Annotated in this window: 50 protein-coding genes and 2 pseudogenes (2 of these 52 running past the window's edge); 26 read left to right on the forward strand and 26 right to left on the reverse strand. The window is 62.0% G+C overall.

The features are described from left to right. Together MRBLMD1_RS11875 and MRBLMD1_RS11880 are read left to right on the forward strand one after the other, a co-directional pair. On the forward strand, positions 1-67 hold the 3' portion of the coding sequence (locus tag MRBLMD1_RS11875; protein ID WP_364399716.1) for a PEP-utilizing enzyme. 1,814 nt of this gene lie to the left of the window's left edge; only the last 67 of its 1,881 coding nucleotides appear in the window; its start codon lies beyond the left edge, outside the window; its stop codon occupies positions 65-67. A gap of 10 nt (positions 68-77) precedes the next feature. Beyond that, on the forward strand, positions 78-1,163 hold the full coding sequence (locus MRBLMD1_RS11880; protein ID WP_364399719.1) for a PEP/pyruvate-binding domain-containing protein: 1,086 nt from the start codon (positions 78-80) through the stop codon (positions 1,161-1,163). A gap of 194 nt (positions 1,164-1,357) precedes the next feature. Here the strand turns inward: MRBLMD1_RS11880 and MRBLMD1_RS11885 are convergent, their stop codons facing one another. From MRBLMD1_RS11885 to MRBLMD1_RS11915, 7 genes and pseudogenes are all read right to left on the reverse strand, one after another. After that, a complete protein-coding gene (locus tag MRBLMD1_RS11885) occupies positions 1,358-1,501 on the reverse strand; it encodes a hypothetical protein (protein ID WP_364399722.1) in 144 nt (47 codons plus the stop codon). A 43-nt stretch (positions 1,502-1,544) separates the two neighbouring features. Continuing rightward, the gene (locus MRBLMD1_RS11890; RefSeq protein ID WP_275181216.1) at positions 1,545-1,865 is read right to left on the reverse strand and encodes a carboxymuconolactone decarboxylase family protein; all 321 of its coding nucleotides are present in this window, start codon (positions 1,863-1,865) and stop codon (positions 1,545-1,547) included. A gap of 58 nt (positions 1,866-1,923) precedes the next feature. Next, positions 1,924-2,508, reverse strand: a complete 585-nt coding sequence (locus MRBLMD1_RS11895) for a flavodoxin (RefSeq protein ID WP_364399725.1) — start codon at positions 2,506-2,508, stop codon at positions 1,924-1,926. Between the two features lie 136 nt (positions 2,509-2,644). Then, a complete protein-coding gene (locus MRBLMD1_RS11900) occupies positions 2,645-3,502 on the reverse strand; it encodes an aldo/keto reductase (RefSeq protein ID WP_364399728.1) in 858 nt (285 codons plus the stop codon). A 10-nt stretch (positions 3,503-3,512) separates the two neighbouring features. Beyond that, entirely contained in the window at positions 3,513-3,944 is a 432-nt protein-coding gene (locus MRBLMD1_RS11905; protein WP_364399731.1) for a (R)-mandelonitrile lyase, read from the reverse strand. A 30-nt stretch (positions 3,945-3,974) separates the two neighbouring features. Then, positions 3,975-4,988 (reverse strand): MFS transporter, encoded by a 1,014-nt coding sequence (locus tag MRBLMD1_RS11910; protein ID WP_364399734.1) that lies wholly within the window; start codon positions 4,986-4,988, stop codon positions 3,975-3,977. 61 nt (positions 4,989-5,049) lie between these two features. Further along, a pseudogene (locus tag MRBLMD1_RS11915) lies at positions 5,050-5,349 on the reverse strand (MFS transporter); the annotation flags it as partial. Positions 5,350-5,479: 130 nt separating this feature from the next. Between MRBLMD1_RS11915 and MRBLMD1_RS11920 the strand changes: the two are divergent. Then, a complete protein-coding gene (locus MRBLMD1_RS11920) occupies positions 5,480-6,364 on the forward strand; it encodes a helix-turn-helix transcriptional regulator (protein WP_275181211.1) in 885 nt (294 codons plus the stop codon). An 838-nt stretch (positions 6,365-7,202) separates the two neighbouring features. Beyond that, positions 7,203-7,370 (forward strand): BBE domain-containing protein, encoded by a 168-nt coding sequence (locus tag MRBLMD1_RS11925; protein ID WP_364399737.1) that lies wholly within the window; start codon positions 7,203-7,205, stop codon positions 7,368-7,370. 129 nt (positions 7,371-7,499) lie between these two features. Here MRBLMD1_RS11925 and MRBLMD1_RS11930 read toward each other — a convergent pair whose 3' ends face one another. Together MRBLMD1_RS11930 and MRBLMD1_RS11935 are read right to left on the reverse strand one after the other, a co-directional pair. Then, positions 7,500-8,348 (reverse strand): aldehyde dehydrogenase family protein, encoded by an 849-nt coding sequence (locus tag MRBLMD1_RS11930; RefSeq protein ID WP_364400423.1) that lies wholly within the window; start codon positions 8,346-8,348, stop codon positions 7,500-7,502. Further along, entirely contained in the window at positions 8,233-8,925 is a 693-nt protein-coding gene (locus tag MRBLMD1_RS11935) for an aldehyde dehydrogenase family protein (RefSeq protein ID WP_364399740.1), read from the reverse strand. The genes MRBLMD1_RS11930 and MRBLMD1_RS11935 overlap by 116 nt, the downstream gene beginning before the upstream one ends. A 618-nt stretch (positions 8,926-9,543) precedes the next feature. Here MRBLMD1_RS11935 and MRBLMD1_RS11940 point away from each other — a divergent pair. Next, positions 9,544-10,275: a hypothetical protein gene (locus MRBLMD1_RS11940; RefSeq protein ID WP_364399743.1), complete on the forward strand. Its 732-nt coding sequence runs from the start codon at positions 9,544-9,546 to the stop codon at positions 10,273-10,275. 103 nt (positions 10,276-10,378) lie between these two features. Here MRBLMD1_RS11940 and MRBLMD1_RS11945 read toward each other — a convergent pair. From MRBLMD1_RS11945 to MRBLMD1_RS11980, 8 genes and pseudogenes are all read right to left on the reverse strand, one after another. After that, positions 10,379-10,668, reverse strand: a pseudogene (locus MRBLMD1_RS11945) (pyruvate kinase); the annotation flags it as partial. 187 nt (positions 10,669-10,855) lie between these two features. Continuing rightward, on the reverse strand, positions 10,856-12,031 hold the full coding sequence (locus MRBLMD1_RS11950) for a glycerate kinase (RefSeq protein WP_364399745.1): 1,176 nt from the start codon (positions 12,029-12,031) through the stop codon (positions 10,856-10,858). 1 nt (position 12,032) lies between these two features. Further along, a complete protein-coding gene (dctA, locus tag MRBLMD1_RS11955; RefSeq protein ID WP_364399748.1) occupies positions 12,033-13,517 on the reverse strand; it encodes a C4-dicarboxylate transporter DctA in 1,485 nt (494 codons plus the stop codon). Between the two features lie 133 nt (positions 13,518-13,650). Beyond that, the gene (locus MRBLMD1_RS11960) at positions 13,651-14,748 is read right to left on the reverse strand and encodes a tartrate dehydrogenase (RefSeq protein ID WP_364399751.1); all 1,098 of its coding nucleotides are present in this window, start codon (positions 14,746-14,748) and stop codon (positions 13,651-13,653) included. A 133-nt stretch (positions 14,749-14,881) separates the two neighbouring features. Next, entirely contained in the window at positions 14,882-15,796 is a 915-nt protein-coding gene (locus MRBLMD1_RS11965) for a LysR family transcriptional regulator (RefSeq protein WP_275181205.1), read from the reverse strand. Positions 15,797-16,875: 1,079 nt separating this feature from the next. Beyond that, positions 16,876-17,721, reverse strand: coding sequence for an SDR family NAD(P)-dependent oxidoreductase (locus MRBLMD1_RS11970; RefSeq protein WP_364399755.1), 846 nt, complete (start codon positions 17,719-17,721; stop codon positions 16,876-16,878). A 136-nt stretch (positions 17,722-17,857) separates the two neighbouring features. Further along, a complete protein-coding gene (locus MRBLMD1_RS11975) occupies positions 17,858-19,309 on the reverse strand; it encodes an APC family permease (protein ID WP_364399757.1) in 1,452 nt (483 codons plus the stop codon). 48 nt (positions 19,310-19,357) lie between these two features. Further along, positions 19,358-20,155, reverse strand: a complete 798-nt coding sequence (locus MRBLMD1_RS11980) for a tyrosine-protein phosphatase (RefSeq protein WP_364399760.1) — start codon at positions 20,153-20,155, stop codon at positions 19,358-19,360. A gap of 219 nt (positions 20,156-20,374) precedes the next feature. Between MRBLMD1_RS11980 and MRBLMD1_RS11985 the strand changes: the two genes are divergently transcribed. From MRBLMD1_RS11985 to MRBLMD1_RS12020, 8 genes are all read left to right on the forward strand, one after another. Next, positions 20,375-20,989: a TetR/AcrR family transcriptional regulator gene (locus tag MRBLMD1_RS11985; RefSeq protein ID WP_364399763.1), complete on the forward strand. Its 615-nt coding sequence runs from the start codon at positions 20,375-20,377 to the stop codon at positions 20,987-20,989. Between the two features lie 37 nt (positions 20,990-21,026). Next, positions 21,027-22,154 (forward strand): N-methyl-L-tryptophan oxidase, encoded by a 1,128-nt coding sequence (gene solA, locus MRBLMD1_RS11990; RefSeq protein ID WP_364399766.1) that lies wholly within the window; start codon positions 21,027-21,029, stop codon positions 22,152-22,154. 142 nt (positions 22,155-22,296) lie between these two features. Continuing rightward, on the forward strand, positions 22,297-23,250 hold the full coding sequence (locus tag MRBLMD1_RS11995; RefSeq protein WP_364399769.1) for a phosphotransferase: 954 nt from the start codon (positions 22,297-22,299) through the stop codon (positions 23,248-23,250). 95 nt (positions 23,251-23,345) lie between these two features. Continuing rightward, on the forward strand, positions 23,346-23,744 hold the full coding sequence (locus MRBLMD1_RS12000; protein WP_364399774.1) for a GlcG/HbpS family heme-binding protein: 399 nt from the start codon (positions 23,346-23,348) through the stop codon (positions 23,742-23,744). Between the two features lie 95 nt (positions 23,745-23,839). After that, positions 23,840-25,180 carry an aspartate aminotransferase family protein gene (locus tag MRBLMD1_RS12005; protein WP_364399777.1) on the forward strand — a complete coding sequence of 447 codons (1,341 nt, stop codon included), beginning with the start codon at positions 23,840-23,842 and terminating at the stop codon, positions 25,178-25,180. A gap of 52 nt (positions 25,181-25,232) precedes the next feature. Continuing rightward, positions 25,233-26,630, forward strand: coding sequence for an aldehyde dehydrogenase family protein (locus MRBLMD1_RS12010; RefSeq protein ID WP_364399780.1), 1,398 nt, complete (start codon positions 25,233-25,235; stop codon positions 26,628-26,630). Between the two features lie 388 nt (positions 26,631-27,018). Beyond that, on the forward strand, positions 27,019-28,119 hold the full coding sequence (locus MRBLMD1_RS12015) for an S-(hydroxymethyl)mycothiol dehydrogenase (RefSeq protein WP_364399783.1): 1,101 nt from the start codon (positions 27,019-27,021) through the stop codon (positions 28,117-28,119). Beyond that, positions 28,119-28,736: an MBL fold metallo-hydrolase gene (locus MRBLMD1_RS12020; protein ID WP_364399786.1), complete on the forward strand. Its 618-nt coding sequence runs from the start codon at positions 28,119-28,121 to the stop codon at positions 28,734-28,736. The genes MRBLMD1_RS12015 and MRBLMD1_RS12020 overlap by 1 nt, the downstream gene beginning before the upstream one ends. Positions 28,737-28,780: 44 nt before the next feature. Here MRBLMD1_RS12020 and MRBLMD1_RS12025 read toward each other — a convergent pair whose 3' ends face one another. Beyond that, positions 28,781-29,779, reverse strand: coding sequence for an Lrp/AsnC family transcriptional regulator (locus MRBLMD1_RS12025; protein ID WP_364399788.1), 999 nt, complete (start codon positions 29,777-29,779; stop codon positions 28,781-28,783). 155 nt (positions 29,780-29,934) lie between these two features. Between MRBLMD1_RS12025 and MRBLMD1_RS12030 the strand changes: the two genes are divergently transcribed. The 3 genes from MRBLMD1_RS12030 to MRBLMD1_RS12040 are packed head-to-tail and all read left to right on the forward strand — an operon-like array spanning position 29,935 to position 33,201. After that, positions 29,935-31,473, forward strand: a complete 1,539-nt coding sequence (locus MRBLMD1_RS12030; protein ID WP_364399791.1) for a carboxylesterase/lipase family protein — start codon at positions 29,935-29,937, stop codon at positions 31,471-31,473. A gap of 13 nt (positions 31,474-31,486) precedes the next feature. Beyond that, entirely contained in the window at positions 31,487-32,863 is a 1,377-nt protein-coding gene (locus tag MRBLMD1_RS12035; RefSeq protein ID WP_364399794.1) for an MFS transporter, read from the forward strand. Next, positions 32,863-33,201: a nuclear transport factor 2 family protein gene (locus MRBLMD1_RS12040; protein WP_364399797.1), complete on the forward strand. Its 339-nt coding sequence runs from the start codon at positions 32,863-32,865 to the stop codon at positions 33,199-33,201. Before MRBLMD1_RS12035 ends, MRBLMD1_RS12040 begins: the two co-directional genes overlap by 1 nt. Before the next feature lie 552 nt (positions 33,202-33,753). On the opposite strand, the gene MRBLMD1_RS12045 is transcribed toward MRBLMD1_RS12040, so the two are convergent. Then, positions 33,754-34,695 (reverse strand): LysR family transcriptional regulator, encoded by a 942-nt coding sequence (locus MRBLMD1_RS12045; RefSeq protein ID WP_159632123.1) that lies wholly within the window; start codon positions 34,693-34,695, stop codon positions 33,754-33,756. Between the two features lie 119 nt (positions 34,696-34,814). Between MRBLMD1_RS12045 and MRBLMD1_RS12050 the strand changes: the two genes are divergently transcribed. The 4 genes from MRBLMD1_RS12050 to MRBLMD1_RS12065 all read left to right on the forward strand — a co-directional run bounded on the left by MRBLMD1_RS12050 (position 34,815) and on the right by MRBLMD1_RS12065 (position 38,369). Continuing rightward, positions 34,815-35,807: a DUF1852 domain-containing protein gene (locus MRBLMD1_RS12050; RefSeq protein WP_364399800.1), complete on the forward strand. Its 993-nt coding sequence runs from the start codon at positions 34,815-34,817 to the stop codon at positions 35,805-35,807. A 20-nt stretch (positions 35,808-35,827) separates the two neighbouring features. Then, on the forward strand, positions 35,828-36,874 hold the full coding sequence (locus MRBLMD1_RS12055; RefSeq protein WP_159632125.1) for a methionine synthase: 1,047 nt from the start codon (positions 35,828-35,830) through the stop codon (positions 36,872-36,874). A 2-nt stretch (positions 36,875-36,876) separates the two neighbouring features. After that, on the forward strand, positions 36,877-37,449 hold the full coding sequence (locus tag MRBLMD1_RS12060) for a flavin reductase family protein (RefSeq protein WP_159632126.1): 573 nt from the start codon (positions 36,877-36,879) through the stop codon (positions 37,447-37,449). A 209-nt stretch (positions 37,450-37,658) separates the two neighbouring features. Continuing rightward, the gene (locus MRBLMD1_RS12065; protein WP_364399805.1) at positions 37,659-38,369 is read left to right on the forward strand and encodes a YoaK family protein; all 711 of its coding nucleotides are present in this window, start codon (positions 37,659-37,661) and stop codon (positions 38,367-38,369) included. A gap of 937 nt (positions 38,370-39,306) precedes the next feature. Here MRBLMD1_RS12065 and MRBLMD1_RS12070 read toward each other — a convergent pair. Further along, entirely contained in the window at positions 39,307-40,128 is an 822-nt protein-coding gene (locus tag MRBLMD1_RS12070; RefSeq protein ID WP_364399808.1) for a hypothetical protein, read from the reverse strand. A gap of 317 nt (positions 40,129-40,445) precedes the next feature. Between MRBLMD1_RS12070 and MRBLMD1_RS12075 the strand changes: the two genes are divergently transcribed. Both MRBLMD1_RS12075 and MRBLMD1_RS12080 read left to right on the forward strand, forming a co-directional pair. Continuing rightward, positions 40,446-42,338 (forward strand): DUF262 domain-containing protein, encoded by a 1,893-nt coding sequence (locus MRBLMD1_RS12075; RefSeq protein WP_364399811.1) that lies wholly within the window; start codon positions 40,446-40,448, stop codon positions 42,336-42,338. 180 nt (positions 42,339-42,518) lie between these two features. Continuing rightward, positions 42,519-43,163 (forward strand): DUF6308 family protein, encoded by a 645-nt coding sequence (locus MRBLMD1_RS12080; RefSeq protein ID WP_364399814.1) that lies wholly within the window; start codon positions 42,519-42,521, stop codon positions 43,161-43,163. Positions 43,164-43,310: 147 nt separating this feature from the next. Here the strand turns inward: MRBLMD1_RS12080 and MRBLMD1_RS12085 are convergent, their stop codons facing one another. Both MRBLMD1_RS12085 and MRBLMD1_RS12090 read right to left on the reverse strand, forming a co-directional pair. After that, a complete protein-coding gene (locus tag MRBLMD1_RS12085; protein ID WP_364399817.1) occupies positions 43,311-43,853 on the reverse strand; it encodes a S1 family peptidase in 543 nt (180 codons plus the stop codon). Between the two features lie 205 nt (positions 43,854-44,058). Continuing rightward, positions 44,059-44,940, reverse strand: a complete 882-nt coding sequence (locus tag MRBLMD1_RS12090; RefSeq protein WP_364399820.1) for a hypothetical protein — start codon at positions 44,938-44,940, stop codon at positions 44,059-44,061. A 995-nt stretch (positions 44,941-45,935) separates the two neighbouring features. Between MRBLMD1_RS12090 and MRBLMD1_RS12095 the strand changes: the two genes are divergently transcribed. From MRBLMD1_RS12095 to MRBLMD1_RS12105, 3 genes are all read left to right on the forward strand, one after another. Then, positions 45,936-46,904, forward strand: coding sequence for a nuclease-related domain-containing protein (locus MRBLMD1_RS12095; RefSeq protein ID WP_364399823.1), 969 nt, complete (start codon positions 45,936-45,938; stop codon positions 46,902-46,904). A 184-nt stretch (positions 46,905-47,088) separates the two neighbouring features. After that, positions 47,089-49,875 (forward strand): UvrD-helicase domain-containing protein, encoded by a 2,787-nt coding sequence (locus MRBLMD1_RS12100; protein WP_364399826.1) that lies wholly within the window; start codon positions 47,089-47,091, stop codon positions 49,873-49,875. Between the two features lie 573 nt (positions 49,876-50,448). Continuing rightward, positions 50,449-51,483 (forward strand): DUF4192 domain-containing protein, encoded by a 1,035-nt coding sequence (locus MRBLMD1_RS12105; protein WP_364399829.1) that lies wholly within the window; start codon positions 50,449-50,451, stop codon positions 51,481-51,483. A gap of 231 nt (positions 51,484-51,714) precedes the next feature. Here MRBLMD1_RS12105 and MRBLMD1_RS12110 read toward each other — a convergent pair whose 3' ends face one another. The 4 genes from MRBLMD1_RS12110 to MRBLMD1_RS12125 form a co-directional block, all read right to left on the reverse strand. Further along, positions 51,715-52,356: a plasmid pRiA4b ORF-3 family protein gene (locus tag MRBLMD1_RS12110; RefSeq protein ID WP_364399832.1), complete on the reverse strand. Its 642-nt coding sequence runs from the start codon at positions 52,354-52,356 to the stop codon at positions 51,715-51,717. Positions 52,357-52,641: 285 nt separating this feature from the next. Beyond that, positions 52,642-53,778 (reverse strand): MFS transporter, encoded by a 1,137-nt coding sequence (locus tag MRBLMD1_RS12115; RefSeq protein WP_364399835.1) that lies wholly within the window; start codon positions 53,776-53,778, stop codon positions 52,642-52,644. A gap of 664 nt (positions 53,779-54,442) precedes the next feature. After that, positions 54,443-55,507 carry a S1C family serine protease gene (locus MRBLMD1_RS12120; RefSeq protein WP_364399838.1) on the reverse strand — a complete coding sequence of 355 codons (1,065 nt, stop codon included), beginning with the start codon at positions 55,505-55,507 and terminating at the stop codon, positions 54,443-54,445. 21 nt (positions 55,508-55,528) lie between these two features. After that, positions 55,529-55,993, reverse strand: a complete 465-nt coding sequence (locus MRBLMD1_RS12125) for a hypothetical protein (RefSeq protein ID WP_364399841.1) — start codon at positions 55,991-55,993, stop codon at positions 55,529-55,531. A gap of 317 nt (positions 55,994-56,310) precedes the next feature. On the opposite strand from MRBLMD1_RS12125, the gene MRBLMD1_RS12130 reads away from it, so the two are divergent. After that, positions 56,311-57,671: the 5' portion of a transglycosylase domain-containing protein gene (locus MRBLMD1_RS12130; RefSeq protein ID WP_364399844.1), read on the forward strand. It continues 745 nt past the right edge of the window; only the first 1,361 of its 2,106 coding nucleotides appear in the window; it begins with the start codon at positions 56,311-56,313; its stop codon lies off the right edge, out of view.

Genomic DNA, 57,671 nt, shown 5'->3' on the forward strand with positions numbered 1-57,671 from the left:
CGTCGTCGTACTTGAACCCGCCCCCGAAACCGTTCACGCCACCGACACCGCTGCAGTGGTCAGCTAGGAGCTTGACTGTGTATATCCACGAATTCACCGACCCCGCCTGCCAGGACGTCAGGGAAGTGGGCGGCAAGGCCGCCGGCCTCGCCCAGATGACGGCCGAAGGGCTGCCCGTGGCACCCGGCTTCGCCGTGACCGCTGCGGCCTACCGGGCCTACCTTGAGGCGGATGGACTGAAGGAGTTCACCCGACGCGTGCTGGACGGGCTGGGCAGCGGGCGGGACCAGGCAGCGTTCGACGACGCCGCGCACCGCATCAGCCAACGGTTCGCCGACGTGCCCATCCCGGCAGAGGTGGCAGACGCAGTGCGCGGGGCTTACACGAAGCTGTGCACCGAAACAGGGGTGGAGAACATCGCGGTGGCCGTGCGCTCCAGCGCAACGGCTGAGGATTCCGTGGGCGCCAGTTTTGCGGGCGAGTTCGAAACCTGGGTGGACATCGTGGGTGCGGACGAGGTCCTGAAGTACGTGCATGAGTGCTACGTCAGCGTCTTTGCCGGGCGGGTCCTGTCCTACCTCTCCGAGAAGGACATCGATCCCCACGCCATCGAGATGGCTGTGGTGATCCAGAAGACCGTGCGGGCACGCGCGGCAGGCGTGATGTTCACCCTCAGCCCCACCAGCGGTGACCGCTCCAAAATCGTGCTGGAAGCCAGCTGGGGCCTGGGGCTGTCGGTGGTCGGTGGTGAGGTGACCCCTGACCGGTTCGTGGTGGACAAGGTGGGTCTGGGCATTGCCGACCGGTCACTGGGTAACAAGATCATCGAATACCGCAGCGGAGACGCGCCGGTGGACGTTCCTGCTGAACGCCGGAACATCCTGTGCTTGCAGGACGACGAAGTAGTTGCCCTGGCCACGCTCGGCAAGAAGCTCGAACGGATCCATCAGGCACCCCAGGACATCGAGTTTGCCGTGGACGAAGAACTCCCCGAGGGCAGTAACTTGATCCTGCTTCAGTGCCGTCCAGAGACAGTCTGGTCCAACGCAGACCGGAAGCCGGCTTTCGACGCCGCAGCGGGCATGATGTCCTGGATTACCGGCAGCATCTCCGGCACGGCCACCCCGCCTGCACACGCGCACGGAGCCTCACACCAACACTAAGAAATGTGGTCATTGGACCATTTACCAACGGCAGGGGACGCCCGCACCACAGTGCGGCAGCCCCTGCCGTTCGCACTACCGCTGAAGGCTAGTCCGAGCTGCCCGCGCTCTGCCCGCGCCAACTCCACCGTGGATGCCGGGCACGTCGAAAAGTGCGGACATTGTCCATACCCCCCTTCGGGGGCCATCAAGGACTACTGGGGGACCAGATGCCTGGAAATCTCTGCGGCAGAGTCCAGTAAGTCGATATAGCCCGCGCCGGCTCCGACGACGAGGTCGAAGCCTTCATCCGTGGTGAAGCCATGCAGGTAACCGTTAGCCCAGAGCAGCAGCACCATGAGCGTCCACGCCGTCCGCTTGTCCCCGTCAATGAGTGGAGCGTTAGAGGGCGAAGATTTCCTTTGCAACTGTGATAGCTGACATGGCTTTGGGCCATCCGGCGTAGAAGGCGAGATGGATGATTGCCTCTTTGAGTTCAGTTTCGGTTAGTCCGTTCGCCCGTGCTCTGATTAGGTGTCCGCGGAGCTGGTCAGTGCTGCCGCTGGTGATCAGACTGGCGACGGTGACGAGGCTGCGGTCCCGGGGTAAAAGTTCGGTTCGTTCCCAGACATCGCCGAAGAGGACGTTGTCCGTGAGGTCAACGAGTTTCGGGGCGAAGTCGCCAATGAGTTGCTGGGCCCTGGTCTGGTGTGAGTCGCTCATGATGGTCCTTTGGGAGTTGGTGTGATGGTGCAGATTCTGCTGGCCCGGCGTGCCGCCGCTACTGTGCCGGGAGGAGTCCGGTGCCGCGCGCCCAGGATTGGATGGCGGTTCCTGCGGTGCGGACTTCTTCGCCTTTGACAGCGAGGCCTTTCCCGATCGTCGCGCCGGGGCAGGACCGACTGTAGTCACGGACGGTGTTGCCCAGGCCGCTCATGGCGTGGGTGGTGACGGGATGGACGGTTTTACCGGTGAAGTCGTAGTTTTCAGTGAAGGTGGTCATGATCATTGGTGCCCTGACGTTCCAGATGCCGCTGGCCAGGATGACGGTGTCGTACTGGTCGATGACGGGCAGCTGGTTGCCGATCCCGGGGCGGGCGTCCTGATTTTGTTCGCGGACGTTTCTGGCGACGGTGGCGTCGTAGCTGTTGGGGTAGGGGTCGGCCGCCTCGATGCGATGCACGTCGCACGGGATCAGGCCGCTGATCAGGCCGGCGAGGACGGCGGTGTTGCCGACATCGAGGCTGGAGCGGCCGCCGTAGTAGTAGTTCTCGCCGGCCCTGGAAAAGTAGGCGAGCAGAACGTGTTGGCCGTCCTGGCCTGATGTTGCTGTTTTTGGGGACGGTGTTGTGTCTGCTGGGGGCACTGTGCGGGTTCCTTGGGGTGTGCAGGCTGCTGTTGCGGCCGTGATGAGGGCGCCGGTCAGGCCGGCGGCCGCCGCTTGAAGGGCGGACCGCCGACTGGCGTCTAACTCGCTGGTGACCAATGGGCGTGCCTTGGTGTTAGCTGTAGCGCCGGTTGCCGAGCCAGCTGACCATGGCGGGGTCACGGTGGTCGAAAAAGAGGCTGGTGCCGGTGTCCAGTGTCGTGATCTGCTTCATCTGGTCTTCGGTAAGGGTGAAGCCGAAGACGTCCAGGTTCTGGGCCATGCGCCCGGGCCGGACAGACTTGGGGATCACGACGACGTCGCGCTGGATGAGCCAGCGGAGCACGACCTGGGCGACGGACTTGCCGTGTTCGTCGGCGATGGCGCTGAGGGTCGGGTCGGTGAAGAGGTTGTTCTTGCCTTCGGCGAATGGTCCCCAGGATTCGATTTGCACGCCGCGTTCGCGCATGAGTTCCTGGTCGGCGGCGCGTTGGTGGAATGGGTGGGTTTCAATCTGGTTCACGGCCGGGACGATTTCGTTGTGGTCGATGAGGTCAACGAGCCGGTCTGGGTGGAAGTTTGAGACGCCGATGGCCCGGGTGAGGCCTTCCTTGTTCAGGTCTTGCATGGCGCGCCATTCGCTGTAGTAGTCACCGAGTGGCTGGTGGATCAGGTAGAGATCGAGGTAGTCCAGGCCGAGCCGGTTCAGGGAGTTCTGGAAGGACTGCTTGGTGTCGTCCTGGACGTTGCCGGTGGGTGCGTGCTGGATCCACAGCTTGGTGGTGATGAACAGTTCCTCGCGGTTGATGCCGCTGGCTTTGACCGCGGCGCCGACGGCCTGTTCGTTGCCGTAGGACGCGGCGGTGTCCAGGTGCCGGTAGCCGGTTTCGAGGGCTGCTTCGACGGCGGCCTGGGTTTCTTCTTCGGGGATCTGGAAGACACCGAAGCCGAGGATGGGCATTTTGATGCCGTTGTTGAGCGTGACGTTCTTCATGGGTTGTTCCTTAGCGTTGTTCTGCTGTTGTTTGTGGGTGGGTTTTGGACTGGGCGGCCTGGTAGTCCTGGTCACTGACGGGTTCGAGCCACGTTGCGGTGTGGCCGTCGTCGTGCTCGACCAGGGCCAGATGGCACAGGCGGGAGTCCGGGGTTGCGCCGTGCCAATGTTCTTCTCCGGGACGGGTGTGGACGGTTTCTCCGGCGTGCATCAGGATGACTGTCCCGTCCCGGGTGGCGACCAGTCCTGTTCCGTCGGTGCAGTGCAGTGTTTGGCCCAGTGGGTGGGAGTGCCAGTGGGTCCGTGCCCCGGGGGCGAACCGGACCATCGCGAATCCGAGCCGGGAAGGGCTTTCAGCTGAGTGCAGTGGGTTCAGGTACACGTCGCCGGTGAACTTTTCGTCCGGTCCTTTACTCGTGGGTCCCGGAACTGCGAGGCGCATGCCTGCTCCTTTCGTTGCTGTTGGGTCTGGTCAGGTGGTTGCGTGCCGCCGGCGTTGGAATGCCAGAGACGCGACTACGAGAACGATGAGGACCACGGCGGTGGCGCCGAGGCTGGCGCGCAGCCCGGTGATGAACTCGCCGCTGGCAATCACCGCGCCGAAGATGGCCACCCCGAGGGAGCCGCCGACTTGCCGGGCGGTATTGACTACGCCGCTGGCGGTGCCGGCCCGTTCGGCGGGTACGCTGTCCATGACCTGGGCGATGATGGACGGGACGGTGAAGGAACCGCCGACCCCGACCGGGACCATAAGCGCTGAGACGAGCAGGACCGGTGCGTCTGCTGGCAGCAGGCACAGTCCGGCCAGGCCGCCGGCCATGATCAGTTGGCCTGCGGCGATCATAGCTGCGTGCCCGTACTTGGCCATGAGACGGGCGATCCAGGGGTTCAGGATGGCGACAAGGGCCGTCATCGGAAGGAAGAGCAGCCCGGTTTCCAGGGCAGAAGCGCCGCGCTCCTGCTGGAAGTAGAGGCTTTGAACGAACACGATGCCATAGAAACCGGCCATCGTGACCACAGCAATGGTCAGTGCGGTGGAGACGGCACGGGAGCGGAACAAATCCAGCGGAATCATCGGATGCCACCCCCGGGCCTGGGCGATGATGAACGCGGTGATGGCCACGACGGCGACGGCGAACATGAGAATGATGGCAGGACTTCCGTACCCGGCCTCGGCGCCTTCGATGATGCCGTAGGTCAGGGCTGCCAGTCCGACGACGGCGCTGATCTGTCCGGTCCAGTCGAACGGTTCCGGCCGGCGGGGTGATACCGCGACGCGGGAAAGGATGCCGAGCGAGACGGCTCCGACGGGCAGGTTGACGAAGAAGATCAGCCGCCAGTCGAGCTGCGTGAGAAGCCCGCCCAGCACCGGTCCCGCGGCAGCCGCGACGGAACCGCCCAGCCCCCAGTAAATAATGGCCCGGCCACGGGCTGCAGCGTCGTGGTAAGCCTCGCGGATCAGGGCCAGGGACGCCGGCGTGATCATCGCTCGCGCCGATGCCCTGCAAAATACGGGCCCCGACCAAGGCCGGGAGCGAGGGGCTCATCGCGCAGGCACCGGAAGCAACAACGAAGAGGATCATGCCCAGCCCGTAAGCGCGCCGCGCCCCGGCCCGGTCGGAGAACGTCCCGGCGAACAGCTGGAGGGCGGAAAACATCAGGGTGTAGCCGGTCACGACCCACTGCAGACCCGACAGACCACCGCCGAGGTGGTTGTGGATCGCGGGCAGGGCAACGTTGACGATCTGGGCATCCAGGGCGACAACGAAGAACCCCAGCATCGCCACGGCCAGGGATGTCCTGGGCCGGGCATCCACTGCCGGGCTGCTGGCGGTAGACACGGACATGGTGTCCTTTCGAAGTTCTGGAACGGTCTGATTCCAGAAAACCAGCCGCTTCCTGCGCGCGGGAGTGTCTGTTGTGCGGTGTACTGGCAGTTCCTGTTAGACCACCGCGGGCCGCCGTAGCCTAGAACCCATGGACACCACCAACGACGTCCGCGAGTTCCTCATGAGCCGCCGGGCGCGCATTACCCCGACCCAGGCGGGGCTGCCCGCCTACGGAGGAACCAGGAGGGTCGCCGGGCTCAAACGCGAGGAAGTCGCCATGCTCACCGGCGTCAGTACCGAGTACTACGCCCGCCTCGAACGAGGCAACCTCCGGGGAGTGTCGGACTCCGTTCTTGACTCCCTCGCCCGGGCACTACAGCTGGACGAGGCAGAACGCGCCCACCTGTTCGACCTGGCCAAAGCCGCCGCACCAGCCCCCGTATCCGGACCACGGCGGGCACGGGCTGAGGTGCGTCCCAGCATCGAAAGAGTCCTGGCCGGAATGACCGGGACACCGGCCTACGTCCGGAACGCCCGCACCGACGTGGTCGCTGCCAACAACTTATGCTTCGCCCTCTACACCGGCATCCTCAGCCCCGAGACCCTTCCGGTGAACCTCGCACGGTTCATGTTCTTGGACCCGCGCTCCAGGGACTTCTTTGTTGAATGGGATACTCTCGCCAATGACTTCGCCGCCGCCATGCGCACCGAATCCGGCAGTAACCCGCGCGACCGTGCGCTCAACAGCCTTATCGGTGACCTGGCCGCGGGCAGCACTGAATTCTCCACCCGGTGGGCGCGACATAATGTCCGCTTTCACCGGACCGCACGCAAGACCATGCGCAACCCACTCGTTGGAGAGATTGAACTTACCGGAGACGCGCTGGAACTCCCCGGCGAAGGGCTGACACTGATCGCATACTCAGCCGAGCCCGGCAGCCACGCCCAGGACCAGCTCGACTTCCTTGCCAGCTGGGCCGCGAGCAACAACGCCAAGATTGAACAACTACCCGTCAACCCATCGTCGGCTTGATCGCCCATGACATGTACCGATCAAAGAATGCCGCCATTTATCGGCAAACTCCACAGACCGGAGCCATGTGTCTCATAACCCAGGGTGCCTCAAATCGCAAGCGTTTCGAGGCAGAGGGGCGGCAGGCGAGAGCTAGCCTGACTGCCGCGGGCACCCGCAGAGGGCATCCGAAGACGACGTGTTGGGCCCCACCTGACATCGGGCCCAAGTTCACTCGGCCTTCGATAAAGCAGACGTAGGTGTGGACACTATCCACACCCTCTTTGGCAGGACAAACCTGTGGGCGCGACTCTTGTGGGCACGCACTAAGACCCCCTCACCAGGGGTGCTCTTCAGTGAAATCGCAGAGGTCATGTCGCTGCCGCTCCCGCGGCCCAAGGAATAGGTGTGGTCCACCCTGTGCCCGCTCGACAGAAACCGGAAACAAGGAACTGAATTACGAACGCAAGCTTTGTACACACGTCAAAGGAAAAATCGCCCCTGACGAGGCAGCACCATGTGCTGTGAATCGCAGCGGTAACCGGCGGTATTTTTACAGCGCTATTTGTCACCATGCGGGCCGCAAGAGGACCCCTCGCCGGACGTCAATGGCGGCCGCTGACCGAGTCGTTCATCCTCTTGCTGAGGGCAAACAGGAAAGACCGTCACCACTTGGTAGTTTCGACGTAGTCAATCCGTCTTCCCTGTCTAATTTCCTCAGCTTCGGCGCTGCGGGTTTCCGTCCCGCCGCCCCTACGCCGGCCCGAGACTGCTTCATCCTGCGCTTGGCCTGTTCCAGCTCGCCGCAGCGGAGGAGCTTGTACCGCTGGGTATCCGCGTTTCCCCCCGCTACATCGAGGTGATAGCCGCCGGTGGAGGCGGGCGCTCCGGTCAGCGCAGCGATTCGAGTCAGGTCAGCCTATGGAGAGCAAAATACGAACGGCTGACGGGCATCAAGCCCGAATGGGATCCGGAGAACATGTTCCGCTGCAACGCCAACATCCGCCACGGGACCCAGGCCACGTGACCGTGGGCGCGGACCACGACAGTGGTCTTCTTCCTGACAACGCCTGGAATTCTTCTTTGAGAGCCAGGAAGCGTGGCATGGCCCCAGCCCCTTATGCAGATTGCCGGATCGCAGGCTTTGCCCGCCGCCCTAACGGGCAGGGTGGACGTAAGTCTTGTATTCCTGGAACTCCTCGAGGGCTCGAGGTCCTCTAAGGCGGCCCAGGCCGCTTTGCTTGAACCCGCCCTCCTCGAACTGGTCGGCCATGACAACCCAAGAGTTGGTCCACACGGTTCCGGCCAGGAGACGTCGGGCCACCCTAAGGGGCCGATCGACGTCCCTACTCCAGATCGCCGCGGAGAGCCCATAGCGGGTGCCATTGGCCAATGCAACGGCCTCATCCTCGCTGCCGAAGACCTCAAACGTCGCCACGGGGCCAAAGACCTCCTCTTGGACGAGTTCGCTCTCCACGCGGTCGACCTCGAGGAGACTCGGGCGGTACAAGGCGCTGCCGTCGGCGACGACGCCACCACGAACCAATGGCTTCGCCCCCGCATCGATGGCCCTGCGTACGAACCCGTCGACACGGCGAGCACTGGCCTCGTCGATCAGGGGGCCCATGTCACTGGCTGGATCGTCGCCGGGACCCACCACCACGGCCTCGAGGGCCGCGGTGAGCCGTTCCCGAAGCTTGCCGCTGACGCCGCGCTGCGCGAGGACCCGGCTCCCCGTCATGCAGAACTGCCCGGAAAAGACCGTCACGCCCTTCGTCAGGACAGGCACGGCAGCATCCAGGTCGGCGTCGTCAAATACGATCATGGGTGTCTTCCCGCCGAGCTCGAGCAAGACCCGCTTGAGCGAGGGCGCAGCGCCCGCCATGATCTCACGGCCCACGCGCGTGCTTCCGGTGTACGAGAGCGCGCCGACGAGCGGCGACGCGACAAGCTCCCGTGCGAGCAGGTCCCCGGACTCGGTCAGCGAGCTGAGGACACCCGGCATAGATCTCGTGGAGGATGCCATTCACTAGCCCGGTTTGCGAGGGCATCTTCACCACCGCGGTGCAGCCGGCAGACAGCGCCGGGGCAAATGAACGGACCGAGAGGATGACCGGCGAATTCCAAGGGACGATGACCCCTGCAACACCGACCGGTTCAGGCATCGAGGTCACGTGAACGCCTGCGCGGACCTCTGCCGCGCGTCCGGTCGAGGTTAGGGCCAGCGCCGCGCAGTAGCGGAGCGTCGCGGGCGCCCCTCCCACCTCGCCGCGGGCCTCCCCGACGAGCTTTCCGTTTTCCCGCGAAAGCATCTTCGTTAGCTCCGGGCTGCGACCCTCAATACGGTCCGCGAGCTGACTGAGCACTTTGTGCCGGAGTTGCCTGTCAGATGCCCAGTCGGTCTCGTCAAACGTCCTGCGGGCGCCCGAAAGCGCGGCCTGTATCTGCGCCGCGTCGGCTTCGGTGTACGTTCCCAGAACGGACCCGTCCGCCGGCGACCGTGACACGCTCCCCTCGGAGCCGACGATGAGTTCACCGTCGACGAAGTTCCCCGCTTCTGCCCCGCGCGTCCCGATGGTCATGCCCGTCTCCTCACGGTGTGGCGCACCTGCACGCCGGGGCCCGCCTACGCTGCAGGCACGCGCAACCGGGAAACTGGTCGGTAATGCCAAGAGGACTTGCAGATCGGGGGTGGTTAGAACGCGATGCTACTGCCACACCAACCTCACCACCAGCCCTGCCGTCCAGACCCAGCCCGGAGCGGCAAACACCCCCTACACACGGCCGGGACTCGCCACGGGTTCAACGCCAGGACGGACCAAATGAAGGTTCTCTCACCAGCGTCCCCCGCCCGCGCAGGCATCAGACGACGAGGAGTGCCCTCGCTCCGCTCCAAACCCGACGCTAGTCCTGAAAATCCAAGGGTAACGAGACGTCAGCTACCGTCATATCTCTCTGGCTCGTTAGACCCGGACGGTGAAGGTGCCGCCAATTGGCGTTTCCTCGCCGCTGCTTCAGGGCGCTCCTGCCATTTCGGGATTGCATGAGTCGAATCTATTTCCGGGCAGTTCGTCATTGTCACGGGTCCTGCCCCGGAGGAGACTTGAGGCGACGGCATCCCATCCTGGGGCCGCCCGCGGGGCCAGCCGGCTGCGGGGCCTCACAGTAACCTGTAGCGGCTTGGTGGATCGATGAGCTCCATGACACCCCTCGAAAAGGACGCTAAGCGGTCGCGCCATCTGTTGCCCTTGGTGGCTATCGCACTAATTGGCTGTCTCGGCGGGTGCGAGTACCAATCTAACGACGCTTCCCTCCCGTCTACCAGTTCTCCGATCACGGAGGCCCGCACGGTCCCGCCGCTGCCAGCGCGTGGCGATATCGACGCCGGCACATACCTCGTCCCCGTCGCCGGATACAAGGAGCCTTTCAAAATCACCGTGCCAGACGGCTGGCTTGCTCTCGACGGCCACAGCCTGGGCAAGGACGACCCGGATCACCCGGCTGAGTGGGCCGTCTCCCTGACTCTTTCGCCCGCGTACTACGTGGCGATGGATGCATGCACCTGGAGGGGCGCCCTTGCCGATTTCGGTCCGTCGGCCAAGGCCTTCGTTGATGCGATGGCGGCGCAGTCGTCTACGGCAAGCACCCCGCCCGTCAAGGTCATGGTAGGCACTTACTCCGGCTTCGAGTTCGACCACTCCGTCGAGGGCAACGTGGACATCACAGCCTGCAACGGCGGCAAGTTATGCATCCACTCAGAAGATAGACAAGACTGCTCACGCTGGTACTCAACCCAGAATCAACACGAAACCTACCCGGTGGTCGACCTGAACGGCAAGCGGGCTGTCGTCGCGGTGGGCCACATCGACGAATCGATCAATCCGGAGCTGATGAGAGAGGCACGCGCCGTCTTCGACTCGATCGTGTTCTAGTCCGACAAGTGACCAGCTGAACCGATAAGCGATCCCGCCCTCGGGCGCCGGCTCCTTCTCTGAACCCCCCTGCATGTCTCATAACCGAAGCGCGGCGAATTCGGGGAACGTCCTCGGTGGTGATGGTGAAGATGTCCCCGACAGCGAGGGCGTGCGGGCCGTCAACGAAGCGGCCCAGGCGGATCTTGGGACCTTGCAGGTCGGCCATGATGGCCACTGCCTTGCCCAGATCGGAGGCCGCCTTGCGGACATTTTCGTAGGTGTTGTCGTGCACGGTGTAGTCGTTCTGCATGATAACCGGGCGACGTCAACGCCGGCTTCCAGCACGGCGAGGGTGTTTTCGTAGCTGGCAATTGCCGGGCCGAACGTAGCCACAATTCTTGCGCGTCTCATATACCTACCAAATGGTTCATTTGTACGGAATTGATGTTGAGCCAGAAGCTGCTTTGGCCTGCGGTGCCTCTAAAGCCGTCCCTGATGCCCGACGGTTGAAGTTGCATGGGGTGGGGATCATCGCCCGGGACTCCCACAAAAAGGCACCCGCCCGTGACCGCAGGGCGGGTGCTTTGGGTTTCCCGCGCTACGTGAAGCTGAGCTGCAGGAGGTTTGTTCCTATGTCTTTGCCGATTTTTTGCAGCAGGGAGGCGGAGAGTTGGGGGTCTTTGGATGAGTCCTGGTCGGTGTACTCGGCCAGGGTGAATACCTGGGTCAGGTGCATGTCCGGCCACCGTTCCTTGGGGAGCAGGGAGCGTCCGGCGACGGCGATGATGGGCCGGCTTCCTGAGCGCCGGGCCACGGCGGCGGGTAGTTTTCCGGCGAGGGTTTGTTCGTCGATGCTGCCTTCGCCGGTGATTACGACGTCGCAGGTGTCTTTGCGGGCGTTGAAGTCCAGCAGGTCGAGGAAGTAGTCAGCCCCGGAGACCTGTTTGGCGCTCAGCAGCAGGCAGGCGTAGCCGATGCCTCCGGCGCTTCCCGCACCTTCGTGTGCTGCCAATCCCTCCGCGTCCGGGAATCCTGCTTCTGCCATCTTCGTCACAAAGTGGCCCAGGCTTTCGTCGAGGAATGTCACGTCCTGTGCTGCCGCGCCTTTTTGGGGCCCGAAGACCGCTGGTGACCCGTTGGGGCCGCGGAGGGGGTTATGGACATCGCTGGCGACGATCAGTTCTGTGCCGGCCAGCTGCGGCAATACGGTTCGGCGGACGTAATCTATTTGTCCCAGCACTGATCCGCTGCCTTCGAGCCGGTGACCTTGCCCGTCGTAGAAGGTGAAGCCGAGAGCCGACAGCAGTCCCATGCCACCATCGGTGCTGGCGCTGCCGCCCAAAGCCAGGACAATCCTTGCAGGGTTGAGGCTGAGCGCGAACAGGACCGCGTCGCCGAACCCACGACTGGAGGATTTCAACACCTCCAATTTGCCGCCCGGTAACAGAGCGAGGCCGCAGGTATTGGCTACTTCTACCACCGCTGTTGTGCCGTCGAAGGCGATGCTGGTCTGAACGGGAGCTCCGGTCGGACCAGCGACGATGTGGCTGTGCCGAGTGAAACCCGCGGCGACGGCGGCGTCGACGCTGCCGTCGCCGCCGTCGGCCAGGGGCAGCAGTTCGCACTGGATCGCTCCAGTTTTACCGGCTTTGTCAGCCGCGGAGCGAAGCCCCGCTGCCAGGGCATGTGCAACCTCGTTGGCGGTGAGACTGCCCTTGAACTTGTCGGGGGCGATGAGTGTTCGCACGGTTTTCAGGGCGGTAGTGCTGGTCATGTCAGGCTTTTTCCGAGTAGGCGGGGCGGGCTTCAGCGGACTGGGCTGGGTCGACGTCGGCTAGGTGCTGGGGTGCCGGGGCCGCTGAGTCATAGTGGTTGGGCGAGTGGTGGCCGTATCGGACGAGGTCATCATCGATAGCTGCAACGTCATCGGCATGGGCCGGGTCTTCGCTAGGCATCGGTTCAACGGCTTCGCCGGCGAAGACACGACGTACGCAGTCGGCGTCCAGGGTGCGGTCCCACCAGGCGATGAACAGGGTGGCCACCGCGTTGCCGGTGAAGTTGACCAGGGCGCGGCATTCGGACATGAACTTGTCGATGCCGAAGATGAGCATGATGCCGGCCGCGGGGATGGTGCCGATGGTGGCCAGGGTGGCGGTCAGGGCGATGAAGCCGCCGCCGGCCACGCCTGCTGCACCCTTGGAGGTCAGGAGCATGACGGCGAGCAGGCCCAGCTGCTGGCCGAGGGTCAGATGGGTGTTGGTGGCCTGGGCGATGTAAAGGGCGGCCAGGGACAGGTAGATGGCGGCACCGTCGAGGTTGAAGCTGTAGCCGGTGGGGACCACCAGGCCGACGGTTTCTTTTTTGACGCCGGCGTGCTCGAGCTTGCGCATCAAGCCAGGCAGAGCGGGCTCTGCCGTGGAGGTGCCCAGGATCAGCATGTATTCCTCTTTGAGGTGCCGGATCATTGTGAAGATGTTCAGTTTCAGGAAGGCCATGACCGAACCGAGGACCACCACCACGAACAGGATCGACGTGGCATAAAACAGTGCGATCAGCCCGCCCATGCTGGTCAGGGACGAGACGCCGTACTTGCCCACCGCGAAAGCCATCGCTCCGAACGCGCCCAGCGGGGCGGCCTTCATGATGAAGCTCAGGATCTTGAACATGACCCCGGTGAGCCGCTGCACGCCATCCAGGACGGGGGCGCCGACCTTGCCCATGGCGTTCAGGGCGATGCCGAAGACGACGGCGATGAAGATGATCTGCAGGATGTCCCCTGCAACAAAGGGCTGCACGACGCTGGTGGGGATGATGTGGGTGATGAATTCCCACCATTCCTGGTGCTGGCCGGCGTCGATCAGCTTCGCAGCCGCATCTGAGGTCTTGATGGCGCCGGGGTCGGCGTTCACGCCTTCGCCCAGGCGGAAAACGTTGATGGCCACCAGCCCAAAGGCGAGGGCGCAGATGGTACCGATCTGGAAATAGGTCAGCGCCTTCAGCCCGGTCATGCCGACCTTCTTCAGGTCCGCGACGCTGGCGATGCCGCCCACGATCGTGAGGAACACGATGGGGCCGATGAGCATCTTCATCGCGTTCACGAAGGTAGTGCCGATGGGTTCCATGGCGATACCGGTGGCCGGGGCGAGCCAGCCGACCAGGATGCCGATAACAATGGCTGTCAGTACCCAGAAATAGAGCTGGCGGTACCAGCGCGGTTTGGTGGCCGGTGTCGCGTGGCCGGCGGTGGGGATGTGGTCCATGATTCCTACCTCATTGTGGAATGTCGCTGGAGGATGTTCTGAAGAAAGATTGGCGCGGGACGGGCGGTACGGCTCACCGCCCGCCCCGTGCTGCATCCGCTAACGGATGACGGCGCCGGAGAGTACTGCCTGCCTAGACGGCTGCCGGGGCGAGCGTCAAGGCCTTGATGATGGCTTCGGTGACGTCCTCGGTGGTGGCGTCGCCTCCAACGTCGCGGGTGAGGTGGCCGGAGCCGGTGGCGGTTTCGATGGCGGCCTCGACGCGGCGGGCCTCCTCGTGCAGACCGAAGTGGTCCAGCATCAGGGCGGCTGAAGCGATGGCGCCGATGGGGTTGCTGATGCCCTGGCCGGCGATGTCCGGAGCCGATCCGTGGACAGGTTCGAACATGGACGGGAAGCGGCGCTCCGGGTTCAGGTTGGCGCTGGCGGCCAGGCCCAGGCTTCCGGCGAGGGCGGAGCCGAGGTCGGAGAGGATGTCGGCGTTCAGGTTGGAGGCCACGACGACAGAGAGGTCTTCGGGCTTCAGGATGAACTTGGCGCTCATGGCGTCCACCAGGACGCTTTCGGTCTGCACGTCCGGGTAGTCCTTTGCCACCCGGTTGAAGACTTCGTCCCAGAGGACCATGCCGTACTGCTGGGCGTTGGACTTGGTGACCGAGGAGACCTTCTTCACGGTCCGCGTGCGGGCCAGGTCGAACGCGAAGCGCATGATGCGTTCGCAGCCCTTGTCGGTGAACAGTGCGGTCTGCAGGGCCACCTCGTTGCCAGGGCCCCGGCCGCTGAGATTGCGGCCACCCAGGCCGGCGTATTCACCCTCACTGTTTTCGCGGACCACGACCCAGTCGAGTTCGGTGTTATCGGCCTTGCGCAGCGGGGACTGCACGCCGGGGAGGAACTTCACCGGGCGGATGTTGGCCCACTGGTCGAAGTTCTGCGTGATGTTCAGGCGCAGGCCCCAGAGGCTGATGTGGTCCGGAACGTTTTCCCAGCCAACCGCACCGAAGTAGATTGCGTCGAAGTCTTTCAGGGCATCAAGGCCCTTGGGGTCCATCATCTGCCCGGTCTTCGCGTAGTACTCTGAGCCCCAGGGGAACTCGGTCCAGTCGAAGGCGAACTTGCCGCTGGAGTTTTCGGCCAGGGCGTCCAGGACGCGGCGGCCTGCGGCAACAACTTCCTTGCCCACGCCGTCTGCAGGGATCGAAGCAATGTTGAACTTCTGGGTGGTGCTCATGGTGATGTGTCTCCTCGTTGAGTATTGGGTGCTTGCCCGTTAGCAGGCTCACACCGTTCCTTCCTCTTCAAGTAGACGGGCGTCAACCAACCCGCGTCCAAGACCAAGATTCAATCCGCTAAATAGGATCGGCCTATGAATGCTGATGAGGCGCCTCTTCTGGACTTGATACATGCAGCTCGGCAATTTTAAGGAAAGCCCTTGCGGCTGGGGTGAGGTCCTGTTTGCGGCTCAGGATTGCCACGTCGAGCTGGGACACCGGCTCGATGAGAAGGGTGCGAAGCCCGGACCTGTGCGCGAGCGGGGCCCAGGACGATGGCATAACGGCGTGCCCGACGCCAGCCAATACCAACGGCAGGATAGAGGTCCGGTGCGCCACCTCAACGACGATCTCCAAATCGACGCCGCCGGCTAGAGCATCATCGACAAGCCAGCGCATCAAAGACCCACGCTGACTCGCGATCAACCGGTGCCCTGCCAGATCTTCCCGTTGGATAGCAGTTCCAGGCCGAAAGGTATCGGCCTGCGGATTCACAATCAGGATCAGCGGCTGACGCTCCAGCTCCAGCACCTGGACTCCAGGGACCCGGATGGGGTTCGGTGACCCAGCGAGTCCAACCTCAGTGCTGCCGCTGCGGACCGATTCGATGACTTCCTCCGGAGTGAATGCGGCTACCACGTTCAGTCGAACCGACGGGTGCGAACGGGTGAATCCGGCGATCATGGATGTCAATGGTTCGATCCCAGGGGACGGCATCGTAATAATGTCCAGCCGGCCGCTCCGGATACCTCGAAGAGCCTGAACCGCGGATTGAGCCGCGTCCAAATCACGCATCACTAACCTGGCTGGACCCACAAGTTCCTGCCCCGCTTCGCTGAGAACAGCCCGCCGACCGATTCTATGGAACAGCGGAACCCCCAAATCTTTCTCCAAACTTGCAATCGTCTGCGAAAGGGACGGTTGCGCAATCAGCAGATGTTCCGCGGCCCGATTAAAACCATCGTGATCCACAACCGCCAGAAAGTACTTTAATTTCCGGGTATCCACTCAAACTCCTCAACCAGACCGGGGCCCTGCAAGCGGCTAGGGAGCGGCCTGGCCCGTGCTGCAGGGAAGCACTAATAGCCTAGGCTTATCAGCTTCATTGCAAGTAGGTCTTGGACGCCCAGCAGGAACAGCGGCTCTAATGGGAGCGACGAGGCCATTCTGATCGCAGTCGACGTCCGGGCTCACGTCACCGGCCCGACCCAGAACGGTCGGCTACATCCTCCGCTTCACCTGATCCACTCACCATCGCCAGCAAACCCCGGAGGTGCAACCCCCATTGACCCTGCCCAGCCCGCCACGTCCTACCCTGTGGACCGGCACTCGCCCGGCAAGGAGATTACGACTGGCGTGACTTGGCTCCGGGAGACGCCGTCGTACTTCTAGCTTCAGACCGGCGGAATGCCAGGATCTCCGGGACAGTGGACGACCTATCCACCGACGGATCCCTCCTATGGCTAGTTCAAGACAATGGCACCGGACGGCGGCTCTTCCGCCGCCCCGAAGGGCAGTTCGCGCGGTCTTTGATAAAGCAGACATAAGTGTGGACACTGTCCACACCCTCTTTGGCAGGACAAAGCCCGGGGCGCGACTCTCGCGGGCACGACCTAAGACCGACTCCCGGGGCGCTGTTGAGCGAGATCGCCGAAGTCATGTCGTCCAAGCTCGCATGGCCCATGAACAGGTGTAGGCCACCGCGGCCAACCTAACGGAACCGAAACTCGGAACTGCATAACCCCACTAGAGTAGGCGGAAGGCCCACCAGCATGGCCTTGAACCCGCCACCCCACACACCTGGATAGGCCGCCGCGGCGGCCAGGCCACAGCCCGCGACCCAACCCGTCAGACGACGCGACCGCAAGCTTTGTCAACACGTCAAAGCAAAAGCGCCCCTGACGAGGGAATACGTCGTTCTCGAGGTGGGACTCGAACTGTATTCTCGTCCTTGCAGACGCTGGGCTCCCGCGGAACATCCGGAGTCCTGGGCAGACCAAGTGCCGTACTAGGCAGTCCGAGGCGAAAGGTGTGGACAATTTCCACACTCCTTTTTCAAATAACACCTGAAAGACGGGCTGTAGCGCTTAGTCAGGAATTGCCTGCATCGCCTGGGTGGGTCCGTCTACGGCAGCGGTGCCGATACTGACACGGGGGTCGAAGGCGATGGCTCCGGGTTCGACCGCGATTAGTCCACCATCCACCGGGATCGTGGCTGCATTAACGTACGACGCCTGATCGGAAAGCAGCCAAGCGATGACATCGGCCACCTCTGAGGACGCGGCCGGGCGCCGGCTAGGGACGAACGCTGTGGCAAGGCTATAGGCTTCTTCGCGATCGATGCCGCCTAGTTCAGCGAATTCGCTCATCTCCACGTCCGCCATTTCTGTCCGAGTCCACCCGGGACATACTGCGTTGGCGCGTACCCCGAGCGGTCCGTAGTCAACTGCGACGGACTGCATTAACATCGCAAGGCCGGCTTTGGTGGCGTCGTAGCCTGCAATTCCAGCCGTGGCACGCAGCGCGGCGGCTGAGGCCACCCCGACGATCGAGCCGCTGGATTTGATCAGGTGAGGCAGGGCGGCCCTGACCAGCAAGAAAGGCCCGGTCAGGTTGGTGCTCACCATGGCGTTCCAGTCCTCATCAGAAAGTTCGCCGGCACTGCCGGCGCGGACGATTCCGGCATTCAGCACCACACCGTTGATTGCGCCGAATTGTTCTACGGTGTTCGCCACGAGCAGCTCCATGTCCGGGGCGGAAGCGACGTCCGCGACAACAGCATGGGCGCCGGTTGCTTCAGCGACTCGGGTCACAGCTTCTGGGCGGCGTCCGCAGATGACGACTTCCCACCCCTGGCTGCGCAATACTGCGGCTGTGGCGGCTCCGATCCCGGTTCCTCCGCCGGTAATAACTGCAACTGTTTTGGGGGTCATTCTTATCTCCTGGTTCTGTTTCGGACGTCTGCTTTCGCTTCCTCACGGACGACCGATAGTCGTGGAGAGGTTGTGGTCCTGGAGGAAGGCGAATTGCCGTGCTGCCGCCCGCAGGGGCGGCAGCACGGCAACCGTTCTAGATAACTTCTTTGGCGTAGTCGATGTCGCGCTTGCTCTTGCCGAACACCAGGCCGGCGAGCATGACCGTTGGGATGAGGATGAGCAGCCATTTTGCGGCTGCGTTGTCAGGTCCAATGAGGGAGTCGTAGTTCTCGATCGTCACGTAGCCGATGTAGGAGAGGATCAGGGTAGAGAGTGTGGGTGCGATCTTGGTCGCCCAAATGTTGGTGTTGTCTTTGGTTCGGACGAAGAACACGATAATGGATACGGAGGCCACGATGAGGATGGTTATGAAGGCTGCCGTTGCCAGGGCGCTGAACCAGGCGAACACGACGGTCAGTGGGTCTGCGCCGAGGACCAGGAAGGTAACCACAACGACGCCGACCGCCAGGCCATTGAACAGGGCTGCGGTGGCGGGACTCCCTTCCTTGGAAACGGTGGCCAAGTTGGTGGGCAGGACTCCGGCTCGGCTGAGGGCGAAAAGGTAGCGGGCGAACATGTTCATCAAGCCCAGGAGCATGGCGAGGTAACTGGTCACGACGAGGACCTGCATGGCCATGCTCAAAACGCCCCCTCCGCTTTCGGAGGCGAGGTTGAAGATAAATCCTGCAGGGTCCTGCGTTGCCGCCTCCTGGATGTTGTCCACTCCGATGGCCCCGCCGATAACCCAGATGGAGAGCGTGTAGAAGATTCCGACAAATGCGATCACGGCGTAGAGGGCCCGTGGGATCGTCTTGCGGGGGTTAGTTGCTTCTTCAGAAAACACCACGGTTGCTTCGAAGCTGGTGAAGCACAGGAAAGCGAAGAGCAAAGCGATGCCCAGGCCCGGGCTGAAGAGGTTTTCCGCGGTGAAGCCGGAGAATGTAAAAACTCCTGGCCCCCTGCTGGCAACCAGCACAATGACCAGGGCGGCCACTACGAGGGTTTCGCCGATAATCAGGATGGCCAGAAGCCGGATGCTTGTGTCGACGCCGCTCATGGTGAGGGCAGTGGTGATGACAAGCAACGCGACAATCCAAACGAGCGGAGGTACGGAGAGTCCGGCGATGCTCTCCAGCAACTGTCCGGCGAAGACGCCGAACTGTGACCACAGCCCTACCTGCAGGCTGAGGTACATCAGCAGGGCCAGACCAGCTCCTGCGGTGGCCCAGGGTGTACCCAGGCCTTTGGCGATGTAGGCGACAAAGCCGCCGGCGTTGGTGACATGCCTGCTCATGCGCAGGTATCCGACGGCGAAGAGTGCGATGAGCACGGCGGCGATCGCGTAGATCAATGGGGCTGCAGGTCCAACCGCCGCAAAGACGACGGGACCGGTGCCGACCACGGCTGCCATGGGGGCTGCGGCCGCGATGACGAAGAAGGCGATGGCGAAGACGCCGAGTTTGTTTGAGCGAAGATGGCCTGCTTGCGGTTGGACGGGTGCGTTGGACGGCGTCGTTGCCGGCAACTCGCTGACGTTGTCGATCATGGGTCTTCTCTTTCGGGCAGATAATGGCCGTAGCCGTGGTCGGCTTCCTCAGACGAGGAGCCGTGCCGTGAGTTTGTTTGTGAGCGCCGGAGTGATGCCGAGTCCGTCTTCCAAGTAGGAGTGACGTGATCCCCAGGCGTGCTCCACGCTGTGCCATGCGGCTTCGAGGTACCCTTGCCGCGCTTCCAGCAAGGGTGTGATGACTGTTCGCAGGTGCTTGTCGATGCGGGCGACGCTGCCTGCGGAGTCTCTGATGAGGTATTGATTCTCCGGTAATGAACTCTGAACGTAGTCTTCGAGGATTGCGGTTTCAGGTACCCCCAGGATGGTCAAAAGGATGGCTATTGCCCATCCGGTTCTGTCCTTCCCAGCCGAGCAGTGGACGACGACAGGCAGCTCAACTCGAGCCAATGACTGAAGGAAATTGGCAAATACCGGTGGGTTGCCTGCTATGTCACGGGCATAGAGCCGGTGCATTGCCTCTTCAGCCCGCACTGCCGTAAGGGCCCTGCCAAGCTCGCTCACGCGACCTTCGCGAACCGCAGACCACAGCCACGCGTCCCTGCTGTCTTTAGCCTGAAGTGGCGTTTGTACAGCCGTGAGCGCAGGCACGCAACGGTCTTCGGTTTCGGATTCCCAAGGACTTCGCAGATCCATGAAGTGCAGGCGTGCCGCCTCCAGCCTTTGACGATCCGGGGCTGTCGAGTATCCGAAGTGTCCACTCCGGTACACCAGGCCTTCAGCCACACGGGATCCTCCGTGCGCTGGCAGTCCCCCGAGGCTTCGGAAGTTCCGGACGCCCTCAAGGGAGTTAGGGCCCGCCAAGCCTGGTGTGACCTGTTTCATACATAAAAGGTAAACACTGAATCTTTCGTACTGCAATAGAACAAGTTAAATATTTGTTGCCTGACTAGTTCATAACCTAGGCATAGTGTTCAATGTTTCCAAGCGCTCCAGAGCGGCTCCGGACCCCTTCTGCAAAGTTTGCACAGACTGTTCACTTTTAGGATCCGATGTGCAATCATGTGAAGCAGATCACCGGACACCCACGCGAAGGATCAGAAAATGAGTGCCTCCAACAAGCCCCTCTCCCTTCGGGAACGCAACCGTATGAGAACCCGCGGCGACATTCTCGACACCGCAGCTGAGCTGCTGAGTTCGGAGGGGTACGCTTCGACCGCCCTTGAAGTCATTAGCCAGCAGGCGGGTATTTCGAGGGGGACCATTTACGCCCACTTCCCGGGCGGAAGGGACGAAATTGTCCGTGAGGTGTATCTGCGGATCGCCGACGCCGTCTACGTACGGGGCATCAGCCTGCGCGATCCCCTCACGGACCCCGGTGCAAGAATCACGGCGTTGGCCACCGCGCTGGTGGAGGCGACAAAGGAGCCCAAGGGCCGGTTCTACGGGGTGATGGGACCGGACCTGGTGTCGGCCCTTTCGGACGTCATGGGCTCGACTTCCCGCTCTTTCGAAGAGCTCATTGCGCGGGATCTGAAGGATGCCAAGGACAGCGGCACCTTGCCGGAGGACGCGCCGACTGAGGCCTTGGCAGCAACGATAACCGGGGCGATCCGCGCTGCCGGGGCTGCTGCAGCACGTGAGCCGGCGAACGCCGGGCCAGCGGTCGCGGCTATCCGGCTACTCATGGACGGACTTCTAGTACGAGCCACTGTCTGACCCGCCAAGGGTCCGAAAACCACTAACGGAGGAATTTGTGTCAACACAACACTACGACGTCATCGTCATTGGACTGGGCCCCTGGGGCTCATCAGCGGCGTGGCACTTGGCAGCCCGCGGCAAGTCCGTGCTCGGCCTGGATAAGTTTGCACCGCCACACATGCACGGCTCGCACGGAGGCGCCACACGGCTGGCCCGGCAATCCAGCAGTGCAGGAGCCCAGTACACCACCTTCACAAAGCGGACCTTTGAGTTGTGGGACGAGTTGGCCGCGAAAACCGGGACCCGGCTGTTGGAACGTTCGGGAACTGTGTTCGTCGGCGAACCCGGATCAATGTGGTTCGACAAAACGGTGGCCTCCCTAGGCGCGTCCGATTTTGAGTACGATGCCCTCAACGCGTCGACGGCACGGAAGCGGTTCCCTTGGGCCACGATTAAAGACGACGAAGTCGCCGTATGGGAGCCAAACGGCACCGTTGCCCTCGTTCACCCCGCCATCAAGGCCCTGCAGTCAGAGGCTCGCCGGCTCGGCGCAACCCTGCGCACGGGAGAAGCGGTTCAAGGCTGGGATGAGAGCGCTTCGAGCATCGTCGTGAGCACCGATCAGGGTAACTATTCAGCCGACAAGGTCGTCGTCACCGTGGGTGCCCGCGCCAACCATTTGATGCAATTGGATCTGCCCTACAAGGTGGACCGTCAGGTGCTGGCCAATTTCCGCCAGGACGGGCCACCGAAGCCAGCCATCTACTTCGCCAAGCCCCCAGGATCGGACGAGGCGCCGGCTTACGGTTGCTCCGAGCCTAACGGTGAATGGAAGTTCTCTGTCCCCGGGAAGGGAAACTGGATCGATCCCGAGGACCTCAGTCAGGACCTCAGGACCGGAGACCTCGAACGGATCCAGGAAGTCCTCAGCGCCAGGCTCCCAGACATCGACACCAACCCGGTATCGACCACCGTATGCATGTGGTCTGAGGTTGAGGACGGCCATTGGGTTATCGGTGGGCACCCGGAGTCGTCCAATGTCGTCATCGGCACCGGAGACATGGGCCGAGGGTTCCGCTATGCAGCGGTTGTTGGTGAAATGCTGGCTGATCATGTCGACTGCATTTCCCGCCCCGAAACAAACCTGTTCCTGCCTTCACGCTTCGCCACAGCAAAGGCGTAAACAGTGACACCGGCAGATGTCCTGACCGCACCGTTGCAGAGCTTGTGGGAGCTCGTGAAACAGTGCGAACAGTGCAGCCAGGACCCCCTCCGACCCCAACACAGTGCACCTGCATTCGAACATCGAAGGACATCCAATCCTAATGACCATCGTCCCTGATACCGAAATCACCAGCATTAAGGCGGCGCTTTCGACGAACCCCGACTGGGGTGGCTGTCACGTCACCGCACATTCCCTCTCCGGCGGCCAGGCCCATAAGAACTACCTCGTCAAGGACGGTTCCCGTCGCTGCGTCGTCAAGCTATGGAACAACTACTGGGAAACGGTAGGAGTTCTGCCCGCCGCCCACGTGGTTCTGGAGAACACGAGAATTGCCGCCGAGATCGGCGTAGGCGCGCCCGTCATAACAGTCTCAAACGAACCCTTGGCGCTGGCCCTCGACTTTGTTCCGGGAGGCCACCCGAGGCTAAGCGACGACAATGACTCCGTCACCCGACTCGTCCCTGCCCTTCACCGGCTTCATCACTCCGGCCGCCGGTTCCTCAACGACATCAACCCCTTCAACCTGGCCCGACAAAGGATGGAGGCCGCCAGAAGACAAGGTATCGAGCTGCCGCCCGGAACGTCAGCCATCCAGGCCCTGATGGACCGTCTGGAGACCGTCCTGGCCCTGGATCCTTCCCAGTTTGTTCCCTGCCATTTGGACATTTGGGATGCAAACATCATCAAGGACACCTTCTCGATGACCTACAACATCATCGACTGGGATCTCGCCGGCAACTCGGACCCGTGCTACGAGATTGGATTCATTGCAGCGCAAAACGGTTTCGGGAAAGAGAAGGCACGCGCACTCTTTGAGGCCTACTTCGGCAACGCTGACCCGGTAGAAATGGCGCGGGCCAGGCTCTTCATGGCAGTGGCTCATTGGTCCAACAGCGGACTGTGGATCACCGCCATGGGCAACGCCGCACCCAACGACGACGCCGACTACGCAGGGGAACTGCGTACCTGTTGGGAAGGGTTGATCACTGAAATAACAGCCCCTGACTTCCCCGACTTAATAAAGGCAGCCGCAAAACCGGCAGCTCTCGTCTAACAAAACCCCGGCGCGCGTTAGCACCTAACCAGGGCTGGCTCTACGCCAGTCAATACAACTACGCCCTTAAACAGGAAAAGATTTCGGAGCAACAGATGAACGACATCACGCAGCAAGAAGCACACAAGATAGTTGAAGCAGCACGAGAGGCAGCCCTGTCCTCGGAAACCCTGATGAACATTGCCGTGGTAGACGCCGGCGGAAACCTCAAGACCTTCACCCGCATGGACGGTGCGTGGCTCGGCAGTATCGACATCGCCATCAAAAAGGCACGCACGGCCCGTTACTTCGACATGCCGACCGGAGACATCGGCTCCATCTCGCAGCCCGGCGGACCGCTGTTCAACATCGAAGTATCCAATGGCGGCCTGATCACCTTTCCCGGAGGCATCCCGCTGACCAAAGACGGGGTCACCGTCGGCGCCATCGGTGTCAGCGGCAGCACCGTGGAAAACGACCACCGGGTCGCTACTGCCGGCGCCCAAGCCCTCTAACCGGTTGCCGGGGCCGGCCATCGACCGCCCGACCCCGGCAACACCCACCGACTCATGTTCCGGACTTAATTCCGCACCAACGGCCAAGGACAGCAATGACACTCGAAACAGCCACAGAACCGGCACCCGACGCACTCCTCCAGGAAAGCCTCATTGACCGCCGCGAACGCACCATCGGGCGCCACTCCCCGCTGTTCTATGCCACTCCCCTGGAAATAGTGGCCGGCGAAGGCGTGTGGGTCCACGACGCCACCGGCAAGACCTACCTGGATGTCTACAACAACGTTCCCCACGTCGGACACTCCAACCCCGTCGTCCGCGAAGCAATCACAACCCAGCTGCAGACCGTCAACCTCCACACGAGGTACCTCAACTCGCGCGTCGTTGAGTACGCCGAAAAGCTGCTGGCGCTCTTCGATTCCCCGCTGGAGCGGGTATTTTTCACCAACAGCGGATCCGAAGCAAACGAGCTCGCCCTGCGAATCGCACGGCAACACACCGGCAACACCGGCATCCTTATCTCGGACCACAGCTACCACGGCAACACAACCACTCTGGCCGAACTGACCACCGGCCTCCAGGTCAAAGAACCCCTCGGCGCCCACGTACGCCCCATTCGTATTCCGGACGCAGCAGGGCTGACACCGGCTAAACGAAAGCGCCTCCTCCACGAAGCGCTGCGCGACGTCGACGCAGCCATCTCCTCGCTCCAGGCCGAAGGCTACGGCGTCTCAGCCATCCTGTATGACCCGCTGTTCTCAACCGAGGGACTCCTGCAGACCCCCGAGGGCTACATCGAGGCGGTCACCGACCGGGTCCGTGCCGCCGGCGGACTGGTCATCGCGGACGAGGTCCAGTCAGGCTTCGGACGGACCGGCAACCATATGTGGGGCCACCAGGCTTTCGGCACCACCCCTGATCTGGTGACACTTGGCAAGCCGATGGGCAACGGCCACCCCGTAGGTGGCGTCATCACAACGCACGCACTGATGGAGGAATTCGGGGAAAACAACACCTACTTCAACACATTCGCCGGAAACCCCGTTTCGTCGGCAGCCGGCCTTGCTGTCCTGCAGGTCATGGAAGAGAACGGGCTTGTTGAAAATGCGCACCAACTCGGCAAGTTCATCGCTGACGCACTCGCAGCCCTCGCCAAGGACAACCCCAGGATCAAGAGCGTACGCGGCCGGGGCCTGTTCTTTGGCCTGGAAATCGTCAATCCCGACGATGCGACGCCGGACCCCGCCGCCACCAAGGCACTCACAGAAGAGATGCGTTCCCGCGGCGTCCTGATCGGAAAGATCGGTCGCCACGAAAACGTCCTCAAAATGAGGCCACCGCTCGTCTTCGAACTCGAACACGCCCAACACATGATCGAGCAACTCCGCCTGTCACTGGAAACAGTCAACGACCCAGCTGATCAAAACCAATGGTGACCATCCCGGATTCACCCGGAACAACAACTAACCACTCAATGAGGAGAATGCCATGAACACCACGCCTATCCTTACCCAGGACTCCGTCTCCACCAGGACCATCTTCAATCCCGCCACCGGTGAACCCGTCGGCGAAGCCCCGGTGCATACGGTCGCGGACCTGCAGCACTCCATCGACGTGGCAGTCGCCGCCCAGCCCGGCTGGGCCACACTCGGTCACGAGGCACGGTCCGCCGCACTGTTGAAGGCCGCCGACGCCGTCGAAGCGCGCGCGGAAGAACTCGCGCAGCTGCTCTCGCGAGAGCAAGGCAAACCGCTGAACGGCCCCAACGCCCGCTTCGAAGTCGGCGCCTGCGCCGCCTGGCTCCGCGCTGCCGCCGGGACACCGCTCGAAGCAGAAACCTTGGTCGATGACGGTGAAACCCGTGCGGAGCTGCATTACCGGCCCATCGGCGTCGTCGGGGCCATCGGTCCGTGGAACTGGCCCATGATGATCACCGTCTGGCAGGTCGCCCCCGCACTGAGAATGGGCAACGCCGTGGTGGTCAAACCCTCCGAATACACCCCGCTCAGCGTGCTTGCCCTCGTTGAAACCATCAACGAAGCCCTGCCTGAAGGGCTCCTCACCGTGGTCTCCGGCGGACGCGATGTAGGCGAGGCCCTCGCCTCGCACCCTTCCATCGGGAAGATCATGTTCACCGGCTCCACCGCAACGGGCAAGGCAATCATCAAATCCTCCGCGGACACCGTCAAGCGGCTCACCCTGGAGCTCGGCGGTAACGACGCCGGCATCGTCCTGCCCGACGCCGACCCGAAGGCCATCGCCGAAGGTCTGTTCTGGGGTGCCTTCATCAACACCGGCCAAACCTGCGCTGCCCTGAAACGCCTCTACGTCCACGACGACATCTACGACGCCGTCTGCGAGGAGCTCACCAATGTGGCCAAGGCCATGCCGATGGGCAACGGCCTGGACGAAAACAACGTCCTGGGACCGCTGCAGAACAAGGCACAGTACGAGATCGTCGCGAACCTGGTCGAGGCCGCCAAAGCCTCCGGGGCCCGCGTCCTCCTCGGCGGAAACCCGGACACTGACCAGCCCGGCTACTTCTACCCCACCACCCTCGTGGCCGACGTCGACAACGACAACCCGCTCGTCGCCGAAGAACAATTCGGCCCTGCCCTGCCCATCATCCGCTACAGCACCATCGACGAAGCAATCCAGAAAGCAAACGCCCTCGACGTCGGCCTCGGCGCCTCCGTCTGGTCCTCCGACCCGGCAACAGCCCGCAACGTCGCGGCCCGCATCCAAGCAGGTACCGTCTGGATCAACAAACACGGCGCCGTCGACCCCCGCATCCCCTTCGGTGGCGCAAAGCAATCCGGCTACGGCCTCGAATTCGGCGTCGAAGGACTCAAACACCTCGGCGTCCCCCAGGTCATCAACGGCTGAAACACCATTGACTGGTGGGGGCACCGCCGCAGGCGGCGCCCCCACCGCGGAATGCCAAGGCTGGGCCGATTGCTTGATACAGCGACCGGTACTGCCAATCGACATCGCGGAGGATTAATTGAACCGCCACACCCGTGCAGTTGAGGTAGAGGACTGGTCCATGCTCCGGGCCGGCGACAGGATTGCCGTCTCAGAAGACCTCTTCTATCAAGACGCGCTCCAAGTAGAAGAGACAGCAGCAGACATCGGAGTGATCTGGGTCCGCAGAATCTCCAGTGGTGACCGCCAGCTTCTCAGCGTCGGGACCCACAGAATTTGGCATCTCGGCACTAAAGACATTTGATCCGCCCCGGTTCAACTGCAAGAACGCAAACGAAGGTACGCATTCATGGTTCATAAAGTCCAAGCAGTAGTGGTTAAGGAAAAGAACGCCCCGGTGTCGCTGGAGACCATCCTGGTGCCGGATCCGGGCCCGGGGGAGGCCCTGGTGGACATCCTGACCTGCGGAGTCTGCCACACGGACCTGCACTACAAGCAGGGCGGCATCGGCGATGACTTCCCGTACCTGCTGGGCCATGAGGCCACCGGTGTGGTCTCTGCAGTTGGTCCGGACGTGACGTCCGTGGCGCCGGGTGACCGGGTCATCCTGAACTGGCGCGCCGTGTGCGGCGAGTGCCGGGCCTGTGCCAAGGGCCAGCCGCAGTACTGCTTCAACACGCACAACGCCACCCAGAAAATGACCCTCGAGGACGGCACGGTCCTCTCTCCCGCCCTGGGCATCGGTGCCTTCGCCGAAAAGACCCTGGTGGCTGCCGGGCAGTGCACCAAGGTGGACCCCGACGTCGACGCGGCCGCGGTGGGCCTGCTGGGCTGCGGCATCATGGCCGGCATCGGGGCCGCGATCAACACCGGCGAGGTCAAGCGCGGCGAGTCCGTGGCAGTGATCGGCTGCGGCGGCGTGGGCATCGCCGCGATCGCCGGCGCGAAGTTGGCGGGTGCGACGACGATCATCGCCGTTGACATCGACGACAACAAGATAGAGATGGCCAAGTCCCTCGGCGCCACCCATGGCGTGAACTCCAAGCAGGAGGACGCAGTGGAGGCCATCCGGGCCCTCACCGGAGGCAACGGCGCTGACGTGGTGATTGACGCCGTCGGCCGTCCCGAAACGTACAAGCAGGCGTTCTACGCCCGCGACCTTGCCGGCCGCGTGGTCCTGGTGGGCGTCCCGACACCGGAGATGCAGCTCGAGCTGCCGCTGCTGGACGTCTTTGGCCGTGGCGGGTCGCTGAAGTCCTCCTGGTACGGCGACTGCCTGCCCTCCCGGGACTTCCCGATGCTGGTGTCCCACTACAAACAGGGCAACCTGGACCTGGACGCGTTCGTGTCCGAACGCATCACCATCGACCAGGTGGAGGAGGCTTTCGGCAAGATGCACGAGGGTAAGGTCCTGCGTTCCGTTGTTGAAGTCAGCCCGGTGGAGGTCTGATGGCCGTCACCATTGAGAACCTGGTCACCTCGGGCACGTTCTCGCTCGACGGCGGCACCTGGGACGTGGACAACAACGTCTGGATCGTGGGCAACGACGAGGAATGCGTCATCATCGATGCGCCCCACGATGCCGCCGCGATCATCAACCAGGTACGCAGCCGCAAGGTCAAGGCCATCCTGCTGACCCACGCACACAACGACCACATCGGTGCCGCCCGGGAGGTTGCTGACGCCCTGGGCGCCCCGATCATCCTGAACGCCGAGGACATGGTCCTCTGGGAGCAGGTCTACCCTGACGCCAAGCCGGACCGCTACCACTCCGACGGGGACGTGTTCGAGGTGGGCGGGGCAACCCTGAAGGCAATCCACACCCCCGGCCACTCCCCGGGGTCCACCTGCTTCTACCTCGAAAGCGAAGGAACGGTATTCACCGGGGACACGCTGTTCAACGGCGGCCCGGGTGCCACCGGCCGGTCCTACAGTGACTACCCCACCATCCTGAAGTCCATCCGCGAACGCCTGCTGACGCTTCCGGCTCAGACCGTGGTCCGCACCGGCCACGGCGATAACACCACCATCGCCGCCGAGCAGGAAAGCCTGAACACATTGGCGTAGTGCCTGGAAGTCGTGTTGCCACAGAGGCCACGACGGCAGACCTGTCAGGAGCTGTACCCTCCGAGGTCTTCGCCGAACGACAGTGCCATTGTTCCGCTGCGTTTTAGGGCGTCTACCACCACGGCCGGCTCGATGGCCTGGGCCCGGGTGGCCCACTGGGACTCTTTCAGGTACGTGGAAAGTGCGGCGCGGCTGGGAAAGACGGCATCGACAACAAGCTGGAAGTCGCCGGCGAGGACCGCGGCATACCGCACTGACGAGGAAGGAAGCATTTCCGCTTCCACACGGTCCAATTCCGGAAACGGCACTTTGACCCAAAGCAGCACCTCTACCGGCAAACCGAGCAGCGCAGGCTCGAAGACTGCACGGATAAACAGTGTCCCCTCGCGCCGCATCCACTCCACCCTGCGCTGAGCGGTCTGCACCGAGAGTCCCGTGACGCGCGCCAGTTCCTCATAACTGGCGCGGCCATCGCGTTCCAGTGCCCTGAGAAGTTGCCGGTCCTCTTTGCCCAGCTGCTCCACGTGTTCCAGGGCGGTCGGAGCCTCCGTGTACCGGGTTCCGCCCAGCGCCTCAATTTCCTCCGGCGTCAGGACGCCGGGATTCCACTGATGCATCGTCCTGGGATAGCTGAGGACCGGATACGTGGCGGCCGACCTCACCCCCGGGATGCTCCCTATGTCCCGGATCAGCAGCTCTGCAAATTTGGAAGCAGGGCTGGAAAGCTCGGCCGCGCAATCCGCGGAACCGGTGAGGATGTAGGTGTACAAGGTCTCCGGCCGCCGCGCGAGGGCAGCAGCGGCGATGCCGGCCGCGCCGGGGTTGCAGGCAACCTTCAGCACAAACTGTTCCAGATGCCTGAAGCGGCTCGGATTGGGCAACGCGCGTATCCGCACCCGCCCGTCCCGCAGGAGCTCGGAGCCCCTCCGCGCCACCGTCCGTTCAGCCTCGCCCAATGCCGCGGCCACTTTCGCCCATGAAGCCCGTCCATCTACCTGGAGGGCGCCGACGATCCGTTGGTCGAGCTCGTCCAGCACATCCATGTCCCGCTCCCTGTCACGACGTCATCGTCATCGCCCATTCTAGACTTCCCGCCACATTTTTGGCTGATTCTTCCACTTATCTCGAAAGCGTTGCCGGAAACACGTGACGAAGCACACGATTGTTGACGAAATCAACACCGGCCGAAGGAAAAGCAATGACTGAGACTGTGGCAACTACGCGTCAGGGGGCAGTACGCGGCGTCATCAAGGACGGCACCGTCAGCTGGCGCGGGATCCGGTACGCCGCTCCCCCGACGGGGCCCCTGCGGTGGCTGGCTCCCCAGTCACCAGAGCACTGGGAGGGCATCCTGGATGTGGACCGGTTTCCCACGCGCGCCCCGCAGGTGCTCGCTGCCGAACTCGTCCCGCCTGGCGGGGCAACGCCGTCCGACGATGACTCGCCCATGGATGAGGACTGCCTCTTCCTCAACATCACCGCCCCGGCGCAGCCGACAGACTCGCCCTGCCCGGTTCTGGTCTGGTTCCACGGCGGCGGATACACCTGGGGATCTGGAGCCAACTTCATCGGCGACGGAACAGCCCTAGCCCTCGAAGGCACTATCGTGGTCACCGTCAACTACCGGCTGGGGGCCCTCGGCTTCCTGAAGTTGGACCACCTCCTCGGAGAGCAGTACGCCTTGTCGGCAAACGCAGGGCTGTTGGACCAGATCGCTGCACTCAAGTGGGTCCGGGACAACGTCGTCGCATTCGGAGGCGACCCCTCCCGCATCACCATCGCCGGTGTTTCCGCCGGAGCCAAGAGCGTGGTCAATCTGATGGCCTCACCAATGGCCGAAGGCCTGTTCCACCGCGGAATCATCCAAAGCGGCGGCGAGCACCTCAACACCCCCGACACCGCAGAGCAGGTCACCGCCGCGCTGCTCCGCACCCTGGGCCTTAGCCCGGCGAACGCCGCAGAGCTCCTGACAATGCCCGTTGGCGTCATCCTCGCCGCGCAGCAGGAGATCGCCGCCGGCGTCCGGTCAACCTGGGTCTGGCGCCCAACCGTTGACGGGACAGTCCTCCCCGAAGCCCCCGTCCGCGCCTTCGCCAAGGGCCTTGCCAAGGGGATCAACATCATGGCCGGCGTGACAGCCAACGAGGCCGGGAGCTATGACCTCGCCGACCCGAGTGCATCGGAACAGTCACCACGCGTTCTCCGTGAAATCTTTGGCGACGAAGGGGAACACGTGCTGGATACCTACCGACGCACATTCCCGGGGGCGGACGAGCGCCGCCTCCACTGCGCCGTGCTGGCCGACGAACGGTACGGCATCCCCACCATTCGGCTGCTCGACAGCCAGTCCGAACACGCGTCCTGCTGGCGCTACCGCTTCGATGCCCCAAGCCCCGGCTCCCCAAAGGAGAAGTGGGGCTTCCACGGGTCCGACGTTCCCTTCGTTTGGGACATTGGACTCGAAGGGGCAGAACCGGCATTGCAGGCTCTGGCATCAGGGATCCGGCAGGCGTGGACAACGTTCATCCACCACGGAAAACCCGAAAGTGCCGGTCTGCCCTTCTGGCCGGAATACCGGCAAACAGAACGGTGGACAATGTTGCTGGACACCACCCCAACAGTGGTCCCGGACCCCCGGCAGCAACAACGGCAGGCATGGGAAACGGCAAAGTGGCAGCCCGACACCTGGTGGGAATTCCCCGCCCTGCACCCGACCAATACCACCACCGACGAGTGAAAGAGTCCGTACAATGACGTACACCCACAACATCGCCTCCGAAGGCACCGGGGACCTGCCGACGACCCTCTACAAAAAGCTCGCCTGGCGAATCCTGCCCCTGGCCTCCATCTGCTACGCCGTGGCCATCATCGACCGGGTCAACATCGGCTTCGCCAAACTCGAAATGAGTGCCAATATCGGGCTCTCGGCCGCGGCCTACGGCCTTGGCGCGGGCATCTTCTTCCTCGCCTATATCTTCTTTGAAGTGCCGAGCAACATGGTCCTCGAACGCGTCGGCGCAAAAGTTTGGATCGCCCGCATCATGGTCACCTGGGGCGTCGTCACCATCGCTACCGGCTTCGTTCAAAACACTGGACAGTTCTACACTGCCCGGATCTTCCTGGGCATCGCAGAAGCGGGCTTTTACCCGGGCATGGTCTACTTCCTGTCCCAGTGGTTCCCACGAAAACGCCTCGCCCAGGCCCTGGCACTGCTAGTCATCGCAGGACCCATCGGCAGCATGTTCGTCGGCCCCTTGTCCGGCTGGGTCATGTCCAGCCTGGGGGGACTCGCCGGTATGGCAGGTTGGCAGTGGCTCTTCATAATCCAGGGCATCCCGGCAGCCCTCCTTGGCATTATCTTCTTCTTTTCCGTCGCCAGCACGCCGAAGGACGCCGCCTGGCTCACCACGGAGGAAAAGGCCGCCATCGCGGCAAGCCTCGGCCCCGCGGGCGCACGTGAAAAGGCCTCAAAACAGTTCAAGAAGGCCATCACCAACAAGCGGGTTTGGCTCCTCGGCTTCATCCTGGCAGCCAACTACATAGGCATCTACGCCGTCGTCTTCTGGATACCGAGCATCATCAAAAACACCGGCGTTACGAATGTAATGACCATCGGGTACCTGTCCTCGGTCCCGTTCGCTGTCGCTGTCGTGGCGACCATCGCCCTTGGCATTTACTGCGACCGCAGCCAGGCGCACCGCCGGGTACTTGTCACGGGCATGGTACTGGCCGCGCTGGGACTCGTGATCAGTGTGGCCACCGGCGACCAACTGGCCCCGACCCTCATCGGCATCTCCCTCGCCAGCGCACTCTTCACCGCAACTGGCCCCATCATCTGGGCAGTCACCAACCTCCAGCTCAAGGGCATGACGGCGGCCGCCGCAGGCATCGCGCTGATCAACACCATCGGCTCCATTGGGTCCTTCCTTGGCCCTTACGTCATGGGGCTCGGCCAGGACTGGACCGGCAACGTCATCGTTCCCCTCCTGTTCATCGCAGGCGTCGCGGTAGCCGGGGCACTGGCAGCCCTTGCCATCCCCCGCACCCGGACGAACCCGGAACATGTCGACGAAGGGTGTGAGACCGCCCTGAAACCGGCAAATCATGGGAAAGCAGGTGTCCAGTAGTGAGCACCCTTTCCGAGACAGTCCGGACCGTGATGGCGGCCTACAACAACGGGAACCCGGAACCCCTGATCGCCACTTTTCACGACGACATTCAATACACCATCGTCGAAGTCGACAGGACATACCGGGGCCGAAAGGCAGTCAGCGCCCTGGCCCGCGAGGGGGCCGGACAAACCCGGTTTCACCTGCAGGATGTCACATCGCAGGGGCCATTGGTCGCCTTCACCTACGACCACCACAACCCTCTTGCCGGAATGAGCTACCACGGCCCAGGACTGGCCGTCCAAAAGTACGACGACGACGGGCGGCTGCTCGCACAATGGGCTTATAGAGCCTGAAAACCAACAAAGGACGACGGCGGGATTCCCGCCGTCGTCCTTTGTCATCCTGATCGCTGTTATCGCAGCCGCGGTCAAGATTTGTCAGCGCTACGCGCGCCAAGACGCCTCTGACCTGAGAAGACACTGTGCCCGAGGTGGGACTCGAACTACATTCGCGGCCTTGCAAACACTGCGAACCCGCGAAACATGCGGAATCCGACCCGTCCGAAGGCTCTACGCGGCAGTACGAGACCAAAAGTGCGGACATTGTCCACACCCGTTTTCGGAGATGGCAAAGTATTGCCGGGGCAGCAGATGCCGTGAACTTGGGCGGCAGAGTCCAGCAAGTCAATAGTTCCCGCGGCGACTCCGACGACACCAGTTCCGGGTAAGCCTCGGCATCCTCCTTGACAGTCGTCGCCGGCCTGGCCAACGCTCGGCCAACAAACGGACATCATCCTCATGGAAGTCGTACCGATCGACTACTTGAAGGGCATGCTCGAGGTCCCGGCATGCCGTCACGCGTCCTCATGGCGCCTGAGCAGATCAGACCCGTCCACTCAACTGCGGTCAGTCGAGTAGCGCTACGCCGAACTCCGCGACGACGGCGCGCAGTTCCCTGAGGTAGCGCTGCGCTTGGTCGGTAAGCGGAATCGCGGCGTGGCCGATCCAGCCGATCTCGATGCGTTCGTCAACCTCGAGCGGGATGGCGACGATCTCCGGGTCGAGCTGCCCGCTGATGATGCCCGTCGAGATCGTGTAACCGTGGAGCCCGATCATGAGGTTGAAGATCGTTGCGCGGTCGGAGACCCGGATCTCCTGCTTACTGGACAAGGTGGAGAGAATCTCCTCGGCAAAGTAAAAAGAGTTGTTCGCACCTTGATCGAAGGTCAGCCGCGGCAAGGCGGCAAGATCGTCCAGAGTCGCCCGCTCTTTTGACGCGAGCGGGTTCTTCCGTGAAATGAAAATGTGTGGATCGGCGAGGAACAGCGGAGAGAACGCGAGCCCGGATTCGCGGAGCAGCTTGTCGATGACCTTCCGGTTGAAATCGTTCCGGTAGAGGATGCCTATCTCGCTGCGGAGTGTCCGGACATCCTCGATGATGTCCCAGGTGCGGGACTCGCGGAGCGAGAACTCGTATTCGGCCACCTCAGTGGCCTTGACCATCCGGACGAAGGCGTCCACCGCGAACGAGTAGTGCTGCGTGGACACCCCAAGCAGACGTCGTGTCGGTGGCCTGCCAAGATAGCGCTGCTCGAGGAGGGCGAACTGCTCGACCACCTGTCTCGCGTAGCCGAGGAACTCTACCCCGTCGGCGGTGAGGGTGACCCCGCGGGCGGAGCGAACCAGGAGTGCACGGCCCACCCGTGCCTCAAGGTCCTTCATGGCAGCGGACATGGTCGGCTGCGCGACGTAGAGAAGATCGGCCGCGGCGGAGATCGACCCCTCAGCGGCAACTTCTATGAAGTAGCGGAGCTGCTGCAGGGTCAGTCCGGTCGAAATCTGGGCCATAGGAAGATTCTATATGAATGCATAGTAACGCCTAGTTACTTGATACCCCTTGAAAGGCTGCACCATGGATACATCCCCTTCGGAAAGGCCGTCTCCGGCCCATCAACGATTGGCAGCGCATGGCCGACGATCTCACCTTCAGCATTACCACCACCCGCTTCGACGAGGACTACTCCCCGTCGGAAGGCTCCCGGATCACGACGAACTTCGCCAACCTGGCACGTGGCGAGCACCGCCAGGAGAACCTCCGCAACGCCTTGACCATGATTCGGCGTCGTTTCAACGATCTCGCAGACTGGGACAACCCGGACCGGGACCGCTACACGCTCGAGCTTGAGATCGTTTCCGTGCAGATACAGTTCACCGCGGACGGTACGGATCAGCAGTTCCCGCTGTTCGAGGTTCTCGATATCCAGATCGTCGACCTGCTGAACGGGGTCCGCCACCAAGGGATCGTCGGCAACAACTTCTCCTCCTACGTCCGGGACTTCGACTTCAGCGTCGTACTGCCAGCGGCAGCAGCTGACTCGGGCAAGCCCACCGTACCCGAGGACTTCGGAGACCTTCACGGCAAGCTGTTCCAGCACTTCCTCGATTCCCCGGTATGCCGGGAACGCTTCCCGCAACCGCCAGTGGTCTGCATCAGCGTCTCCACGAGCAAGACGTACCGGCGAACCGGAAACCATCACCCGGTCCTGGGCGTCGAGTACCAGCAGGACGAGTTCTCGCTGACGGACGCGTACTTCGCAAAGATGGGGCTGCGGGTCCGCTACTTCATGCCCCGCGGCAGCGTGGCTCCCCTCGCCTTCTATTTCCGGGGCGACCTGCTCAACGACTACTCCAACCTGCAGCTCATCGGCACGATCAGCACCATGGAGACGTTCCAGAAGATCTACCGCCCGGAGGTCTACAACGCGAACTCCGCCGCCGCCGTCGTCTACCAGCCGAGCCTGGGCGAGCAGGATTTCTCGCGGACCCAGATCGCTTACGACCGCGTCGAGCGCGGTCAGCTCGCGGTCACGCAGGCGAAGTACACGGAGGAACACTTCATCACGCCCCACAAGGATCTGTTGGACCAGTGGACCGCCAACTACCCCGCCCTCGTCAACTGACCCTCGGAGAATCGCCAATCATGAACACACTTTTGCCCACCACCCTTGTCGGAAGCCTGCCGAAACCATCGTGGCTCGCACAGCCGGAGACTCTTTGGTCCCCGTGGAAGCTGGAGGGGGATGCGCTGCTCGAGGGCAAGCAGGACGCGCTGCGCATCGCCATCCACGAGCAGACCCGGCGCGGCATTGACATCGTCAGCGACGGCGAGCAAACCCGCCAGCACTTCGTCACGACGTTCATCGAGCATCTCGTCGGGGTGGACTTTGAACAGCGCAAGACCGTGCGCATCCGTGACCGTTACGACGCGAGCGTGCCAACCGTCGTCGGGCCGGTGCGCCGCGAACGGCCGGTATTCGTCGAAGACGCAAAATTCCTCCGCTCAACTACCGACAAGCCGATCAAATGGACTCTTCCCGGTCCGATGACGATGGTGGATACGCTTTACGATGACCACTACAAGAGCCGCGAGAAGCTGGCCTGGGAGTTCGCCGCGATCCTTAACCAGGAAGCGAAAGAACTCGAGGCGGCCGGCGTGGACATCATCCAGTTCGACGAGCCCGCGTTCAATGTCTTCCTCGATGAGGTCAAGGACTGGGGCGTGGCTGCGCTTGAGAGAGCGGCAGAAGGACTGCGTGCGGAGACCGCCGTGCACATCTGCTACGGCTACGGGATCAAGGCGAATAATGATTGGAAGGCGACGCTCGGCTCACAGTGGCGGCAGTACGAGGAAACGTTCCCGCTGCTCCAGAGCTCCAGCATCGACATCATCTCGCTGGAATCGCAGAACTCCCACGTGCCCATGGACCTCATCGAGCTCCTCCGCGGCAAGAAAGTCATGCTCGGGGCAATCGACGTCGCAAGCGAGACCATCGAGACCCCGGAGGAGGTCGCAGACACCCTCTGCAAGGCCCTGCAGTTCGTTGATGCGGACAAGCTCCTGCCCAGCTCGAACTGCGGCATGGCACCGTTCCCCCGGGATGTCGCACTGGCCAAGCTGAGTGCTCTCAGCGCAGGGACGACCATCGTTCGCGAAGAACTGGCCCGCTCCACCCCCAAGGTGTCATAACGGTGTTTCACGCCTACCCCGCAGACACTTGGCTCGAGGCTCCGCAGCAAAGCTTCCCGTCTTCCCTCTCGGCCGATGAATTCAAAGCACTGTTCCGTGGGCACCCGGGAGGTGTCGCCGTCGTCACGGCCGATGCCGGCGAAGGGCCTGTGGCGCTGACGGTGTCCTCGGTCGTGTCGGTGAGTGCGGACCCTCCGTTGCTGATCTTCTCGGTCTCGGCACTGTCTTCTTCGTCCGAGGTGCTGTCGCGCGCCGAGACCGTCGTCGTGCACCTGCTGGACGCGCACGACGTCGACCTGGCCAAGTTGGGAGCGACCCCCGGTGCCGACCGCTTTGACCAGACGCACCGCTGGTCGGCCCTTGCAACCGGCGAAGCGGTGTATGACGATGTCCGCGCTTGGGTGCGCTGCGCCGTCATCGATCGCATGGAGGTGGGGACTTCCACCATCATCGCCGTTCACGCCCTGGAGTCCCGTGTGATGCGTGACGTCCAAGCGGGCGAACCCGGCGACGCTCTGGTTTACCACAACCGTTCATGGCACCGCCTGGGCGAGCATTCCAAGCTTGAAGGCTGAGCGCCGCGCCAACAATGCGAGGCAGGAAGCAGAACGGCTCACGACGGCGGAAGTATAACTGCCGCCATTCGCGCTTCGTGGTTGGCGGCATGGACGCACAGACGGCCAACGACCACGTCCTTGACGAGGGCCTGATTGACGATGACCAATAAGCATGTCCGAGGGGTGGTCATAGAGACCACCCCTCACGATGAAGGATTCCATAAACCATGACATCAGCCATAGCCAGCTCAGGTACTAAAACCACCTCTACTCGGCAAGAAAATGCGTCTCCGGAAAAGTTCCGACTGATGCTCATGATGGCCCTCACGCTCGTTACAGGTGTGGTCGACGCCGTCGGCTACCTTGGACTTGATCGCGTCTTCACCGGAAACATGACCGGCAACGTGGTAATTCTTGCGATGGCGTTGGCCGGGGCCGCGAACCTGCCAACTTTGGGCCCACTGGTAGCACTTGGCGCCTTTCTCCTCGGCGCTGCGGTCGCCGGATTTACGCTCCAGTCAAGCCCGAAAGGCTGGAACCGCAGGGTAACGCTCCTTCTCACAGCGGGTTGTATCGCGTTGACGGGAACCGCTGCCATCTCTCTCATCGTGGAAGACGTCGGCCACCAGTCCAGTCGTGTCATTGTTGCCGCCCTTATCGCCATGCACATGGGCTCCCAGGCCCTGATTGCGCGGCATTTGGGCGTACGAGACATGACCACAGTGGTCATTACGTCCACCATGACCTCCCTCGCCGGAGAGTCACTTGTGGGCAAGCAACGGCCCCGGTTACTCAACCGACGGCTGGGCGCTGTCCTCGCTATGTTCGCCGGGGCCGCCATCGGAGTACTCCTGCTGCAGATCCATCTCAGCGTCCCGATCGGCCTCGGCATCGCCATCACCGCCGCTGTGACGGTCCTGGGGAGACACTGGCATTGATGCGGTACATTCCATCGGCTGTGCCTGCGCAGCCGACAAGCCTCCGCGAGGCCAACCTTGGCTCAACCAGAAGCAAATCCGATAAGGGCGCGAATCCGAGGGCACTACACCCTAATCGGACATCAGTCTGACCGTCCGACGGCGTCAGGTTAGAGTCGGCTTACGGCCCCTTGGACACCGACTCCCAGCAGCGATATATCTCAAGCTGACCCTCCCACCTGCCTCGGGGAAGAGCGGCACACCGCCGAGTCCAACAGTCTTTCATCTGACGGCCCTGCGCTAAGTCACGGCAAGCGGGACTGCGAGAACTCGAACTCCCGGCCGGCGCCGGGCAGAGCATCAAATCAGACGTAAGTGTGGACAGTGTCCACACTTACTTTGGCTGGACAAAGCGATGAACGCAAGGTGCTTTTTGGGTCGTCGAAACCTCGCATCGGAGGCCGCGAATCAAACGCGCTGCGGTCATGTCGTCGTCTCTCCCCCGGCCCATGAATAGGTGTAGGCCACCCCGGGGCCCACCCGACAAAGACCGGAAGCGAGGAACCGCATAACCCCAGCACCAAGAGGGCGGAGAGCCCACCAGCCCAAGTCCTGAACCCGCCACCCACACACCTGAACAGGCCCCGCGGCAGCCAAGCCACAGCCCGCGACCCAACCCGTCAGACGGCGCCACCGCAAGTTTTGTACACACGTTAAAGCAAAATCGCCCCTGACGAGGCGATCTGTCGTGCCCGAGGTGGGACTCGAACTACATTCCAACCCTTGAAAACACTGGGAACCCGCGAAAACATGCGGAGTCCGGGTCAGTCCGAGGGCTGTTTGGCCCAGTACAAGACGGAAACTGTGGACAATGTCCACACTGCTTCTTTCCACTAATACCTGCCTGCTCAGGCTCACGGAAATCTGCGCCGTCAGCCATTCGGTTTGGTCCGCATTCTTACTGTTGCGGCAGTTGCCGCTTATTCGCGGCCTGGCGCAGCGTCCACCACAGGAACTCGCCTGCGTGTGGACCGTGCATGAAGCGATCGCCCACAAGCCCCATCAGCAGGTCGTTGCTCCACACGATCTGCTGACCGATCAGCGACTGGGACTGAGGCGGCAAGTCCAGTCCGAAAAGTGCTCTAGCCGCCATCGACTTGTGTTTATAAGTCAGGAGTGTCAGGAACCTCTCTTGATAAGCGACCGAAAGCACTTTCGAGAGCAGTACTTCCTTGAAGCCCGGGAATGAGAACGAGACGCGATCGTTAATTATGTCTGTGAGCCGATCCTCCAAGGGCTTGTCAGTCCCCCGCAGCAAATAGTTCACCACCTGACGGACCTGAGCTGCACCATACTCCGGGTTCTTGTCGAAAGCACGGAGGAATGCCCTTTGATCGCCTAGGTTGGACCCGCTGGTGTCGGTCCCGAACGCCCGCAGGTCTGCCGGATCTGCAGTGGAAAGGCATTCCTCGCTGAAGATGCGTTTGTACTTGGACCAGAAGCCCGGCACGCGAGGATCGATTCCTGCATCCTCCTGTCGCAGGAACTCGGCCTGGAGGCGCCTGGCGGCCGCTTTGGCCTCCGGGGTGACGTTCTCAGCCGTAGGTAGATCTCTCGGCGGCCACTGGGACGATCGAGGTCCGGGCGTGGGCCGAGCCGCGCCCTGCGCCCAGGCGTAGTCGCAGTCCGGGCACCAGGCCCTTTTTCGCCCATCCGGCAGCACCTCGAGGACCTCGACGTCCTCGTGGCTGCCGTTCAGCGGACACATCACCAGTGCCATGGGAAGCTCCCTCAGTTTGTTAGTGGGCATCGCCGCACGTCGGAGACCTAGGGAGCCAGTTTATAACTCAGCTTGAAGCAGGCAGCGTCAGTACAACTAGAGCAGTCCTGCGGATTCTGTTTGGTCCAGCCGGGTGGAAAGGCGTACTTAGGCCACCGTCCGGTGTCTGCCACCGGTGTTCGAAGGCGTGATGAGTCCGGGTGCAGCGTCCCGGGTACGACGGCGCGCTAAGAAATGCAATGCAGAATTGCCACCGTCGTCCCGACTTGACCGATAGCGGGTGGCTGAGGACATCGAAGTCGGGAAGGTGCAAGCAAGTGGATACTCATCCGCGTAGTCCGCGGGACCTCTTCGAGGGTCGCCGCCATTTTGAGATTCCCGCATTTCAACGCCCCTACGTCTGGGACGAGGAGAGCCAATGGTCGCCTCTGTGGGATGACGTGGTCCGGGTCACCGAGAGCTATCTTGCGCCTGGCGGTAAGCCCCCCATTCAAAATCACTTCTTGGGAGCAGTTGTCTACGAGTCCAAGACACCGTCTGCCGGCGATGTGACTCGACACGAAGTCATCGACGGCCAGCAACGCATGACCACCCTTCAACTTTTGCTTGACGCCGCCCACGAAGTTATCGCTAGGCGCGGGCACCAGACGGAAGCGGATCAGCTCGAAGAGCTCATTTTGAATAAGGCGTCCACCTTCAAGGGCCGCATCGAGCGCTTCAAACTCTGGCCCTCCCAGGCAGACCGCAGCGCCTTTGCCCACGCTATGGATCCAGAGGAACCGCGGGTCGAAGAGCACCGTGTCATCGAGGCACACGACTTCTTCCGGTCCGAAGTAGAACGGTGGCTAACTGGGACACCAGACGAAGAAGGGATCGTCCCACCGGGGACTGAAGAACTCCGCGCAAAGGAACTCTGCTCAACGCTTGAACATCGATTGGTAGTGGTCGCCATCGACCTGTCCGGCCACGAAGACTCGCAGCTTATTTTCGAAACTCTGAATGACCGGGGCACCCCGCTACTAAAAGCAGACCTCATCAAGAACTGGGTATTCCGCCGGGGCGAACAAATCGGTGCAGATGTGGACAAGTGGTCGAGGACACACTGGGCCGACTTCGATACCGTATGGTGGCGCGCTGAAATCTCCCAGGGCCGTCAGATTCGGTCCCGTGTAGACATCTTCCTGCAGTACTGGCTCACGATGCGCTTGCAAGAAGAAGTAAAAGCGGAACTGGTATTTAGAGTTTTTGCGGACTATGCAGGGTCGCGACTAACCACTGTCGATCGCGCTGAAGCGTTGCTGACGGAACTGCGGAAGGATGCCGATACTTACCGGGGGCTGAGCGAACTCGATGTATCCACGCCCGAGGGCCGGTTCCGTTCTCGGGTCATTGAAACGATGGAACTGGCGGCCACTACCCCTGTTTTTCTATGGCTCCTCTCGGAGAACCACTCGGTTCCTCGTGACCAGTTACGGATCGCCCTGGACGCTATCGAGAGCTGGGTTATCCGGCGCACACTCCTGCGGAAGACCTCCAAGGATTTAAACCGCTTCATGGTGGCCACTTTGAAGTCGCTTGGAGCAGTCAAAGCCGAGGACGCCGGAATTGCAATCAAAGCCTTTCTTTCGGAACAAACTGCGGAGACACGCTACTGGCCTTCTGATCTAGAACTGATGACGACCCTTCCTGACGTGAAACTGTACGGAAATATCCGCCAGTCACGCCTCCAGGTCGTCCTCCGTGCAGTTGAACAGCAACTTCGTAGCCATAGCACCAGGTACGAAGCAGTGGAACTTCCTCGGGGATTGGAAATCGAGCACGTGATGCCCCAAGGTTGGCGGACTCACTGGGACCCGCAGCCGAGGCTTACACCTGAAGAGGCAGCCGTGCGTGACCGAGTGGTAAACACGATCGGCAATCTTACGCTCGTTACCAAGTCCCTGAATGGTTCCCTATCGAACCGTCCCTGGACCGACAGTGAGGCAGCGGGGCTGATCGACGGTGGTGAGCCGGACAAGGGCAAGCGAACCCTGCTAGACGCATTCAGCCTTCTTGTGCTCAATAAGGAAATCACTCAAGGAAACCCCGATTGCTGGACGGATGGGGACATCAAGAACCGCTCGCTAGCCCTGACCAAGGCGATCACTCAAGTCTGGTCTGGCCCCGCGGTGGAGACACAGGACGCCGCCTTCGAGGCGGCACGCGCCTAAGGCAGGCACAGGACGCCTATCACCATGCCATTCGTGTTTACTCACCCGCCTTTAAGATTGTTTATGCTTCGACCCACGAACTTCACTGATAGAAGATCGTCGTAATCCTAAATTGTGAATCTCAAAATCCGATATCCCTATAGCCCGTCTACGCTCTTCCGACACCAGAAGAGGACAACCATGAGTACCAGTAACATCACAATCGCTGGCCATGCCATCAATAGACCAATTGAAATCTTGACGGACTACAGCCAGCGCTATGCAGGAACCCTGTCCAAATACGACTTTCGCGACAAAGGTGATCCGAACACCCTTACCGCGGAAGAGATTTGGGCCACCAGAATTATCCACTCGCGGATTACCCGATCTGAGCAGGCCGAGCTGGAGAAGCGGTCACGAAGTTGGAGGGCAGACTGGGCGGCAGTCGCGCCTACCGCCCGCCTTGAAGACGCGGACCCGGCCAATAACGGCGGAACCTACGACGCGATGCAAAAACTCTATTCCCACTTCACAGATATACGCGGAGTGAGCTGGGCTAAAGCCTCCAAGATTCTGCACTTCAAGCGCCCGTACCTGTTCCCAATCCTGGACTCGCGTCTGATGAACGTTTACTGCCGAGCGGCAATGACGGCAGCCGAAGAATTCAAGCACCGCGGTTACAGGCGGATGTATTGGGCTGCCATCCGCAACGACCTCATCGCAAACAGAGACAGTCTTGCACAGCTTCGACAAGCCCTGGCCAATCAGGATGCCGGCCACCATAAGCTGTCGGACCTGAGTGACTTGCGCATCCTTGACATTCTCAGTTGGTCCCATGGCAGCTGACCCACCGTCTGCTTCCATACCCCGCACTCATCAGTCCCGGCCGACACCGGCTTACCCGTCTCGCAACTGATGAAGAATAAACCAATTCGGTGTGAAGGCCATGACCACCGTTAAGGGAAATGCTCTGCCGTCACCATGGCGGGAGCTCTAGAGAACACCGCCGCAGGCTGCAGAGCGTGAGTAGTTGTTGGGATTAGTCAAGACCTGACGTAGAACTTCAACGGGTACCGCGTAATAGCTGTTTCCCTCGCCGGCATAGGCAACACCGACGAGTTGACCTGCGTCGTTTATGAGCGGGCTGCCCGAGCTGCCGTGCTCGATTGGCGCATCATTTACCAGCATGGGCAGTGATGACCACCCGACGGGGTCTGGGGCGTACTTCAAGACCCTTCCGTGCGTTGTCGTCAGCGGGCCTCCAAGTGGGAAGCCTACGGCTGTTACGTTCGCCCCGACTACAGGATTTTCGGTAGCAAGTGGAATCGTGGCTGGCAGCGGTTGCTTCGTCCACACCAAGGCCAGATCGGCTATGACCACGGCGCCTGTGGCTGTGACGTCGATGTCATGGCCATCGTAGGTACTGACCTGAAGAAGGGCAGCGCCTCCGATGACGTGGCGATTTGTGACGAACACGTGGTCTGAAATCGCGAATCCGGACCCCCTTGCGACTTCACCACAGCCAATGTTGCGCACGCGTAGTGCCGCTCGTTCGTAGGCAGTAAATCCGGTCGAGGCAACTGGCCCGGCGACGGGCGTGGCAGTCGTACCGCTGGGGTCATATTCGGCCGGGCGAGTGGAAACCGCGGAAGGCGGAGGCACTGGAGTGAGTCCGCATCCCGCCAATCCCATGGTGCACAGCAATAATCCAATGGGCTTGATTACTGATTTCACAACCTGCTCACCCGCCCAGCTTTTTTGAGAGGGCGTTACTGTCCGCACGTGCGCGATTGCAGTCTGTGTCGGCCTGGCGTGCCGAGTTCATGGCTGAGGTGTACTCGCTGGCGTGGTAATTAGCCAAGTACGACATAAAGTTCTGCTGGTCGCTGATGCACAAGTCCATTTCCTTTGTGACTTGTTGGGACATCACGAGCAGCGTGGCAAACGATGCAGCTTGATCTCCGGCTTGGGCCTTTTCGTTGGACAACGAGCGGATCCGGTCCGTCGCAGTGTTGAACTGCGTGGTCATGTCGCTGAGTTTGGTTTGTAGGTCCCCCGCCTGGGCTTTGAGGCCGTCCCGCTGCTTGGTCATCGTTGCGAGATCATCAGATGTCCTGTTGGCAGAGGCCCGCCATTCCTGAGCCGAGTTGGTGGAGTAAGCGAATCCAGCTCCCAGGCTGGCGGAAATCAAGCACAAAATAACGATCGATACGACATACGGCCACCGTCTGGAGGGTCGCTGCGGTTCCGACGTTGATTCTTGGCTTCCAAACCCCTGCAGCTCGTCCAAATTCCCCCACGATTTAGTCCTAGTACTTCCCGGTTCCCCTAGGGTCTCTGCTGCTTCGGTGATACGGATGAGTGCGGACAGCGTGCGGAAGTAGCGAACCCCATTGATAATTGCGAAAAGCAGGCCACCGCCGATAGCGCCTATGAAGAGAACGTACTGGCCTCCGGGCGATGCCGCGTTGTACGTGGCAAGGGTCAAGAAGCCACCGGCGACGACAAGGCCAACGTTGATCAATGCCCACACCGCATACCCCCGCGCGGCTCGCTCCAGCCGGGCAACGCCGCCCTGGTCCCCCACCATAAATTCCCTCTCAACCTGCGTGGTGTGATCCACCTGTGCCAAGAGTAATGGGGAGCCAGGTTTCCGGAACGAACTGGCCAGATTGTGTCACGGCCCACTGCGCAAATGAAGAGGCTTTTTACGACGGCCGGAAGTGACTGCACGTCGCGGCGGTCCAGGTACCGTGGATGCCGTCGATGCCCTGTCGGATACGGCGGGCGCGTGGGAGGGTTAGCGCCTCACACCGTTCGAAGAGGAGGCCACTCGGTGCCAAAGCTGCATGGGTGGGCGCTGAGTGGACCGGAGGGACGCCGCCGACGGGGCCAGCTGGGAAGCGGTCGTGTGGATCCGGTGGCGTGCTCGGGCCTGACGTGCTCAGTGATTTAACGCAGCGCCCCAGTCGGCAGCACCTGGGTGTGGCGGGCTCCTCTTCAACCTCGGTCGAGAGTCTTGTCGAGCTCGCGCCAACGCTCCCATGCAGACTGACGTGTGACTCCTAGCGCAGTCGCAATCTCGGTCCAAGACAGTCCGGCCTTCCGCGCCTGCCGCACAGTCCCCAACTCGGTGCCATCACATTTCTGCCGAATCTCCTGGATGCACCGCAGCGTGAGCAGCAACTCTTGCTGCCACGCCGGATCAGTCATGTCAGAATACCGCTGTCTGGGCCCCGTCAGAGCGCGATGGGTAACAGGCCCTCCACTGTATCTAGCCATAGCGCCAGGTTCGCCTTGCAGACACCGCCTGTCAAGACACCCTGACATCGCTCCATAAGCACTCACTGATAGCGACAACTGAACAAAGGAATTGCTGCGACCTTGTCAGGAGGACGGTCCGCCAGTGGGAACCAGCGGGCTTTCCTAAAAAGGGCACTACGGTCATCCATGTTGAACTTCGAGTGGTACCCCGTTGGCTATTGTTTTCGCTTCGTGGCGGCGTTCTTGTCAGTTCGCGGGCGGTCGCCCTGACTAACATGTCTACGTCGTTCTTCCAGCGCTGTAACTCACTGCGGTGGGCGGTCGCATCCACGCTGTCCGATACTGGATCACTCAATGGGACAGTTTGCTATGTCTTTCCGAGCGGACGCGCGGCCTGCCACGAAAAAGTTCCTGACGTGGGTGAGAATGAGGCATGGCAACGCGCATCTGCGGCCCGACCGCCGTGATCTCCAAGCTGACTCGGCAATTCGTTCCAGTGATCCACCCCGCCTCCTCGTGAAAAAGATGAGACTTCGGTACGCGGGGGTTTGCACGGCGTGTAAGTCGCCTCTTCCGCAGGGAACAGAAGCGGTCTATGAGAGCGAGACCAAGACCGTCCGCTGTCTGGAGTGCGCCCCCGACGCTACGAACACCATGCCTCCCGATGTGGAACGACCTTCTGATGAGTCCGGAGTAGCCGGATCGTCCGCACGACGTGAATATGAGCGCCGCAAAACCAAGGATGAGGCAAGGCTCCGGGAGAAATGGGGCCGCTTCGGTGGAATCGCAGTGGCCCTCGCTGACGAGCGGCAAAGCACCAAAGCGTGGGATCGCGGCGCGATCGGTGAGGAACGCCTCGGCGCCCGGCTAGATGCCCTGGTCACCAATGACATCGCAGTTCTCCACGACCGCCGTATCCCTGGCTCAAAGGCGAACATCGACCACATCACGATCACTCGCGGTGGAATCTGGGTGATCGACGCCAAGCGGTACAAGGGGCGACCCGAGCTGAAGATCGAGGGCGGCATCCTCCGACCACGTGTCGAGAAGCTCCTCGTAGGCCGGCGGGACTGCACGAAACTGATCGATGGAGTACTCAAACAAGTCGGACACATACGCGAGCACGTCGGGGATGTGCCGGTCACCGGGGCGCTGTGTTTCGTGGATGCTGACTGGCCCCTGATCGGGGGTGCCTTCACGACGCGTGGCGTCCATATTGTCTGGCCGAAAAGGCTGGCGAAACTGCTTACAGAAGACACCGGCGGCGACGTCGACGTCGCCGCCGTCCGTGAGTCGGTAGCTTCGCGGTTCAAATCCTCGTGACGTCCTTGTCGACGGCGCCCGCCACCGACATCCTACTTACTGCCCGGACAGGCAGGTGCCACAGCGCTGCCATAATTTGTCGAGGACGCTTTTTGATATTTGTTGGCCCAGCAGCTGCTCCTTGTAACCCGGCTCTTCTCTTCTCAGCTGGACAAGCCACGACACTACCGGGAGGGCAGGGCGGATGTTGACGACGTGGGGACCGTCGGGGTTCGGGAAGCTCGTCACCGGTTCCGGAAGTTGGCAGCTCACCCTCGACCATGACGGTCTGACTGTCCACGCCGACGGAACGTCATTTGCTGTCGGCATGGAGGCACTGACATCGCCGATAGTGCTGCCAGGCGTGTTGTGGTCCAGGCTCGAAGTGCCGTGCGAGGGGCGAAGCATCGTGCTCCGCGGTATTCCCTCCCGATCCGCCCGTGAACTCGGGAGCGCCATCGAACTGCTGCTGGGTGTCGCTGAGGTGAAGGCCTGGGCGGCAGGGTTCTTCGATGCAGCCCTTCCCTCTGCGGCGGGACGGCGATGGCTTAGCCAGGACTTTCGCCTGCGGTGGGAAGAAACGAAACCCGGAGAAAGGCTCGGGAAGCTCCTGCACGAACCGCTCCTGGCCGGCCACATTGCCGCTCTCGACAACACTGCCCAGAAAGCAATCCGGTTATGGAGCACTGACCTCGAACAGTACATTGCAGGGTTGAACGCAGATCAGATGAGTTCCGAGCTGGAATCCCGTGCTGACTTGTTTGACCGGGTTGAGCGTTCACCCTTGACCCGGGAGCAGGCCCACGCCGTGATCTGTTTCGACAACCGCGTGCAGGTCATTGCCTCCGCCGGTTCCGGGAAGACCTCCACCATGGTCGCCAAAACCGCCTACGCCCTGCACCGAAACCTTGTACCGGCGGAGAAAATCCTGCTGCTGGCCTTCAACAAAGACGCCGCCGAAGAACTCAAACAACGGATCAAGGACCGCCTGCAGCCCCTGGACCTCGACGGTGGCCAGGTCGCCGCCCGCACCTTCCACGCATTCGGACTGGAAGTCATTGGGAAGGCCACCGGGCGTAAACCTGCCCTGGCCCCGTGGCTGGAGAATGGACAGGACCACGAACACTTGATGCGCCTGGTGGACGGGCTCAGGGATACCGATCCCGGGTTCCGGACATTGTGGGACCTTTTCCGCATCGTTCTCGGCACCGACATGCCCGAATTCGGGCAGGAACAGGACGAGCCAGACCTCTGGGAGACCGCAACGAACGCCCCGGCGCTTCGGACCCAGCAGGGCGAAACCGTCAAAAGCCACGGCGAACGGATGATTGCTGACTGGCTGTTCTACAACGGGGTCAAATACAAATATGAAGCACGGTACGAGCACGACACCACCGACGCTGAACACCGACAATACTGCCCAGACTTCTACTACCCCGACATTAACGCCTACCACGAGCATTTCGCCTTCGATGCACACGGCCGGACGCCCCGCACCGGGTTCGAAGGGTACCTCGACGGGGTCACGTGGAAACGCGCAACTCACCAGCAGTACGGGACCACCCTGCTGGAGACCACCACGGCAGGAACATGGGACGGAACTGCGTTCAGCTACCTGGAAAGGGAACTCACCGACCGCGGCCTCACCCTCGACCCCAACCCCGACCGTCCCGTCCCCGGGCGCCAGGTAATCGAGAACGCGGACCTCGTGCGGACCTTCCGGACCTTCCTTATCCACGCGAAAAGCAACCGGCTCGACGACGCCGCTCTCCGGGACAATCTGAAATCCCGGCCCGGACTCCGGACCCGGTTTCGGCATTCGATCTTCCTGACCCTGTTCGCGTCAATCCGGAACAAATGGGAGCAGGAACTCGCGGCAGAGAACTACATCGATTTCGAGGACATGCTCAACCACGCCGCCGACCATATCGAAGCTGGCCGGTGGGACAGCGGATACGAACTGGTCATGGTCGATGAAATGCAAGACGCCAGCCACGCCCGGGCACGACTCGTGCGGGCCCTGGTCAATCATTCCGACAGGTACCTGTTCGCGGTCGGAGACGACTGGCAAAGCATCAACAGATTCGCCGGCGCGGACCTGTCCGTGATGACGGACTTTCACCGCTGGTTCGGCCCCGGTCAGACCCTGCGCCTGGAGCGAACCTTCCGGTCCCCGCAAAGCATCAGTGACATCTCCAGCGCCTTCATTCAAAAAAATCCCCAACAACTCCCTAAAAAGGTCAAATCCCTGACCCCGGAAATCGAAGCTCCGGTCAGAATCATCGCCGTCAGCAACACCAACCAGTTTGCCAACAGCGCAGATAGGTTCGCCGGCGCCGTGAACACCTATTTGGAACAACTGAACCGCGAAGTGCGCGCCGGTGCGGTGCCGGCCGGGGCCGAAGGCAAAGTTCAGGTCCGTATCCTCGCCCGATACCGTCACCTGCTCAACAGCATCCCCGCCGGCTACGGAAACAGGTGGGACCACCTGAACATACAGATCAACACCGTCCACGGCGCAAAAGGCCTCGAAGCTGACTACATCCTGATCCTTGGAATGACCAAAGGCAGATACGGATTCCCCAGCACCATCATCGATGACCCCGTACTCGAACTCGCGATGCCCGACGGCGACACTTTTCCCCTGGCCGAGGAACGGCGCCTCTTCTACGTCGCCCTAACCCGTGCCAGACGCTCAGTGTTGCTCCTCACCGTTGAGGGCCAGGAATCCCCCTTCATCAAGGAATTGGTGCGGGATCACGGCCTGACCGTGCAAAACCAAACCGGACAAACAATACAAACGGTTATCTGCCCCATCTGCGGCAACGGATTCATGACCCAACGCTCCGGCAAATACGGCACCTTCTACGGCTGCAGTCAATACCCCGACTGCACAGAAACCATGAGCACCGCGGCGTACACCCGAACAATCACCAACACCAGAGGGACACAAACACGCCAAAAACCCCCAAGCCAACCTCGGAACTCCTAAAGCTCAAGAAACTAACTAGATCGACGAAGGATTTCGGCCAGCACCGGAGCGATGACCCCGGCCGCCGACCCTTTTCGGCAGACAGCGCACTTATCAAAAGGGAAGATGTACAGGCCGGGGATCCAGGACTCTTCCTGCCCGGTCGGCGACGGCAGTCAGATGTCCCACCCGGCGCGTACGATCCCGTAGCTGATCAGGACCATGGAGGCCGGGACAAACAGAGAGTTTCAATCACAAGCCGTCCCGGACCCGCATTCGTGCCGAGTCATGCTGCTCGGTCCTTGCCCGTCGATGGACAAGCAAAAGTACGAACTGCTTGTCATTCTGATATCTCCCATGATCGCTGGGCGGGTCCTCCGCGCAACCAGGGCGCTACCGCGCCGACCCCGAAACCGAAAACTTTGCGGAACAAGGCACATGCGCTCCGCATAGAAGTTTTCAGTCCCGGCGCCGGTCCCCCAGGTTGCACTGCGGCCCCTCGACCCAGCGGATGGTCCCCTACCAGAACGACGCCGAAAGCCAACAACCGCAGAAGAAACCGCAATAACAAGGGTGAAAGGGAAACACGGGATCATGGAAAAGCTCACGATCAAAACACCATCGGATGTCCTCAGCTTCATTGGGCACACCTTGGGCTTCTGGCCCCAGGAAAGCCTGGTCTGCATCACGATGAAAGACAACAGCATCGGAGCCACTCTCCGCATCGACCTCCCCCACCAAACCGGCCAGGAACTCTCCTACGCACGGACCGTCGCCCACTACCTCACCAGCGCCACCACAGCCACATCAATCCTCTTCGCCGTCTACACCAGCGAAACCACCCAGCCCGGGCAGGGCAGGCCGCAGGCATGCACGATCGCCGCGCTCACCGGAGTCCTCGCCGAGCAGGGCATCACTATCCGCGACGGCCTCTTTGTCGGCGATGCAACCTTCTCCCCCTACGACGGCGACCCCGGCACCAGCGTGGCCCTGCCTGTCAGCTCCACCGAAACAAGCGCAATCAACGCCGAATTCATTTACCGTGGCAGCTTCGTTGAACCCACCAGCCAAATCACACTTCCCCCTGCCGGCCACGAATCAGCGAAAGCGGCTGCCATCGAAAGCTACATGGACTCCATCAGGACTCAACCGACCGAGGCCGCACTCAAGCACGGGCGGCAACTCTGGTCAGACATGCTCCGCTCCACCGACTTTCCCAGCGACGAGGACTGCCAGGCCCTCGTCGCGAACCTGCAATTCCCCGCCATCCGCGACCGACTCATCGCCGATATCCCAGGGATGGACGAACCCATGCAGCAGATCCTGTTCGCCCAAACCAAAGAACCTCCAAAATGGTCACGCATCGAATGGGCACAACAACTCCTCCTGCACGCCTATACCCGGACCTCCCCTGAACACGCAGCACCAGTCCTCACCGCCATCGGCTACATCAACTGGTGGGAAGGCAAAGGCAGCAAAGCACACCAATTCCTTCAGCTCGCCCTCGACACCGACCCGGCCTACCGCCTCGCCCGCCTTAGCGACCAAATGGTCGGCTCCGGCCTCGTCGCGCGATGGAACATGAACAAGAACACGGCTTACAAAGCCTTACCGTTTGACATGCCGTAAATTCTTGTCCCCGCTCAGCGAAGGCAATGCACTCCCCCTCGACTGGTGACAAGGCCAGGAGATCTGTTCCCTACCGCTAGCGACGACAGCCGCGATTCTCCGACATCCAGCTAAGGAGCAGACTAGGTTGACGGAACGTCCATTATCGGCCTTTCAAAACAGGCCGGGGAGTGCCCCCGGAAGGGGCTGTTTTTGCCGTCGTTTGTGGCGTTTTTTCCGGACTCCGAGGGCTCAGAACTGCTTAGCCAGCGCCCGGTTTACGGCGGGGATGTCCAGGAAGGCTGGGTCGAATGGCTCGGCAGATCCGGTCATGTCGGCGACCCATGCGGAGTGTTCGTCGTGGTCAGGATGCGACGCGTCGGCCAGGGCATCCATGATGTCCTCGTAACCCGGCAAACCTCCGGAGTCTTCCAGCGGGCCGCGCCGGGCGCCGTCGATCATGCGGGCCGGCGGACTGTCGTCGTCTGCGGGGCGGCGGGAAACCAGTTCGAGCCGGTGAAGCCAGCTGTCACCGAAGTCGTATTCGTAGAACGCTTCGCCCGACCCCAGTGCGAGCAGTTGATCCAGAGTGCACTCCTCCTCAGGCCTGTCGCCCGGTTCTTCACCCTGCTGCCTTGGAAGCCACTGCGGGACTTCCGGAAATTCGCCGTCGACCGGCCGCAGCGGCGCGAACGGGTCGCTTGTTACAAACCTGTGCAGGTGCGCGTCCTCCCAGCCAAAGGCTGTCTGCAGCACCTGGTGTATCTGACCTAAAGTCAGCGAGCCCCGGAGCTCGAATCGACGCCAAATCTCAGGCATACTGTCGACGAGGGCCACGCGAACCTCCAGGACGGATTCCTGTCCCATACCCGTCCCGGCCGCAAATTTGTCCATGGCACCCATTTTTACAGGTCTCACGGCCCTACTAAGTGAGAGGCATGACCTCTCCCCCAGCCTCGGCCGATAGCTTGACGAAAGGTAAACTATCGGCTCTTTAGAACTGTCGGGGGAGTGGCTGCACAAGGCTGCTCAGCCAGCACTGCCCGTCCTCACCTCTGCGGATGGCTTCGGTTCCCCGTCGACCTATTGTTGGACGGCGGGGGTCTTCTTTCAATGCACCGACATAGGCGGCCTTCTTCGTAACGAGCATGTCCCGTAGGGCGCGGATCCAGTTCAGGATCAGGAAGCGTGATGGGATCCTGCTGGGCTGCTGATGACTCTGTCACGTCCGGCAAGAACACCCTTCCCGGCGAGGACTGCCATCGTGCCCGCGGTGAGGAGCAGCGGAGGTGCCCAGTCTCCGCTTAGGTCGCGAAGACCACCGAAAATGACTGGGCCCGCTGCACCTAGTCCGTAGCCCACGGATTGCGCCATGCCCGATAGTGACGCCGCCTGCGGGTAGTTCACGGTTCGCAGGCTGAAGAGAGACAGGGCGATGACGATGAGGCTCCCGCACCCGATTGCCCCCAGTAGGACCCATAGCAATATGAGGTCCGGCGCGAGTGCGAGCCCGAGGAACGTTACGAACGTGAGTAAGGCACTCGTGAAGGATACGAGCCGCTGGTCCGAACCCCGGTGAAGGATTCCCCCTGTGACAAGGCTGGCGAAGACGCTGATGAGCAGAAAAACGGAGAGGTGGATGCCAGCGGTGGTGGCGGGGATCCCGCGGCTTTGTTCGATGGTTGGAAGCCACGCCATCAGGACGTAGAAGGCGACCGATTGCAGTCCCATGAAGATCGTCACCTGCCAGCCCAAGGCGGAGGCCCAGGGCGACCGGTAGGGGGTGGCTTCGGTCGCGGTGTTATGCGTGGTGCTTGTCCTGTGCCGGCGCAGCCACGGCATGAGCACGGCCATGGCGATGAGGGCAAGACCCAGCCAGATTCCGAGGGCAAGCCGCCAACCTGCGGGGGACGTCTGTGCAACGGGAACGACGAGGGCGGCCCCCACTGCGGCAAGGGCCGCCTGCGTGGCCGTATAGCTTCCGGTGACACGGCTGACCCTCGTTGGAAAGTCACGCTTCACGAGCGAGGGGACCAGGACATTGAGAAACGCGATAGCTAGGCCGATCAGTGCTGTGCCCGCCCAAATGAAGCCGGGCACGGGCAGGGAGCGGACCGCGATGCCCAAGGCGAGGATCAACAGTGACATCCACAGCGCACGGTCCAGACCGAGGAGGGAAGCGAAACGGGGCGCCACGGGTGAAAAGACCGCGAAAGCAATGAGCGGAAGACCTGTGAGGAATCCTGCTGCCGCGCTGGACAGGCCCAGGTCACTACTGATGTTAGCGAGGACCGGTCCCACGCTGACAAAAGACACCCGAAGGTTAACTGCAATGAGCAGAACGCCAATGAAGGCAAAGCCTAGACTGGCGGCGCGGTCCGGCCTGTTCCCAGTAGCAGCGCGCATCGTACGTTCTTTCCTCCTTCTGGAGTCGAGGAGCCTTCTCACCCCCCCGGCTCCAAGTGACAAGAGAACAGGCTTTGACTAAGCATGTCACCCTGCCGAAAACTTCCCTTACGGAAATCCCCTCTGGGAGCTAAGTAACTGACCAACATGATGGTCCCGGCGAGGGCCACTTAAAGCGCAACACTTCCCAAGCTGCTTTAGAGCGACTGATACTAGGGGGAATCGGACGTCAACGTTACCCCTTTTGGGCCGTTTGCGGTTTGGGCCATTACGGGGATCGATGGTTAAACGGGTGCATGCTTTATCCCTGATCCGCCACCAGCGCCCGATTAGTCAACAGGGCGCCGCTTTGTCCCTTCCGCAGGGAGCGCCGCCCTGTTGTTGGTTCTACTGGCTTGAGGCTAATGCGGGGCATTGGGCCTGGCAGCGTCAACTGTTTCTCGCGCGAATGCCTAGGAAGGCAGGGTCGAAAGGTGCCTCTCTTTCAGTTTGTTCTTGGATGCCCCCATTTTTGGAAGCATGACGTCCACTGAAGCAGGTAGCGATGGGTAGCCTCTGATGCCCGGTCCGCTCCTCAGCGCTCTCCTGCCAGGTTTCCGAGGGTGATGTGCAGGTTCTGTGATGTTGAGCCGCGCTGCACCACGACGTCCACCTGCTGCCCTGGGTCCTGTTTCCTGAGGGCCACGAGCAGGTCGGTCACGTTGCCGATGTCCGTTTGGGCGAACTTGGTGATGATGTCCCCTGGCTTCATGCCGCCTTGTTCCGCCGGGCTTCCTTGGGAAACACTGACGATCAACGCCCCGGCCGTCGTGGGCAGGGAGAAGCGTTGGGCGAGCTGTGGCGTGATGTCGGTGGGGACCACGCCGAGGGCGGCGTGCTTGACCGACCCGCTTGCCAACAGTTGGTCGGCGACGTCGGTAACCGTGGAAGACGGCGTAACGAACCCGATGGCCACGGCTCCCGTGCTGGGTGGAAGGTACGCCTCGGAAAGACCGATCACCTGGCCGCTTGAATCCGCCACCGCACCGCCGGAATTACCGGGGGAAATCGGTGCGTCGGTCTGCAGCAGGTCGATGGCGCCGTGAGGTGATTCCTTCGACGGCGGCATGTTCCGGTGCAGGCTGGAGACGATGCCGGTAGTGACGGTTTCCTCCAACCCCAGCGGGCTTCCGATGACCACGGTCATCGAACCCACCTCGGGATCGGATGCAGCGAATTTTGCCGCCGGAAGGCCGGTGCGGTCGACCTTCAGGACAGCGAGGTCCGTGACGTCGTCAACGCCGATGATGGTGCCTTGGGACTGGGAGCCGTCAGCGAACTGGACCCCGACGTTCTTGAAGGGCTGTTTTTGCTGGTCCTCCACCACGTGCGCGTCCGTGACGATCGTTCCGTCGCTGTGATAGATAACCCCGCTGCCCAGGCCGATGGCTGTCCGGATGGTGACGACGGAAGGCTCGACTTCCCTGACAACGCCGGGAACCGCAGGCAACCCCGCACCGCCCGCCAACTGTACTTGCGAAGCTGTCGGGGAAGCGGCGGACGACGAGGAACCGGGCGCCGGCGCCGGGGTGCCGGTGCAGCCCGTCAAGGTCAGTGCCGCCGCCGTCACTCCGGCCGCGGCGCAGAGTCCAAACCTCATGGGATACCTCCTCTTTAGGCGTCACGGGCTGGCAGAAGGGATATAGGGCTGGTACTGGTCAAAAGTCCCATTCTGGATGGGGACATTGATGATGGTTTCCTGCCCCTTCACACTCACTGTTAGGTCAGCCCGTGCCCCCGGAGCTTCCGGGGCGCTGTTGAGTATGACGGGGGTCTGGTCAAACTCCCTGTTCCCGTTGGCCGGGATCTTGACCGGCACCTGTTCGTCGGAGTCGGCCAGGACCAACTCGATATCGGTGGCCGTGGTGTTGATGATCGTCCCCAGGACGCGGGCGGGTTCAAACTGCCCTGATGTCACAAGCAGGACGCTTCGCAGCTCCAGCCCCGCAAAGTTCAGGTCGGAGCCGAGCGCAACAGGGTCGCGGTCCCCTTCGGCGGGGTCGGAGCAGCCGGCCATCAGGAGGGCTGCAACCATCAGGACCGGCAGCAAGCGGAAGAATTCGATGGTGCCGTGGGTGGGTTTCATGATGTTCCTTTCCTTGGCCTTGTGATCCCTTCCAATGCGCCCCGCCCGCTTTAGCGTCTCCCTCAGTGTGGCGCTGCAGTTGCGCCAACGCAACAGCTAACGACGCATCCAACCCGCTCTATCTGAATCGTTGCCCTCCCGTAACCGAAAACATGACGGTGGGCTTGGTTGGGAAGATAGCGTTGTTTGCACATTGCCAAATATTCCGTGGGAGTGGCACTGAGCCCGCTGGTCGAAGACGCGATTCGAGGCCCATGCGGGTGCGATGCCGGAAGGTTGCGCCCTGTGCCTGACGACACGACAAGGAAATCTTTTGCATGCTTCTTATGGACACCACGTGGAAAAGGGCCGCAGGCTTCGTTGCGGCCTGCGTCATCGGCGGCTTTCTGGTCGCCGGGCTCCTGGCCCCGGCCGCGGCACTGGGTTCCACCGTGACCGTGGCATCCGGCAGGTTCTTTGATCAACTGCCCTCTGATCTCCATCTCGACCCGCCGGCCAGGAACTCCCAGGTGCTGGCCAAAGATGGATCGGTCATCGCACGGTTCTATTCCCAGAATCGTGAGCCCGTACGCCTGGAACAGATATCGCCCTTCATGCGCCAAGGGATCGTGGCCATTGAGGACTCCCGCTTCTATGAGCACGGCGGCATCGACCCGGCCGGCATCCTCCGGGCCCTTTATGTCAACATCCAGGGCGGCCGGCAGGGCGCGTCCACCATTACCCAGCAGTACGTCAAGAACGTGCTCATCCAGTCGCTGATATCCAGCGGCAGGGCGGACGATGTCAAGCCCAGCGCCGCCAGGACCATCGGCGACAAACTTCGGGAGATGAAGCTCGCCGTCGCACTCGAGGACAAGTACTCCAAGGACCAGATCCTTCAGGGCTACCTGAACCTGGTCTATTTCGGCAACGGAGCCTACGGCGTCCAAACGGCAGCCGAAGAGTACTTCGGCGTGCCCGCAAGCGCCCTCAGCCTTACCCAGGCCGCCGCCCTGGCGGGAGTGGTCAACAGGCCCGGATACTACGACCCGCTCACTGAACCGGGCCATGTGGTGGCCCGGCGCAATGAAGTCCTGGACCAAATGCTCCAACAGGGTTACATTTCCACGGCCCAGCACCGGAAGGCTGTTGCCGCTCCCCTTGCCTTGAACGTACAGCCGTCGGACCAGGGATGCGCCGTGGCCACTTCACCCTACTTCTGCGATTACGTTCAACGCCTGATCCTGAATGATCCCGCCTTTGGTCCCGACGAGGCCGCCCGGCGCAAACTGCTGTACCAGGGCGGGCTGACCGTCCGAACCACGCTGGACCCGGAGCTGCAAAAGGTCGCACAGGAACAGGTCAACGCCTCACTTTCCCCCACGGACCCACTGCAGCGCGGCGCCGCCCTTGTCAGCGTGCAGCCCGGGACCGGCAAGGTCCTGACCATGGCCCAAAACACCATCTACAGCCCGGCGCCGGGGCCCGGACACTACACCGGCAACCTCACCCTTGCGGAAACGGACAGCCGGGGCACGCCTCTCCATGGTGCCGGCGGCTTCCAGATCGGTTCCACCATGAAACCGTTCGTCTTCGCCCAGTGGCTTAATTCCGGGCGGTCCATGGCCACCCGGCTTGACGGCTCTGTCCGCATCTACAAAGCCGGGTTTCCGTGGAAAAACAGCTGCGGCACCACCAC

The sequence above is a fragment of the Pseudarthrobacter sp. LMD1-1-1.1 genome (assembly GCF_040676255.1).
GTDB lineage: Bacteria > Actinomycetota > Actinomycetes > Actinomycetales > Micrococcaceae > Arthrobacter.

Excerpts from the sequence above, each read along its gene's own strand:
- MRBLMD1_RS11885 (WP_364399722.1), bottom strand. The coding sequence starts at position 1,501 with ATGGTGCTGCTGCTCTGGGCTAACGGTTACCTGCATGGCTTCACCACG.
- MRBLMD1_RS11890 (WP_275181216.1), bottom strand. The coding sequence starts at position 1,865 with ATGAGCGACTCACACCAGACCAGGGCCCAGCAACTCATTGGCGACTTC.
- MRBLMD1_RS11900 (WP_364399728.1), bottom strand. The coding sequence starts at position 3,502 with ATGAAGAACGTCACGCTCAACAACGGCATCAAAATGCCCATCCTCGGC.
- MRBLMD1_RS11905 (WP_364399731.1), bottom strand. The coding sequence starts at position 3,944 with ATGCGCCTCGCAGTTCCGGGACCCACGAGTAAAGGACCGGACGAAAAG.
- MRBLMD1_RS11910 (WP_364399734.1), bottom strand. The coding sequence starts at position 4,988 with ATGATCACGCCGGCGTCCCTGGCCCTGATCCGCGAGGCTTACCACGAC.
- MRBLMD1_RS11920 (WP_275181211.1), top strand. The coding sequence starts at position 5,480 with ATGGACACCACCAACGACGTCCGCGAGTTCCTCATGAGCCGCCGGGCG.
- MRBLMD1_RS11930 (WP_364400423.1), bottom strand. The coding sequence starts at position 8,348 with ATGCCGGGTGTCCTCAGCTCGCTGACCGAGTCCGGGGACCTGCTCGCA.
- MRBLMD1_RS11935 (WP_364399740.1), bottom strand. The coding sequence starts at position 8,925 with ATGACCATCGGGACGCGCGGGGCAGAAGCGGGGAACTTCGTCGACGGT.
- MRBLMD1_RS11940 (WP_364399743.1), top strand. The coding sequence starts at position 9,544 with ATGACACCCCTCGAAAAGGACGCTAAGCGGTCGCGCCATCTGTTGCCC.
- MRBLMD1_RS11950 (WP_364399745.1), bottom strand. The coding sequence starts at position 12,031 with ATGACCAGCACTACCGCCCTGAAAACCGTGCGAACACTCATCGCCCCC.
- dctA (WP_364399748.1), bottom strand. The coding sequence starts at position 13,517 with ATGGACCACATCCCCACCGCCGGCCACGCGACACCGGCCACCAAACCG.
- MRBLMD1_RS11960 (WP_364399751.1), bottom strand. The coding sequence starts at position 14,748 with ATGAGCACCACCCAGAAGTTCAACATTGCTTCGATCCCTGCAGACGGC.
- MRBLMD1_RS11970 (WP_364399755.1), bottom strand. The coding sequence starts at position 17,721 with ATGACCCCCAAAACAGTTGCAGTTATTACCGGCGGAGGAACCGGGATC.
- MRBLMD1_RS11975 (WP_364399757.1), bottom strand. The coding sequence starts at position 19,309 with ATGATCGACAACGTCAGCGAGTTGCCGGCAACGACGCCGTCCAACGCA.
- MRBLMD1_RS11980 (WP_364399760.1), bottom strand. The coding sequence starts at position 20,155 with ATGAAACAGGTCACACCAGGCTTGGCGGGCCCTAACTCCCTTGAGGGC.
- MRBLMD1_RS11985 (WP_364399763.1), top strand. The coding sequence starts at position 20,375 with ATGAGTGCCTCCAACAAGCCCCTCTCCCTTCGGGAACGCAACCGTATG.
- MRBLMD1_RS11995 (WP_364399769.1), top strand. The coding sequence starts at position 22,297 with ATGACCATCGTCCCTGATACCGAAATCACCAGCATTAAGGCGGCGCTT.
- MRBLMD1_RS12000 (WP_364399774.1), top strand. The coding sequence starts at position 23,346 with ATGAACGACATCACGCAGCAAGAAGCACACAAGATAGTTGAAGCAGCA.
- MRBLMD1_RS12005 (WP_364399777.1), top strand. The coding sequence starts at position 23,840 with ATGACACTCGAAACAGCCACAGAACCGGCACCCGACGCACTCCTCCAG.
- MRBLMD1_RS12010 (WP_364399780.1), top strand. The coding sequence starts at position 25,233 with ATGAACACCACGCCTATCCTTACCCAGGACTCCGTCTCCACCAGGACC.
- MRBLMD1_RS12015 (WP_364399783.1), top strand. The coding sequence starts at position 27,019 with ATGGTTCATAAAGTCCAAGCAGTAGTGGTTAAGGAAAAGAACGCCCCG.
- MRBLMD1_RS12020 (WP_364399786.1), top strand. The coding sequence starts at position 28,119 with ATGGCCGTCACCATTGAGAACCTGGTCACCTCGGGCACGTTCTCGCTC.
- MRBLMD1_RS12025 (WP_364399788.1), bottom strand. The coding sequence starts at position 29,779 with ATGGATGTGCTGGACGAGCTCGACCAACGGATCGTCGGCGCCCTCCAG.
- MRBLMD1_RS12030 (WP_364399791.1), top strand. The coding sequence starts at position 29,935 with ATGACTGAGACTGTGGCAACTACGCGTCAGGGGGCAGTACGCGGCGTC.
- MRBLMD1_RS12035 (WP_364399794.1), top strand. The coding sequence starts at position 31,487 with ATGACGTACACCCACAACATCGCCTCCGAAGGCACCGGGGACCTGCCG.
- MRBLMD1_RS12045 (WP_159632123.1), bottom strand. The coding sequence starts at position 34,695 with ATGGCCCAGATTTCGACCGGACTGACCCTGCAGCAGCTCCGCTACTTC.
- MRBLMD1_RS12050 (WP_364399800.1), top strand. The coding sequence starts at position 34,815 with ATGGCCGACGATCTCACCTTCAGCATTACCACCACCCGCTTCGACGAG.
- MRBLMD1_RS12055 (WP_159632125.1), top strand. The coding sequence starts at position 35,828 with ATGAACACACTTTTGCCCACCACCCTTGTCGGAAGCCTGCCGAAACCA.
- MRBLMD1_RS12065 (WP_364399805.1), top strand. The coding sequence starts at position 37,659 with ATGACATCAGCCATAGCCAGCTCAGGTACTAAAACCACCTCTACTCGG.
- MRBLMD1_RS12070 (WP_364399808.1), bottom strand. The coding sequence starts at position 40,128 with ATGGCACTGGTGATGTGTCCGCTGAACGGCAGCCACGAGGACGTCGAG.
- MRBLMD1_RS12080 (WP_364399814.1), top strand. The coding sequence starts at position 42,519 with ATGAGTACCAGTAACATCACAATCGCTGGCCATGCCATCAATAGACCA.
- MRBLMD1_RS12095 (WP_364399823.1), top strand. The coding sequence starts at position 45,936 with ATGGGACAGTTTGCTATGTCTTTCCGAGCGGACGCGCGGCCTGCCACG.
- MRBLMD1_RS12100 (WP_364399826.1), top strand. The coding sequence starts at position 47,089 with ATGTTGACGACGTGGGGACCGTCGGGGTTCGGGAAGCTCGTCACCGGT.
- MRBLMD1_RS12105 (WP_364399829.1), top strand. The coding sequence starts at position 50,449 with ATGGAAAAGCTCACGATCAAAACACCATCGGATGTCCTCAGCTTCATT.
- MRBLMD1_RS12110 (WP_364399832.1), bottom strand. The coding sequence starts at position 52,356 with ATGGACAAATTTGCGGCCGGGACGGGTATGGGACAGGAATCCGTCCTG.
- MRBLMD1_RS12120 (WP_364399838.1), bottom strand. The coding sequence starts at position 55,507 with ATGAGGTTTGGACTCTGCGCCGCGGCCGGAGTGACGGCGGCGGCACTG.
- MRBLMD1_RS12125 (WP_364399841.1), bottom strand. The coding sequence starts at position 55,993 with ATGAAACCCACCCACGGCACCATCGAATTCTTCCGCTTGCTGCCGGTC.